This window comes from Leclercia sp. (assembly GCF_036780805.1).
GTDB lineage: Bacteria > Pseudomonadota > Gammaproteobacteria > Enterobacterales > Enterobacteriaceae > Enterobacter.
The window spans coordinates 1-57,671 of sequence record NZ_DAIQCE010000015.1 but is presented as its reverse complement, the minus strand read 5'-3'; the positions used below and the strand labels follow the sequence as shown (position 1 = coordinate 57,671).

General features: G+C 59.1%; 48 protein-coding genes. 36 read left to right on the top strand and 12 right to left on the bottom strand.

What is annotated here, in order from left to right:
* Nucleotides 1–137: 137 nt before the first annotated feature.
* The 7 genes from lepA (at nt 138) to acpS (ending at nt 6,651) form a co-directional block, all read left to right on the top strand.
* The gene (lepA, locus tag V7Q49_RS21480; RefSeq protein WP_333855013.1) at nt 138–1,937 is read left to right on the top strand and encodes a translation elongation factor 4; all 1,800 of its coding nucleotides are present in this window, start codon (nt 138–140) and stop codon (nt 1,935–1,937) included.
* 17 nt (nt 1,938–1,954) lie between these two features.
* Nucleotides 1,955–2,929 carry a signal peptidase I gene (gene lepB / locus V7Q49_RS21475; protein WP_333855011.1) on the top strand — a complete coding sequence of 325 codons (975 nt, stop codon included), beginning with the start codon at nt 1,955–1,957 and terminating at the stop codon, nt 2,927–2,929.
* A 223-nt stretch (nt 2,930–3,152) separates the two neighbouring features.
* Nucleotides 3,153–3,833 carry a ribonuclease III gene (gene rnc, locus V7Q49_RS21470; protein WP_032613175.1) on the top strand — a complete coding sequence of 227 codons (681 nt, stop codon included), beginning with the start codon at nt 3,153–3,155 and terminating at the stop codon, nt 3,831–3,833.
* Entirely contained in the window at nt 3,830–4,735 is a 906-nt protein-coding gene (gene era / locus V7Q49_RS21465; protein ID WP_333855008.1) for a GTPase Era, read from the top strand. The genes rnc and era overlap by 4 nt, the downstream gene beginning before the upstream one ends.
* 17 nt (nt 4,736–4,752) lie before the next feature.
* Complete coding sequence (recO, locus tag V7Q49_RS21460; RefSeq protein WP_333855006.1) at nt 4,753–5,460, top strand: DNA repair protein RecO; 708 nt, start codon at nt 4,753–4,755, stop codon at nt 5,458–5,460.
* A 79-nt stretch (nt 5,461–5,539) separates the two neighbouring features.
* Nucleotides 5,540–6,271 (top strand): pyridoxine 5'-phosphate synthase, encoded by a 732-nt coding sequence (pdxJ, locus tag V7Q49_RS21455; protein ID WP_333855004.1) that lies wholly within the window; start codon nt 5,540–5,542, stop codon nt 6,269–6,271.
* The gene (gene acpS / locus V7Q49_RS21450) at nt 6,271–6,651 is read left to right on the top strand and encodes a holo-ACP synthase (RefSeq protein ID WP_333855002.1); all 381 of its coding nucleotides are present in this window, start codon (nt 6,271–6,273) and stop codon (nt 6,649–6,651) included. Before pdxJ ends, acpS begins: the two co-directional genes overlap by 1 nt.
* On the opposite strand, the gene V7Q49_RS21445 is transcribed toward acpS, so the two are convergent.
* Both V7Q49_RS21445 and V7Q49_RS21440 read right to left on the bottom strand, forming a co-directional pair.
* Nucleotides 6,648–6,908: a YfhL family 4Fe-4S dicluster ferredoxin gene (locus V7Q49_RS21445; protein WP_333855001.1), complete on the bottom strand. Its 261-nt coding sequence runs from the start codon at nt 6,906–6,908 to the stop codon at nt 6,648–6,650. The two genes, acpS and V7Q49_RS21445, sit on opposite strands and share 4 nt — an antisense overlap.
* Before the next feature lie 60 nt (nt 6,909–6,968).
* Nucleotides 6,969–7,817 (bottom strand): MurR/RpiR family transcriptional regulator, encoded by an 849-nt coding sequence (locus V7Q49_RS21440; protein WP_333854999.1) that lies wholly within the window; start codon nt 7,815–7,817, stop codon nt 6,969–6,971.
* Between the two features lie 118 nt (nt 7,818–7,935).
* Here V7Q49_RS21440 and murQ point away from each other — a divergent pair, with 118 nt between their 5' ends.
* The 4 genes from murQ to tadA are packed head-to-tail and all read left to right on the top strand — an operon-like array spanning nt 7,936 to nt 11,395.
* Nucleotides 7,936–8,829 carry an N-acetylmuramic acid 6-phosphate etherase gene (gene murQ, locus V7Q49_RS21435; RefSeq protein WP_333854998.1) on the top strand — a complete coding sequence of 298 codons (894 nt, stop codon included), beginning with the start codon at nt 7,936–7,938 and terminating at the stop codon, nt 8,827–8,829.
* Between the two features lie 10 nt (nt 8,830–8,839).
* The gene (locus tag V7Q49_RS21430; RefSeq protein ID WP_156264366.1) at nt 8,840–10,192 is read left to right on the top strand and encodes a PTS transporter subunit EIIC; all 1,353 of its coding nucleotides are present in this window, start codon (nt 8,840–8,842) and stop codon (nt 10,190–10,192) included.
* Nucleotides 10,193–10,195: 3 nt separating this feature from the next.
* On the top strand, nt 10,196–10,831 hold the full coding sequence (yfhb, locus tag V7Q49_RS21425) for a phosphatidylglycerophosphatase C (RefSeq protein ID WP_333854996.1): 636 nt from the start codon (nt 10,196–10,198) through the stop codon (nt 10,829–10,831).
* A 24-nt stretch (nt 10,832–10,855) separates the two neighbouring features.
* On the top strand, nt 10,856–11,395 hold the full coding sequence (tadA, locus tag V7Q49_RS21420; RefSeq protein WP_333854994.1) for a tRNA adenosine(34) deaminase TadA: 540 nt from the start codon (nt 10,856–10,858) through the stop codon (nt 11,393–11,395).
* Here the strand turns inward: tadA and mltF are convergent.
* A complete protein-coding gene (gene mltF, locus V7Q49_RS21415) occupies nt 11,277–12,833 on the bottom strand; it encodes a membrane-bound lytic murein transglycosylase MltF (protein WP_333854992.1) in 1,557 nt (518 codons plus the stop codon). The genes tadA and mltF overlap by 119 nt on opposite strands.
* Nucleotides 12,834–13,101: 268 nt before the next feature.
* On the opposite strand from mltF, the gene purL reads away from it, so the two are divergent.
* The 5 genes from purL to glnB all read left to right on the top strand — a co-directional run bounded on the left by purL (nt 13,102) and on the right by glnB (nt 21,521).
* Complete coding sequence (gene purL, locus V7Q49_RS21410; protein WP_333854990.1) at nt 13,102–16,989, top strand: phosphoribosylformylglycinamidine synthase; 3,888 nt, start codon at nt 13,102–13,104, stop codon at nt 16,987–16,989.
* 579 nt (nt 16,990–17,568) lie between these two features.
* Nucleotides 17,569–19,002 (top strand): two component system sensor histidine kinase QseE/GlrK, encoded by a 1,434-nt coding sequence (gene qseE / locus V7Q49_RS21405; protein WP_333854988.1) that lies wholly within the window; start codon nt 17,569–17,571, stop codon nt 19,000–19,002.
* Nucleotides 18,999–19,769, top strand: a complete 771-nt coding sequence (gene qseG, locus V7Q49_RS21400) for a two-component system QseEF-associated lipoprotein QseG (RefSeq protein WP_333854986.1) — start codon at nt 18,999–19,001, stop codon at nt 19,767–19,769. The genes qseE and qseG overlap by 4 nt, the downstream gene beginning before the upstream one ends.
* Nucleotides 19,766–21,103 carry a two-component system response regulator GlrR gene (glrR, locus tag V7Q49_RS21395; RefSeq protein WP_333854984.1) on the top strand — a complete coding sequence of 446 codons (1,338 nt, stop codon included), beginning with the start codon at nt 19,766–19,768 and terminating at the stop codon, nt 21,101–21,103. The genes qseG and glrR overlap by 4 nt, the downstream gene beginning before the upstream one ends.
* Before the next feature lie 79 nt (nt 21,104–21,182).
* Nucleotides 21,183–21,521 (top strand): nitrogen regulatory protein P-II, encoded by a 339-nt coding sequence (glnB, locus tag V7Q49_RS21390; protein ID WP_106994577.1) that lies wholly within the window; start codon nt 21,183–21,185, stop codon nt 21,519–21,521.
* A gap of 83 nt (nt 21,522–21,604) precedes the next feature.
* Here glnB and hmpA read toward each other — a convergent pair whose 3' ends face one another.
* Nucleotides 21,605–22,795, bottom strand: coding sequence for an NO-inducible flavohemoprotein (gene hmpA, locus V7Q49_RS21385; RefSeq protein ID WP_333854981.1), 1,191 nt, complete (start codon nt 22,793–22,795; stop codon nt 21,605–21,607).
* 305 nt (nt 22,796–23,100) lie between these two features.
* On the opposite strand from hmpA, the gene glyA reads away from it, so the two are divergent.
* Nucleotides 23,101–24,354 (top strand): serine hydroxymethyltransferase, encoded by a 1,254-nt coding sequence (gene glyA, locus V7Q49_RS21380; protein ID WP_333854979.1) that lies wholly within the window; start codon nt 23,101–23,103, stop codon nt 24,352–24,354.
* 48 nt (nt 24,355–24,402) lie between these two features.
* Here glyA and V7Q49_RS21375 read toward each other — a convergent pair whose 3' ends face one another.
* Nucleotides 24,403–24,825, bottom strand: coding sequence for a DoxX family protein (locus V7Q49_RS21375; protein WP_333854977.1), 423 nt, complete (start codon nt 24,823–24,825; stop codon nt 24,403–24,405).
* A gap of 126 nt (nt 24,826–24,951) precedes the next feature.
* Nucleotides 24,952–26,148 (bottom strand): ROK family transcriptional regulator, encoded by a 1,197-nt coding sequence (locus V7Q49_RS21370; protein WP_333854975.1) that lies wholly within the window; start codon nt 26,146–26,148, stop codon nt 24,952–24,954.
* A 115-nt stretch (nt 26,149–26,263) separates the two neighbouring features.
* Here V7Q49_RS21370 and V7Q49_RS21365 point away from each other — a divergent pair, with 115 nt between their 5' ends.
* The 4 genes from V7Q49_RS21365 (at nt 26,264) to V7Q49_RS21350 (ending at nt 33,104) form a co-directional block, all read left to right on the top strand.
* Nucleotides 26,264–29,539 (top strand): DUF5107 domain-containing protein, encoded by a 3,276-nt coding sequence (locus tag V7Q49_RS21365; RefSeq protein ID WP_333854973.1) that lies wholly within the window; start codon nt 26,264–26,266, stop codon nt 29,537–29,539.
* Nucleotides 29,540–29,610: 71 nt separating this feature from the next.
* Nucleotides 29,611–31,053 (top strand): sugar porter family MFS transporter, encoded by a 1,443-nt coding sequence (locus V7Q49_RS21360; protein ID WP_333854971.1) that lies wholly within the window; start codon nt 29,611–29,613, stop codon nt 31,051–31,053.
* Nucleotides 31,050–31,895: an aldose 1-epimerase gene (locus V7Q49_RS21355; protein ID WP_333855044.1), complete on the top strand. Its 846-nt coding sequence runs from the start codon at nt 31,050–31,052 to the stop codon at nt 31,893–31,895. Before V7Q49_RS21360 ends, V7Q49_RS21355 begins: the two co-directional genes overlap by 4 nt.
* A gap of 72 nt (nt 31,896–31,967) precedes the next feature.
* Nucleotides 31,968–33,104, top strand: coding sequence for a 3-phenylpropionate MFS transporter (locus V7Q49_RS21350; RefSeq protein WP_333854969.1), 1,137 nt, complete (start codon nt 31,968–31,970; stop codon nt 33,102–33,104).
* Here V7Q49_RS21350 and csiE read toward each other — a convergent pair.
* Nucleotides 33,101–34,378: a stationary phase inducible protein CsiE gene (gene csiE / locus V7Q49_RS21345; protein ID WP_333854967.1), complete on the bottom strand. Its 1,278-nt coding sequence runs from the start codon at nt 34,376–34,378 to the stop codon at nt 33,101–33,103. The two genes, V7Q49_RS21350 and csiE, sit on opposite strands and share 4 nt — an antisense overlap.
* Before the next feature lie 123 nt (nt 34,379–34,501).
* Here csiE and V7Q49_RS21340 point away from each other — a divergent pair, with 123 nt between their 5' ends.
* Nucleotides 34,502–35,140 carry a DUF1007 family protein gene (locus tag V7Q49_RS21340; protein WP_333854965.1) on the top strand — a complete coding sequence of 213 codons (639 nt, stop codon included), beginning with the start codon at nt 34,502–34,504 and terminating at the stop codon, nt 35,138–35,140.
* Entirely contained in the window at nt 35,131–36,096 is a 966-nt protein-coding gene (locus V7Q49_RS21335; protein ID WP_333854963.1) for a nickel/cobalt transporter, read from the top strand. The genes V7Q49_RS21340 and V7Q49_RS21335 overlap by 10 nt, the downstream gene beginning before the upstream one ends.
* Nucleotides 36,097–36,179: 83 nt before the next feature.
* Here the strand turns inward: V7Q49_RS21335 and suhB are convergent, their stop codons facing one another.
* A complete protein-coding gene (suhB, locus tag V7Q49_RS21330; protein ID WP_142486710.1) occupies nt 36,180–36,986 on the bottom strand; it encodes an inositol-1-monophosphatase in 807 nt (268 codons plus the stop codon).
* A 124-nt stretch (nt 36,987–37,110) separates the two neighbouring features.
* Here suhB and trmJ point away from each other — a divergent pair, with 124 nt between their 5' ends.
* From trmJ to sseB, 11 genes are all read left to right on the top strand, one after another.
* Nucleotides 37,111–37,839, top strand: coding sequence for a tRNA (cytosine(32)/uridine(32)-2'-O)-methyltransferase TrmJ (gene trmJ, locus V7Q49_RS21325; protein ID WP_142486709.1), 729 nt, complete (start codon nt 37,111–37,113; stop codon nt 37,837–37,839).
* Nucleotides 37,840–38,073: 234 nt separating this feature from the next.
* A complete protein-coding gene (gene iscR, locus V7Q49_RS21320) occupies nt 38,074–38,565 on the top strand; it encodes a Fe-S cluster assembly transcriptional regulator IscR (RefSeq protein ID WP_285128985.1) in 492 nt (163 codons plus the stop codon).
* A gap of 246 nt (nt 38,566–38,811) precedes the next feature.
* Nucleotides 38,812–40,026 carry an IscS subfamily cysteine desulfurase gene (locus V7Q49_RS21315; protein WP_333854959.1) on the top strand — a complete coding sequence of 405 codons (1,215 nt, stop codon included), beginning with the start codon at nt 38,812–38,814 and terminating at the stop codon, nt 40,024–40,026.
* Nucleotides 40,027–40,049: 23 nt separating this feature from the next.
* Nucleotides 40,050–40,436, top strand: a complete 387-nt coding sequence (iscU, locus tag V7Q49_RS21310; RefSeq protein WP_032613127.1) for a Fe-S cluster assembly scaffold IscU — start codon at nt 40,050–40,052, stop codon at nt 40,434–40,436.
* A gap of 15 nt (nt 40,437–40,451) precedes the next feature.
* Nucleotides 40,452–40,775 (top strand): iron-sulfur cluster assembly protein IscA, encoded by a 324-nt coding sequence (iscA, locus tag V7Q49_RS21305; protein WP_039029731.1) that lies wholly within the window; start codon nt 40,452–40,454, stop codon nt 40,773–40,775.
* Between the two features lie 77 nt (nt 40,776–40,852).
* Nucleotides 40,853–41,368 (top strand): co-chaperone HscB, encoded by a 516-nt coding sequence (gene hscB, locus V7Q49_RS21300; RefSeq protein WP_333854954.1) that lies wholly within the window; start codon nt 40,853–40,855, stop codon nt 41,366–41,368.
* A 14-nt stretch (nt 41,369–41,382) separates the two neighbouring features.
* Entirely contained in the window at nt 41,383–43,233 is a 1,851-nt protein-coding gene (gene hscA / locus V7Q49_RS21295) for a Fe-S protein assembly chaperone HscA (RefSeq protein WP_333854952.1), read from the top strand.
* 1 nt (nt 43,234) lies between these two features.
* Nucleotides 43,235–43,570, top strand: coding sequence for an ISC system 2Fe-2S type ferredoxin (gene fdx, locus V7Q49_RS21290; protein WP_106994594.1), 336 nt, complete (start codon nt 43,235–43,237; stop codon nt 43,568–43,570).
* Between the two features lies 1 nt (nt 43,571).
* Nucleotides 43,572–43,772 (top strand): Fe-S cluster assembly protein IscX, encoded by a 201-nt coding sequence (gene iscX, locus V7Q49_RS21285; protein ID WP_106994595.1) that lies wholly within the window; start codon nt 43,572–43,574, stop codon nt 43,770–43,772.
* Nucleotides 43,773–43,832: 60 nt separating this feature from the next.
* Nucleotides 43,833–45,119, top strand: a complete 1,287-nt coding sequence (gene pepB, locus V7Q49_RS21280) for an aminopeptidase PepB (protein ID WP_333854949.1) — start codon at nt 43,833–43,835, stop codon at nt 45,117–45,119.
* 111 nt (nt 45,120–45,230) lie between these two features.
* Nucleotides 45,231–46,007 carry an enhanced serine sensitivity protein SseB gene (sseB, locus tag V7Q49_RS21275; protein WP_333854947.1) on the top strand — a complete coding sequence of 259 codons (777 nt, stop codon included), beginning with the start codon at nt 45,231–45,233 and terminating at the stop codon, nt 46,005–46,007.
* A 19-nt stretch (nt 46,008–46,026) separates the two neighbouring features.
* Here the strand turns inward: sseB and V7Q49_RS21270 are convergent, their stop codons facing one another.
* The 4 genes from V7Q49_RS21270 to V7Q49_RS21255 form a co-directional block, all read right to left on the bottom strand.
* The gene (locus tag V7Q49_RS21270) at nt 46,027–46,797 is read right to left on the bottom strand and encodes a MurR/RpiR family transcriptional regulator (protein WP_333854944.1); all 771 of its coding nucleotides are present in this window, start codon (nt 46,795–46,797) and stop codon (nt 46,027–46,029) included.
* Nucleotides 46,797–47,642 carry a 3-mercaptopyruvate sulfurtransferase gene (gene sseA / locus V7Q49_RS21265; protein WP_333854942.1) on the bottom strand — a complete coding sequence of 282 codons (846 nt, stop codon included), beginning with the start codon at nt 47,640–47,642 and terminating at the stop codon, nt 46,797–46,799. Before sseA ends, V7Q49_RS21270 begins: the two co-directional genes overlap by 1 nt.
* Nucleotides 47,643–47,731: 89 nt before the next feature.
* Entirely contained in the window at nt 47,732–49,099 is a 1,368-nt protein-coding gene (locus V7Q49_RS21260) for a 6-phospho-alpha-glucosidase (RefSeq protein WP_333854940.1), read from the bottom strand.
* Nucleotides 49,100–49,110: 11 nt separating this feature from the next.
* Nucleotides 49,111–50,655, bottom strand: a complete 1,545-nt coding sequence (locus V7Q49_RS21255; protein ID WP_333854938.1) for a PTS transporter subunit EIIC — start codon at nt 50,653–50,655, stop codon at nt 49,111–49,113.
* Nucleotides 50,656–50,941: 286 nt separating this feature from the next.
* Between V7Q49_RS21255 and V7Q49_RS21250 the strand changes: the two genes are divergently transcribed.
* Both V7Q49_RS21250 and pbpC read left to right on the top strand, forming a co-directional pair.
* Nucleotides 50,942–55,909, top strand: a complete 4,968-nt coding sequence (locus V7Q49_RS21250; protein ID WP_333854936.1) for an alpha-2-macroglobulin family protein — start codon at nt 50,942–50,944, stop codon at nt 55,907–55,909.
* 1 nt (nt 55,910) lies between these two features.
* The coding region (gene pbpC, locus V7Q49_RS21245) for a peptidoglycan glycosyltransferase PbpC (RefSeq protein WP_333854934.1) at nt 55,911–57,671 on the top strand (1,761 nt) is incomplete at its 3' end.

The following is a 57,671-nucleotide window of genomic DNA, read 5'->3' as shown; positions in this document are numbered from 1 at the left end:
ATCTTCACGCTAAGCTTGCTGGAAGAGCATTTCCCGGTGAAGGAGATGTAGTGTAGAATGCTGCGTTTTCGCACTGAAAAACGTCAGGCTAAGAACAGCGGCCTCCAGGAATTCGTAAGGCATAATTATTTAACTATATGAAGAACATACGTAACTTTTCGATCATTGCTCACATTGACCACGGTAAGTCGACGCTGTCTGACCGTATTATCCAGATTTGCGGTGGCCTGTCTGATCGTGAAATGGAAGCCCAGGTTCTGGACTCCATGGACCTGGAACGCGAACGCGGCATCACCATTAAAGCGCAGAGCGTCACGCTCGATTACAAAGCCGCAGACGGTGAAACCTACCAACTTAACTTTATCGACACCCCAGGCCACGTTGACTTCTCTTATGAAGTTTCCCGTTCGCTGGCGGCCTGTGAAGGCGCGCTGCTGGTAGTTGATGCCGGGCAGGGCGTAGAAGCCCAGACGCTGGCCAACTGCTATACCGCGATGGAAATGGATCTCGAAGTGGTGCCGGTACTGAACAAAATCGACCTGCCAGCCGCCGATCCTGAGCGCGTAGCGGAAGAGATTGAAGATATCGTCGGCATTGATGCGACCGATGCGGTGCGCTGCTCCGCTAAAACCGGCATGGGTGTTCCCGACGTGCTGGAACGTCTGGTGCGTGACATCCCGGCCCCGGAAGGTGACGCCGATGGGCCACTGCAGGCGCTGATCATCGACTCCTGGTTCGATAACTATCTCGGCGTTGTCTCACTGGTGCGTATCAAAAACGGCACCATGCGTAAAGGCGACAAAATTAAAGTGATGAGCACCGGCCAGGTCTATAACGCTGACCGTCTGGGGATCTTCACGCCAAAACAGGTTGACCGTACCGAGCTGAAATGCGGCGAAGTAGGCTGGCTGGTTTGTGCCATTAAAGACATCCTCGGCGCGCCGGTGGGCGATACCCTGACCCAGGCACGTAACCCGGCAGATAAAGCGCTGCCAGGCTTCAAAAAGGTGAAACCGCAGGTTTACGCGGGTCTGTTCCCGGTCAGCTCTGATGATTATGAGAACTTCCGTGACGCGCTCGGTAAGCTGAGCCTCAACGATGCTTCCCTGTTCTATGAGCCAGAAAGCTCAACGGCGCTGGGCTTCGGCTTCCGCTGTGGCTTCCTTGGCCTGCTGCACATGGAGATCATCCAGGAGCGTCTGGAGCGTGAATACGATCTGGATCTGATCACCACCGCGCCAACGGTCGTCTACGAAGTTGAGACCACCTCGAAAGAGGTTATCTACGTCGACAGCCCGTCCAAGCTGCCGCCGCTGAACAATATTCATGAGCTGCGCGAGCCGATTGCAGAGTGTCACATGCTGCTGCCGCAGGAGTTCCTGGGTAACGTCATCACGCTGTGTATCGAAAAACGCGGCGTGCAGACCAACATGGTTTACCACGGTAACCAGGTGGCGTTGACCTATGAAATCCCGATGGCGGAAGTGGTGCTCGACTTCTTCGACCGCCTGAAATCCACCTCCCGCGGCTATGCATCGCTGGATTACAACTTCAAACGCTTCCAGGCCTCTAACATGGTGCGTGTGGACGTGCTGATCAACAGCGAACGCGTCGATGCGCTGGCGCTGATCACCCACAACGACAATGCGCCATATCGCGGTCGCGAGCTGGTCGAGAAGATGAAAGAACTCATCCCTCGCCAGCAGTTCGACATTGCGATCCAGGCGGCCATTGGCAACCACATCATCGCCCGTTCGACGGTGAAACAGTTGCGTAAAAACGTTCTGGCAAAATGCTATGGCGGTGACGTCAGCCGTAAGAAAAAGCTGCTCCAGAAGCAGAAAGAAGGTAAGAAGCGTATGAAGCAGGTCGGTAACGTCGAGCTGCCGCAGGAAGCGTTCCTCGCCATTCTGCACGTGGGTAAAGACGGAAAATAATCCTTTAAGGAGTTGGCATGGCGAACATGTTTGCCCTGATCCTGGTGATTGCCACCCTGGTGACGGGGCTGTTGTGGTGTCTGGATAAGTTTATCTTTGCCCCGAAACGTCGCGAACGTCAGGCCGCCGCGCAGGCGGCCATGGGCGATCAGTTGGATCCGAAAACCCTGAAGAAGGTCAGCCCTAAGCCGGGCTGGCTGGAAACGGGCGCATCGGTCTTTCCGGTGCTGGCGATTGTGCTGGTGGTGCGTTCCTTTATCTATGAACCTTTCCAGATCCCATCCGGTTCGATGATGCCAACGTTGCTGATCGGGGATTTTATTCTGGTGGAGAAGTTTGCCTACGGCATTAAAGATCCGATCTACCAGAAAACGCTGATCGAAACCGGTCATCCGAAACGTGGCGATATCGTGGTGTTTAAATATCCGGACGATCCGCGTCTGGATTACATTAAACGCACCGTTGGCGTGCCGGGTGATAAGGTCACTTATAATCCGGTCTCCAAAGAGGTGACGGTTCAGCCAGGTTGCAGCTCCGGTACGGCCTGCGGCAGCGCGCTGGCGATCACTTACTCCGGCGTTGAGCCAAGCGACTTTGTGCAGACGTTTGCCCGTCGTAACGGCGGCGAAGCGACCAGCGGATTCTTCCAGCTGCCGAAAGGGGAGACCAAAGAGAACGGTATTCGTCTGAACGAGCGGAAAGAGACGCTGGGTGATGTGACGCACCGTATCCTGACCGTCTCCATCGCTCAGGATCAGCTGGGGATGTACTATCAGCAGCAGGGGCAGCAGTTGGCGACATGGATTGTGCCGCCGGGACACTACTTCATGATGGGTGATAACCGCGACAACAGCGCGGACAGCCGTTACTGGGGCTTTGTGCCGGAAGCGAATCTGGTCGGCAAAGCGACCACCATCTGGATGAGCTTTGAGAAACAGGAAGGCGAATGGCCGACCGGCGTACGGTTAAATCGTATTGGCGGCATCCATTAATTCCTGATAAATGAGCACGTAGTCTCTTTAATCAGAGGCTACGTGAATTATTTAAGTGATAAATCTCTTCTGACTAACGACAACCCCTGTCGTTGCGTATAGAATATTCCCCCGAAGTTTAAGGTTGGCGCTGATTCAGTGCCACGGCACACGAAACCGCGTTGGCTTTCTCAGGACGGTTTCGTGTGCTGCATTTTTGACGCATTTATTCTATTGGTATCGCATGAACCCCATCGTAATTAATCGGCTTCAACGGAAGCTGGGCTACACTTTTCAGCATCAGGAGTTGTTGCAACAGGCATTAACCCATCGCAGTGCCAGCAGCAAACACAATGAGCGACTCGAATTTCTGGGTGACTCCATTTTAAGTTTTGTTATTGCGAATGCGCTTTATCACCGTTTCCCGCGCGTGGACGAAGGTGATATGAGTCGCATGCGCGCAACGCTGGTACGTGGCAATACGCTTGCCGAAATTGCCCGTGAATTTGAACTGGGTGAGTGCCTGCGACTCGGGCCTGGCGAACTGAAAAGCGGCGGCTTCCGTCGTGAATCTATTCTCGCGGATACCGTCGAAGCGTTAATCGGTGGCGTTTTCCTCGACAGCGACATCCAGACGGTTGAGCAGCTGATCCTGAACTGGTATCAGTCGCGTCTGGATGAAATCAGCCCGGGTGATAAACAGAAAGATCCAAAAACCCGTTTGCAGGAGTACCTGCAGGGTCGCCATCTGCCGCTGCCATCCTATCTGGTGGTGCAGGTTCGTGGCGAAGCACACGATCAGGAATTTACCATCCATTGCCAGGTCAGTGGCCTGAGTGAACCGGTGGTTGGCACGGGTTCAAGCCGTCGCAAGGCGGAACAGGCTGCCGCCGAACAGGCGTTAAAAATGCTGGAGCTGGAATGAGCGAAGAAAAGAGTTACTGCGGTTTTATTGCCATCGTCGGACGTCCGAACGTTGGCAAATCGACCCTGCTGAATAATCTGCTGGGTCAGAAGATTTCCATCACCTCCCGTAAGGCGCAGACCACCCGTCACCGTATCGTCGGGATCCATACCGAAGGCGCGTATCAGGCAATTTATGTCGATACCCCGGGTCTGCATATGGAAGAAAAACGCGCCATTAACCGTCTGATGAACAAGGCGGCGAGCAGCTCTATCGGTGACGTTGAGCTGGTGATTTTCGTTGTTGAAGGCACCCGCTGGACGCCGGACGACGAGATGGTGCTGAACAAGCTGCGCGACGGCAAAGTGCCGGTGATCCTCGCGGTCAACAAAGTGGACAACGTGCAGGAAAAAGCCGATCTGCTGCCGCATCTGCAGTGGCTGGGTAGCCAGATGAACTTCCTCGACATCGTCCCGCTCTCTGCTGAGACCGGTCTGAACGTGGATACCATCGCGGGCATCGTGCGTAAGCATCTGCCGGAAGCGATTCATCACTTCCCGGAAGATTACATCACCGATCGTTCTCAGCGCTTTATGGCGTCTGAAATCATCCGTGAAAAGCTGATGCGTTTCCTCGGCGCTGAACTGCCGTACTCTGTGACGGTGGAGATCGAGCGTTTCCAGACCAACGAGCGCGGTGGCTACGACATCAACGGGCTGATCCTCGTTGAGCGCGAAGGGCAGAAGAAGATGGTGATCGGCAACAAAGGTGCCAAAATCAAGACCATCGGCATTGAAGCCCGTAAAGACATGATGGAAATGTTCGAAGCGCCGGTTCACCTTGAACTGTGGGTGAAAGTGAAATCTGGCTGGGCCGATGATGAGCGTGCTCTGCGCAGCCTCGGTTACGGCGAAGATCAGTAAACTTAGACGACGAGCCTATGGATGGATGGCAGCGTGCCTTTGTCCTGCATAGTCGTCCCTGGAGCGAAACCAGCCTGATGCTGGACGTCTTCACGGAAGAGTCAGGCCGCGTGCGCCTTGTTGCTAAAGGCGCACGTTCCAAACGTTCTAATCTGAAGGGTGCTCTGCAACCCTTTACACCGCTGCTGGTACGCTTTAGCGGGCGTGGGGAAGTCAAAACCCTGCGCAGTGCCGAAGCCGTCTCTCTGGCGCTCCCCCTCTCTGGTATTACGCTGTACAGCGGTCTGTATGTGAACGAGCTGATCACGCGCGTTCTGGAACATGAGACCCGCTTCTCTGAGCTCTTTTTCGACTATTTGCACTGCCTGCAGGCACTGGCGGGCGCAACCGGCTCGCCGGAACCGGCGCTGCGTCGCTTTGAGCTGGCGTTGCTTGGCCATCTGGGTTACGGCGTCGACTTCCTGCACTGTGCGGGCAGCGGCGAGCCTGTCGAAGACACCATGACCTACCGCTATCGCGAAGAGAAAGGCTTTATCGCCAGCATCGTCATCGACAACAGTACCTTCACCGGACGGGATCTGCGGGCGCTGGCGGAGCGTGAGTTTCCCGACGTCAGCACCCTGCGGGCGGCAAAACGCTTTACCCGCATTGCGCTCAAGCCGTATCTTGGTGGCAAGCCCCTTAAGAGCCGCGAATTATTCCGGCAGTTTATGCCGAAGCGTTAACGTATTACACCCTCACCCCAACCCTCTCCCTGAGGGAGAGGGGGAAGGGAGATGAACCAAAAGAAAACCGAGGATTGTCATGGCTGAATTACTGTTAGGCATCAACATTGACCACATTGCCACCCTGCGCAACGCGCGCGGCACGGCATATCCTGATCCGGTTCAGGCGGCATTTATCGCCGAGCAGGCGGGGGCCGATGGCATTACCGTGCATCTGCGCGAAGATCGCCGTCATATCACCGATCGTGACGTTCGCGTCCTGCGCCAGACCCTGGACACCCGCATGAATCTGGAGATGGCCGTCACCGAAGAGATGCTGGCGATTGCCGTTGAGACCAAACCACACTTCTGCTGCCTGGTGCCGGAAAAGCGGCAGGAAGTGACCACCGAAGGCGGGCTGGACGTAGCCGGTCAGCTGGACAAGATGCGTGACGCCTGCAAACGCCTGGCCGATGCCGGGATCCTGGTGTCGCTGTTTATCGATGCCGATGAAGCCCAGATTAAAGCCGCCGCCGATGTGGGCGCGCCGTTCATCGAGATCCACACCGGCTGCTACGCCGATGCCGAAGATGAAGCCACTCAGGTAAAAGAGCTGGATCGCATCGCCAAAGCGGCTACCTATGCGGCCGGTCTCGGCCTCAAGGTCAATGCCGGTCACGGCCTGACCTACCACAACGTCAAAGCCATTGCCGCCATCCCGGAGATGCACGAGCTGAACATCGGCCATGCGATTATCGGTCGCGCGGTGATGAGTGGCCTGAAAGAGGCGGTGGCAGAGATGAAGCGTCTGATGCTGGAAGCCCGCAAGTAATGGCCATCCTCGGCTTAGGCACGGATATCGTAGAGATCGCCCGAATCGAGGCGGTGATTGCCCGCAGCGGCGATCGCCTTGCCCGCCGGGTGCTCAGCGATAACGAATGGGCCATCTGGGAGGCGCACCAGCAGCCGGTGCGTTTTCTTGCCAAACGTTTTGCGGTGAAGGAGGCGGCGGCGAAAGCCTTCGGCACCGGGATCCGCAACGGCCTGGCGTTTAATCAGTTCGAAGTGTTTAACGATGAGCTGGGCAAACCGCGCCTCAGGCTGTGGGGCGAGGCATTAACGCTGGCGGAAAAGCTCGGCGTGGCGCATATGCACGTTACGCTGGCCGATGAACGCCATTACGCCTGCGCCACGGTGATTATCGAAAGTTAAATCTTATCCGCGTGGTGCAGCAGGACAAATTTGTCCCACAGCTGCTCTTCGGATTCAGAATGTGCCGGGTCTTTCAGGATGGTATTGGGGATCGGGCACACCTTCTGGCAGGTTGGCGTCTCGTAATGACCAATGCATTCGGTGCAGCGGTCGCTGTTAATCTCATAAATGCTGTCCCCCATTGAAATCGCCTGGTTCGGGCATTCAGGTTCGCACATATCGCAATTGATGCATTTTTTGGTGATTAACAGCGCCATCAGGAAATTCTCAGAAACAACACAAACAGGGCGGGCATTATACGCTCGGTCATTCCCTGCTCAAACCAGTTTTTTTACCAGCGCCTCGCTGTGGCGGATGCGTTCCGGAGCCCGCTCCAGATCCTGCTGAACCAGTGCCATAAATAGCAGGTCGGTCAGCATCATCTGTGCGCTGGTGGAGGAGATGGCCGCGCTGCGGGTGGCCTGCTCTTCGGCAATGGTGTACAGACAGCGGGTGGCCCGCTGCTGCAGCGCATTGGGGGTAAAGCCGGTAATCGCCAGAATTTTCCCGCCCACGCGCAGGGCTTCATCGGCGGCAAGGTTAATCTCCCGGCGTTCGCCGGTATAGGAGATCGCCAGCAGCAGATCCTCTGGGGCCATCGCCTGCACGGTAGCCAGCAGGGCGTGCATATCCTGTTCGACAATGGCGATCAGGCCGATCTTATTCAGCTTCCAGCCAAAATTACGTGCCACCAGCCCTGAGGCGCCGATCCCGGTGAGGATCACCCGCCGTGCCGCGTGCAGCATAGCAACGCTTTCCAGCAGTTTTTCTTCGCTGTTGACGTCCAGCGTGGCGTGCATCGCCGCGACGTTCTCTTTGATCAGCTTTTCGCCCACCAGACGCATCGGATCGTCACCGCGGATCTGGTTGTGCACCGGCATAGATTGCGGATTCGGGTTGCTGGCCAGCGCTTCGCTCAGCGCCAGCTTCAGCGCCGGAAAGCCTTTAAAGCCAATTTTTTGCGCGAATTTCACCACGCTGGACTGGCTCACGCCCGCCTCGCTTGCCAGCTGCTGGGAGCTGAGATGGCGGGCGCGATCCGGCTGGGTAAGCAAAAAATCCGCCAGTTTTTTATCGCTCTGGGCAAAACCCGCGTATCGCTGGCGGATACGAATTAAACAGTTCATAAGGACTCCTGGCGAAATGTGATGACTGCAGCAAATGCGAATTCTGCTCGCCTGAATGAATTTTATATTCCATTATAATGCGACTATTATGAATTAAAAATTCTTGAGGCACAAAAAAATGAATCTCGGCTCACTGGTATCAGAATCCCGCAATCCACAAACCCTGGATCTTGACGCGCTCTCCACGCTTGACCTGGTTAATCGCTTTAACCAACAGGATACGCTGGTCGCGCTGGCAGTGAAAGAGACATTGCCCGAAGTGGCGAAAGCCGTGGATGCCGCGGCCGACGCGCTGAAAGCGGGCGGGCGCATCATCTACATGGGGGCGGGCACCAGCGGACGTCTGGGGGTACTCGACGCCTCAGAATGTCCGCCGACCTTTGGCGTGCCGCATGGCCTGGTCATCGGCCTGATTGCCGGTGGTCCGGGCGCGCTGCTGAAAGCGGTAGAAGGGGCCGAGGACAGTAAACAGCTCGGCGAAGACGATCTCAAAGCCCTCAACCTGACCGCGCAGGATCTGGTGGTCGGGCTGGCGGCCTCCGGGCGCACGCCGTACGTGATTGGCGGCCTGGAGTACGCGAACCAGACCGGCTGTACCACCGTGGCGATCTCCTGTAACCCGGGCTCACCTATTGCCCAGGTCGCTGCGATCGCTATCTCGCCGGTTGTCGGCCCGGAGGCCTTGACCGGCTCCACCCGCCTGAAATCCGGCACCGCGCAAAAGCTGGTGCTGAACATGATCTCCACCGGCGCGATGGTGAAGTTTGGCAAGGTCTATCAAAACCTGATGGTGGACATGAAAGCCACCAACGTGAAGCTCATCGACCGGGCCTGCCGCATGGTGGTGGAAGCCACCGGCACCTCCCGCGAAGAGGCGGAAGAGGTGCTGAAGCAGACCGGGTATGACGTCAAACCGGCCATTCTGATGATCTTAAGCGGACTGGATGCTGCGGCGGCGCGCGGCAGACTCGACGCGCATCAGGGATTCTTACGTGCGGCATTAGAAAACTAAAGAGGCGTACATGGAAAAAACAGCAGCCCTCGCCAGCGATATCCTCGCGGGTATTGGCGGGGAGAACAATATTCGCCGTCTGGAAAACTGCATGACGCGGGTGCGGGTGGAAGTCCAGGATGATGACAAGCTCGATCTGGCGCGGCTGAAAAAACTGCCTGGGGTCAGCGGCTACGTGAAACAGGGGGAGCAGCATCAGCTGATCGTCGGCCCCGGCAAGGCCGCACAGGTGGTGGACGCCATGCGTTCGCTGATGGGCGGGGCGGTGATGGATGACGCCGAGCGCACCAAAGCGCAGGTGAAGGCCAAATACAAAGCCCCGATGAGCGACGCGCTGCGCCAGCTGGCCAACGTCTTTATACCGCTGATCCCGGCCTTTATTGCCTCGGGGCTGATCACCGGGATCATCAATATTCTGAAACGCCCGGACATTGTTGGCGACTTCGCAACCCACTATCCGAACCTGCTGGGGATCCTCGGTATTTTCGGCAGCGCGGTCTTTGCCATCATGAACATTCTGGTGGGGGTGAACACCGCCAAAGTGTTCGGCGGCTCGCTGGCAATGGGCGGGGTGATGGCGGGGATCCTCTCCAGCCCACAGCTGGCGCAAATCACTCTGTTTGGTGAGGCGCTGCAGCCGGGGCGGGGCGGGGTGATCGCCGTGCTGCTGGTGGTGGTGTTGATGTGCTGGATTGAGAAGCGGCTGCGCAATATCCTGCCGGGCTCGCTGGAGCTGATCTTCAATCCGCTGCTGACCACCTTAATCACCGGCAGCGTGGCGATTATCGCCCTGCAGCCGCTGGGTGGCGTGATCTCTGAATCCATCGCCCACGGCGCGTCCTGGGCTATCGATCGCGGGGGATTCCTGGTGGGCGGGGTACTTTCGGGTACCTTCCTGCCGCTGGTATTGACCGGCTTACATCAGGGCCTGGTGCCGATCCACGTTGAGCTGGTGCAGGCGCATGGTTACAACGCCCTGCTGCCGATACTGGCGATGGCCGGTGTCGGGCAGATCGGCGCGGCGATTGCGGTGCTGATGAAAACCCGAAATGAACGCCTGAAAAAGGTGATCAAAGGGGCGCTGCCGGTCGGGCTGCTGGGGATCGGTGAACCGCTGATCTTCGGCGTCACCCTGCCGCTGGGCAAGCCGTTTATCGGGGCCTGTCTTGGCGGCGCGGTCGGCGGGGCGCTGATCAGTTACTGGAAAGTAGCGACCGTTATCACCTTTGGTATTTCCGGATTACCCCTGGCATTAACCATCGTGACCGGAAAAGTCATGCTCTATCTGTTAGGCTATCTGGTAGCGGTGATCGCCGGGTTCCTGTTTACCTGGCTGTTAGGGTTCAACGATCCAGAGGAGTAAGGTTTGGTCAATCACGAGCGTCGCGTAGTCTTTTTTGATCTGGACGGAACGCTGCATCAGCAGGATATGTTCGGCACCTTTATGCGCTATTTGCTGCGCCGACAGCCCCTGAATGCCCTGCTCGTGTTACCTCTGCTCCCCATCATCGGCGGCGCGTTGCTGATTAAAGGCCGCGCCGCCCGCTGGCCGATGAGCCTGCTGCTGTGGGGCTGCACCTTTGGCCACAGCGAAGCGCGCCTCAAACAGCTGGAGAAAGAGTTTGTCAGCTGGTTTCGCGGGCATGTCACCGCCTTCCCGGTGGTGCAGGAGCGGCTCACCAACTATCTGAACGCCAACGATGCCGATATCTGGCTGATCACCGGCTCACCGCAGTCGCTGGTCGAGCAGGTCTATTTCGATACCCCCTGGCTGCCGCGCGTCAACCTGATTGCCACCCAGATGGGACGCGCTTACGGCGGCTGGGTGCTGACGATGCGCTGCCTCGGCCACGAGAAGGTGGTGCAGCTGGAGAAGAAAATCGGCACCCCGCTGCGGCTCTATAGCGGCTACAGCGACAGCAAGCAGGATAACCCTCTCCTCTACTTCTGCCAGCACCGCTGGCGCGTCACGCCGATGGGCGAACTGCAGCAACTCGAATAGTCTTATCTATAACGGGTGTGTATAATGCGCCCGCTTTTCAGACTGGAGTATGCTGCGTTGTCCGACCCTGAATTTAATCATGAATACTGGATGCGCCATGCGCTTCAGCTTGCCAAACGCGCCTGGGATGAGGGTGAAGTCCCTGTGGGTGCCGTACTGGTCCACAATAACCAGGTAATTGGCGAAGGCTGGAACCGCCCAATCGGGCGCCACGATCCCACCGCCCATGCCGAAATCATGGCTCTGCGCCAGGGCGGGCTGGTGCTGCAAAACTACCGCCTGCTGGACACCACTCTCTATGTCACCCTCGAACCCTGCGTCATGTGCTCCGGCGCCATGATCCACAGCCGCATCGGCACGGTGGTGTTTGGCGCAAAGGATGAAAAAACCGGGGCGGCAGGTTCGCTGCTGGACGTGCTCAGACATCCCGGCATGAACCATCAGGTCAATGTGTTGGGCGGGGTGCTGGCACCAGCGTGTTCGGAGATGCTAAGTGCGTTCTTTCGAATGCGGCGTCAGCAGAAAAAGAGACAAAAGGCAGAATCGAAGTTATCGGGCGAGTAAGCTCATCCGGCGACACCACCGGATAACTTTGCGCCAGCTGCTGTGCCGCCTGCGCCTCTCGCTCTTTCTCCATCAGATATCCCACCAGGCTTATCTGGTATTTGCGGATATTCTCCACGTAGGCGTACGCCTCGTGACCCCGCGCGTAGCCATAGGTTAACTTGTCGTAATACGGCTTCTGGCTCAGCAGTGGCAGGCGCTGTTTTACGTCAGACCAGCTGTCGGGGTTGCCTTTGGTTTTGGCCGTCAGGGCGCGGGCATCAATCATATGGGCATACCCCATGTTGTAGGCCGCCAGCGCAAACCAGATCCGCTCCTCTTCCGGCACCGTCTCCGGCACCTTAGCCATCATATCCTGCAGATAACGAGCCCCGCCGCTGATGCTCTGTTCAGCGTCGGTGCGGTCGGTCAGGCCGAGGCTCTGGGCGGTGTTTTTGGTCAGCATCATCAGGCCGCGCACGCCGGTGGGTGAGGTGGCCTGCGCATCCCAGTGCGACTCCTGATACGAGATAGCGGCCAGCAGGCGCCAGTCAATCTCCTGGGCGTACTTCTCAAACAGCGGCTGCAGATCCGGCAGGACGTTATCCACGGCGCGGAGGAAGCTGCGGGTATCGACATAGTCGAAGTCATCCCCGTGGCCGAGGTATTTCTCCTCCAGACGCGCCAGGGTGCCGTCCTCATTCATCCCGTTGAAGAAATCGAGCATTGCGGCGGAGAGCGTCTGGTCGGCATCGAGCGGGCTGAACCAGGTGACGGGCTGCTCGTCAGTGACGTCCAGCGCCACCGCCAGCTCCGGGTGGACACGCTGGAACAGGCTGATGGCCACCGAGTCCGCGATGGTGTAGGGCAGCTTGCCGTCGGTGACCTGCTCAAGCAGCGCCGTGGTGCCCTGCTTCTCGTCCACCGTCCAGCTGAGGTTGGGGTACTTCTTCTCTTTCAGCGCCCGCAGGTCGTCAATCACCACATGCCCCGTGGCGACGGTGAGCTGCTCTGCGGTGAGGCTGGCAAGCGTGCGCGGACGCAGGCTCCCAACGCGATAGACCAGCTGCTGCGAAACGGAGTAGTAGGTGGGGCCAGGCTGATAGTTCTTGCTGCGCTCGCTGTTATAGACCAGACCGGCGGCCAGCAGATCGGCATCGTCATTATCCAGATCGTCAAACAGCTGGCTGATGTTCTGGCGTACGGTAATTTTGAGCTTCACGCCCAGGTAGTCAGCAAAGTGCTGCGCCAGTTCGTAATCCAGGCCAATCACTTTGTTGTTGATCGCGCTATAGGTCAGCGGCGAAGAGATTGTACTGACGCGCAGCTCCCCCCGCGCCTGAATAGCGGCGATACGGTTTTCGGCTTTGCCGAACCAGGGGATTGAAGGCCACAGGGCCGCTGCCAGCAGCAGAGTCACTATGCCGATGAACAGATAATTAATCTTTAATTTTTTCAATAAGTTGATTCTATGAGCTGTCTATTATTCTGGTTTATCGTCGCCACAGTAAAAACAAGTATTACCAAAGATTTCGCGGCATTTTGCGTAAAGTTACGCCACTTGGCAACTTATTAGCGGGAAAGGCAACACCAATGGTTAAATGACGGCAGCGATTTTATTACGACGCAAACGGTTTCGTCGGCGCGCTGGATCCACTATAATAGCGCCCGTTTTCCCCCCTTGCGCACACTGTAAGCGCCTCCGGCGCTTCGAAGACGAGAGACTTATGATGGAAATTCTGCGTGGTTCGCCTGCACTGTCTGCCTTCCGTATCAACAAACTGCTGGCACGTTTTCAGGCGGCCGACCTTCCGGTAAGCAATATTTACGCTGAGTATGTCCATTTTGCTGACCTGAATGCTCCCCTGACGGCAGAGGATTTAGTCCGGCTTGAGCGCCTGCTGAAGTACGGCCCAAGCCTGAGCAGCCATACCCCGAACGGTAAACTTCTGTTGGTTACGCCTCGTCCGGGCACCATCTCCCCCTGGTCTTCTAAAGCAACCGACATCGCCCGCAACTGTGGTCTGAGCCAGATTGACCGTCTGGAGCGCGGCGTGGCGTATTACGTTGAAGCCTCAACCCTGACCGATGCCCAATGGGCCGCTGTGGCAACCGAACTGCACGACCGCATGATGGAGAGCGTGTTTGCCTCTCTGGACGACGCGCAGAAACTCTTCTCCCACCACCAGCCTGCGCCAGTACAGAGCGTGGATCTGCTGGGTGAGGGCCGTCAGGCGCTGATTGACGCCAACCTGCGTCTCGGTCTGGCACTGGCAGAAGATGAAATCGACTACCTGCAGGATGCGTTCGTTAAGCTGAACCGCAACCCGAACGATATCGAACTTTATATGTTCGCGCAGGCCAACTCTGAGCACTGCCGTCACAAGATCTTCAACGCCGACTGGGTTATCGATGGCGAGCAGCAGCCGAAGTCGCTGTTCAAAATGATCAAAAACACCATGGAAAAAACCCCTGACCACGTGCTGTCTGCCTATAAAGACAACGCCGCGGTCATGGAGGGTTCCGAGGTGGGCCGCTTCTTCGCCGATCGCGAAGCAGGGCGCTATGACTTCCACCAGGAGCCTGCGCATATCCTGATGAAGGTCGAAACCCACAACCACCCGACGGCCATCTCCCCGTGGCCGGGTGCGGCAACCGGCTCCGGCGGTGAAATCCGTGACGAAGGTGCAACCGGTCGTGGGGCTAAGCCAAAAGCGGGTCTGGTGGGCTTCTCCGTTTCCAACCTGCGTATCCCGGGCTTCGAGCAGCCGTGGGAAGAGGATTTCGGTAAGCCAGAGCGCATTGTGACCGCGCTGGACATCATGACCGACGGCCCGCTGGGCGGCGCGGCCTTTAACAACGAATTTGGCCGTCCAGCCCTGAACGGCTACTTCCGTACCTACGAAGAGAAAGTGGAGAGCCACAACGGCGAAGAGCTGCGCGGCTACCACAAACCGATCATGCTGGCGGGCGGGATCGGCAACATTCGCGCCGATCACGTGCAAAAAGGCGAGATCGTCGTCGGTGCGAAGCTGATCGTCCTCGGCGGCCCGGCGATGAACATCGGCCTGGGCGGCGGGGCGGCCTCTTCTATGGCCTCCGGTCAGTCTGATGCGGATCTCGATTTTGCTTCCGTTCAGCGCGACAACCCGGAAATGGAGCGCCGCTGTCAGGAGGTGATCGACCGCTGCTGGCAGCTGGGCGACGCTAACCCGATCCTGTTTATTCATGACGTCGGCGCGGGCGGCCTTTCTAACGCCATGCCGGAACTGGTAAGCGACGGCAACCGCGGCGGACGCTTCAACCTGCGCGACATCCTGAGCGATGAGCCAGGCATGAGCCCGCTGGAGATCTGGTGTAACGAATCCCAGGAGCGCTACGTGCTGGCCGTTGCCCCGGATCAGCTGCCGCTGTTTGATGAGCTGTGCCGCCGCGAGCGCGCGCCGTACGCGGTAATCGGTGAAGCCACCGAAGAGATGCACCTCTCCCTGAGCGATACCCATTTCGACAACCAGCCGATTGACCTGCCGCTGGACGTGCTGCTGGGCAAAACGCCGAAGATGACCCGCGACGTCCAGACCCGTAAAGCCAGCGGTAAAGCCCTTGACCTGCAGGGCGTGACCGTTGCCGAGGCGGTGAATCGTGTGCTGCATCTCCCGGCCGTGGCGGAGAAAACCTTCCTCGTGACCATCGGTGACCGCACCGTGACCGGCATGGTTGCCCGCGATCAGATGGTGGGCCCGTGGCAGGTGCCGGTGGCAAACTGCGCGGTAACCACCGCCAGCCTCGACAGCTACTACGGTGAAGCCATGGCGCTGGGCGAACGCTCCCCGGTTGCCCTGCTGGACTTCGCCGCCTCTGCCCGTCTGGCGGTAGGTGAAGCACTGACCAACATCGCCGCCACCCAGATTGGCGACATCAAACGCATCAAGCTCTCCGCCAACTGGATGGCCGCAGCCGGTCACCCGGGCGAAGATGCGGGCCTGTACGAAGCCGTTAAAGCGGTAGGTGAAGAGCTCTGCCCGGCGCTGGGCCTGACCATTCCGGTGGGCAAAGACTCGATGTCGATGAAAACCCGCTGGCAGGAGGGCAGCGAGCAGCGCGAGATGACTTCGCCGCTGTCGCTGGTCATTACCGCGTTTGCCCGCGTGGAAGACGTGCGCCATACCATCACCCCGCAGCTCTCGACCGAAGACAACGCCCTGCTGCTGATTGACCTCGGTAAAGGTCATAACGCGCTGGGTGCCACCGCCCTGGCACAGGTTTACCGCCAGCTGGGCGATAAAGCGGCAGACGTGCGCGACGTGGCGCAGCTGAAGGGCTTCTACGATGCCATTCAGGCGCTGGTGGCCCAACGCAAACTGCTGGCCTACCACGACCGTTCCGACGGCGGCCTGCTGGTGACCCTGGCCGAGATGGCCTTCACCGGCCACTGCGGCGTGGAAGCTAACATTGCCAGCCTGGGCGACGATCGTCTGGCGGCGCTGTTCAACGAAGAGCTGGGTGCGGTGATTCAGGTACGTGCCGCCGATCGCGAGGCGGTGGAAGCGCTGCTGTCCCAGCACGGTCTGGGCGACTGCGTGCATTACCTGGGTAAAGCGGTGACCGGGGATCGCTTTGTTATCGACGCCAACGGTCAGGCCGTCTTTGCCGAAAGCCGCTCCACGCTGCGCATGTGGTGGGCAGAAACCACCTGGCAGATGCAGCGTCTGCGCGACAACCCGGCGTGCGCCGATCAGGAGCACGAGGCGAAAGCCAACGACAACGATCCGGGTCTGAACGTCAAGCTGTCGTTTGACATCAACGAAGACATCGCCGCGCCGTATATCGCGAAGAGTGCCCGTCCGAAAGTGGCCGTTCTGCGCGAGCAGGGGGTGAACTCCCACGTTGAGATGGCAGCTGCCTTCCACCGTGCGGGCTTCGATGCCATCGACGTCCACATGAGCGACCTGCTGGCAGGCCGTACCGGTCTGGCCGATTTCCAGGCGCTGGTGGCGTGCGGCGGCTTCTCCTACGGCGACGTGCTGGGGGCAGGCGAGGGCTGGGCGAAATCCATTCTCTTCAACGACCGCGTCCGCGACGAGTTCGAGACCTTCTTCCACCGTCCGCAGACCCTGGCCCTGGGCGTCTGTAACGGTTGCCAGATGATGTCGAACCTGCGCGAGCTGATCCCGGGCAGTGAAGCCTGGCCGCGCTTTGTGCGTAACCAGTCCGACCGCTTCGAAGCGCGTTTCAGCCTGGTAGAAGTGACCCAGAGCCCGTCTCTGCTGCTGCAGGGGATGGTGGGATCGCAGATGCCAATCGCCGTGTCTCACGGTGAAGGGCAGGTTGAAGTGCGTAACGCCGCGCACCTGGCGGAACTGGAGAGCAAAGGCCTGGTGGCGCTGCGCTTTGTCGATAACTTCGGTAAAGTCACGCAGACCTACCCGGCGAACCCGAACGGCTCAGCCAACGGCATCACCGCGGTGACCAGCGAAAGCGGTCGCGTTACGGTGATGATGCCGCACCCTGAGCGCGTGTTCCGCACCGTCAGCAACTCCTGGCACCCGGAGAACTGGGGCGAGGATAGCCCGTGGATGCGTATCTTCCGCAACGCGCGTAAGCAGTTGGGTTAAGCGATCGTTGTTGTGCCCGGTGGCGCTTCGCTTACCGGGCCTACAAAGGACGGATGAGTTTTGTAGGCCGGGCAAACGCAGTGCCGCCCGGCAATTCTCCTCGGTGTCGCAAATGTGCGACAATCCTCACATAGTGATGTCGCCATTTGGCGACATTTAACTTATTGATTCTTATAGAGCTCACAATAAGCCTGTAAGGGTGTTGCTAATAAGCGACAGATAGCCTGAAAATCATCTCATCCGCAATTACCGTCCATCGCTATAAAAGTATATATAAATTAACAATTTAATATTTTTATTTGCATTCTGGCACATCTGTTGCATAATAATAACCAGTGGCTCATTCACCCTCTTATGTCAGCCCCTTCGGGACGCGCTACATAAACTTCGAATGACGCACAAAAAGGTGCCTGCCGTCCAACTACTGATCATAGCGTTGCTTTATCAGACCCAGGGCGAAACGTCGAGTTAGGCACCGCCTCATTCCATAACAAAGCCGGGTTTTTAACCCGGCTTTGTTGTATCTGAAGGGTTGTCCAGCTAGCATCCTCTTACCCCCTCGTCACAGAGAGTAATGCGTTGAAACGCTGGCCTGTTTTCCCTCGCTCCTTGCGACAGTTAGTCATGATGGCATTCCTGCTGATCCTGCTGCCTCTGCTGGTCCTGGCATGGCAGGCATGGCAGAGCCTGAATGCCCTTAGCGCCCAGGCGGCGCTCACCAACCGTACCACCCTGATTGATGCCCGGCGCAGCGAGGCAATGACCAACGCCGCGCTGGAGATGGAGCGCAGCTACCGTCAGTACTGCGTGCTCGACGACAGGACGCTGGCGCGGGTGTATCAGAATCAGCGCAAGCGCTACAGCGAAATGCTCGATGCCCATGCCAGCGTGCTGCCGGACGACAAGCTCTATCAGGCCTTACGCCAGGATATCAATGCGCTGGCGCAGCTCCAGTGCCTTAACAGCGGCCCCGATGCGATGTCTGCCATGCGGCTGGAGGCCTTTGCCAACGCCAATACCGAGATGGTGCAGGCGACCCGGGCGGTGATCTTCTCCCGCGGGCAGCAGCTCCAGCAGGAGATTGCCGAGCGCGGCCAGTTCTTTGGCTGGCAGGCGCTGGTGCTGTTTCTGGTCAGCCTGGTCTTGGTTCTGCTCTTCACCCGCATGATTATCGGCCCGGTGAAGGGCATCGAGCGGATGATCAACCGGCTGGGGGAGGGGCGCTCCCTGGGTAATACCGTCATCTTTACCGGCCCGCGCGAGTTGCGCTCGGTCGGGCAACGCATCATCTGGCTCTCAGAGCGGCTGGCGTGGCTCGAATCCCAGCGCCACCAGTTTTTACGCCATATCTCCCACGAACTGAAAACCCCCCTGGCCAGCATGCGCGAGGGTACGGAGCTGCTGGCCGATGAAGTTGCCGGGCCGCTGACGCCGGAGCAGGGCGAGATTGTCGAGATCCTCGATGCCAGCAGCCGCAATCTGCAAAAGCTGATTGAGCAGCTGCTCGACTACAACCGCAAACTGGCCGACGGTATACCTGAGCTGGAGCGCGTAGAGCTGGCCCCGCTGGTGGATATGGTGCTCTCCGCCCACAGCCTGCCTGCACGGGCTAAAATGATGCATACTGAACTGGCACTCTCGACACCCGCCTGTTTAGCCGAACCCATGCTGCTGATGAGCGTGCTGGATAATCTTTATTCCAACGCGGTGCACTATGGTATTGAATCCGGTACCATTTATATTCGCAGTTTTACGCGCGGCTCGCGAGTCTGTATCGATGTTGCCAACACCGGAAACCCGATCCCCGACGATGAAAAAACGATGATCTTCGAACCCTTTTTCCAGGGGAGCCATCAACGCAAAGGGGCGGTTAAGGGAAGCGGTCTGGGGCTGAGCATCGCCCGCGACTGCATTCGTCGTATGCAGGGAGAGCTTAATCTTGTCACTGACGACCGTACCGATGTCTGTTTTCGCATCGAACTGCCGCTTGAGTCGGAAAAATCACTGAAATGAATCTAAGTCTGGTGAGTATGTCACACGTCTTTTCCCGCGCCATTAACGCGGTATTTTCCGGCCACTTTATCCGCCTGAGCCTTCCCTGCCTGCTGCTGGCCGGCTGCGTCACTCACGCGCCAGCGCCAACGATTAGCGACAAGCAGGATGAAAAATTGCCTGAACATCAGCTGGCGGACTTCCTCTCTACCGACTGCAATAATATCTGGCAGCTGCACGGTCAGGAGACCGACAGCAACCCGCTTTACTGGCTGCGCGGCATGGATTGTGCGGATCGGCTCTCACCCGCCGCCGCGCGCGCAGAGGCCCGGGGCTTGACTGACGATACCTGGCAGGAGAGCTTTAAACGCGGGCTGCTGCTGGCCAATGCCAAAATTAACCCGGTGGAGCGGCGCGTGTTAACCACCCGGCTGGATGCGCTGAGCCCGCAGATCCCCGCCCAGGTGCGCCCGCTGTATCAGCTCTGGCGACACGGGCAGGTGCTGCAATTGCAACTGGCGGAAGAGCGTTCCCGCTACGGTAAGTTACAGCAGACGACCGACGGTGAGCTGGATACCCTGCGCCAGCAGCAGCAATATTTACGCACGCAGCTGGACACCACCACCCGGAAGCTGGAGAACCTGACCGATATTGAACGCCAGCTCTCCACCCGTAAGCCGGTCAGTAACTACCTGCCGGATGCGCCGAAGAGTGCGACCCCGTCCGCCGACGGCGATGCGGCGGCACCGGACAGCGATACACCGAAACAAGAGGACGTAAAGCCATGACAAGCCGAAAACCTGCGCATCTTTTGCTGGTGGATGACGACCCCGGCCTGCTGAAGCTGCTGGGCATGCGTCTGGTGAGCGAGGGCTACAGCGTGGTGACCGCCGAAAGCGGTCAGGAAGGGCTGAAGGTGCTGGGGCGCGAGAAGATCGATCTGGTCATCAGCGACCTGCGAATGGATGAAATGGACGGCATGCAGCTGTTCACCGAGATCCAGAAGCTGCAGCCCGGCATGCCGGTGATTATCCTCACCGCTCACGGCTCGATCCCGGATGCGGTGGCCGCCACCCAGCAGGGGGTCTTCAGTTTCCTCACCAAGCCGGTGGACAAAGACGCGCTCTACAAAGCGATAGACGATGCGCTGGAGCACGCCGCACCGTCCGGCGACGAGACGTGGCGGGAGACGATTGTCACCCGCAGCCCGATCATGCTGCGGCTGCTGGAGCAGGCGCGGATGGTGGCCCAGTCCGATGTCAGCGTGCTGATTAACGGCCAGAGCGGCACCGGGAAGGAGATCCTCGCCCAGGCCATTCACAACGCCAGCCCGCGCGGCAAAAATGCCTTTATTGCCATCAACTGCGGTGCGCTGCCCGAGCAGCTGCTGGAGTCGGAGCTGTTTGGTCATGCGCGCGGAGCCTTTACCGGCGCGGTCAGCAGCCGGGAAGGGCTGTTCCAGGCCGCGGAGGGCGGCACGTTATTCCTCGATGAAATTGGCGATATGCCCGCGCCGCTGCAGGTCAAACTCCTGCGCGTGCTGCAGGAGCGCAAGGTCAGGCCGCTCGGCAGCAACCGCGATATCGACATCAACGTGCGTATTATCTCCGCCACCCACCGGGATCTGCCTAAGGCGATGGCGCGCAACGAGTTCCGTGAAGACCTCTTCTATCGTCTCAACGTCGTTAACCTGAAGATCCCGGCGCTGGCGGAGCGAGCGGAAGATATTCCGCTGCTGGCGACCCAGCTGTTGCGCCAGTCCGCCGAGCGGCATAAGCCCTTTGTGCGTGCGTTTTCCACCGACGCCATGAAGCGGCTGATGACCGCCAGCTGGCCCGGCAACGTGCGCCAGCTGGTGAACGTGATTGAGCAGTGCGTGGCGCTTACCTCCTCGCCGGTGATCAGCGATGCGCTGGTAGATCAGGCGCTGGAGGGAGAGAACACTGCCCTGCCGACCTTCGTCGAGGCCCGCAACCAGTTTGAGCTTAACTACCTGCGTAAGTTACTGCAGATCACCAAAGGCAACGTCACCCACGCCGCGCGGATGGCCGGGCGTAACCGCACCGAGTTTTATAAGCTGCTGTCGCGCCACGAGCTGGAAGCAAACGATTTTAAAGAGTGATGCGCTAAATTCCGCCTGAATATGATACTGTGAGCAACCGATTACGAGGCAGCTGACAGGCATAAGTTTAAGGACCACCATGAAAAAGATTGATGCGATTATTAAACCTTTCAAACTGGATGATGTACGTGAAGCGCTGGCGGAAGTCGGCATCACCGGCATGACGGTGACAGAGGTGAAAGGCTTTGGTCGTCAGAAGGGCCACACTGAACTGTACCGTGGCGCGGAATACATGGTCGATTTCCTGCCGAAGGTAAAAATTGAAATCGTGGTGTCGGACGACATCGTGGAGACCTGCGTGGATACCATTATCCGCACCGCGCAGACCGGTAAAATCGGTGACGGTAAAATCTTCGTCTTTGACGTGTCGCGCGTGATCCGTATCCGTACCGGCGAAGAAGACGACGAGGCGATTTAACATTGCTAACGGTTTTGTAGGCCGGGTAAGGCGCAGCCGCCACCCGGCGAAAAAAAAGCCCCTCGAACGAGGGGCTTTTTGCATTACAGCACCTTATGCGGGCCGAAGCATTCGTAGTGAATGTTGTCTTTATTCACGCCCAGCTCAAGGAGCTGCGCCGCGGCATACTGCATAAAGGCTACCGGGCCACAGACGTAGAACTGCATCTCCGGCGCATGGAACTGCGCTTTATGCTGGCTTAATGCCATCAGCCCTTCGCTGTCGAAGCGGGCTGCCGCACGGTCGTCATCCGACGGCAGGCGGTACCAGGTATGGGCGGTAAAGTGCGGCAGGCCGGCTGCGAGGGTTTTCACTTCATCAGAAAAAGCATGCACTTCGCCATTCTCTGCGGCGTGGAACCAGTTCACCTGGGCTTTATGCTGTGATTTTGCCAGGGTATCCAGCATCGCCAGCATTGGGGTCTGGCCGACACCGGCGGAGATCAGCGTCACCGGGGTATTGGCCTCCACCGCCATAAAGAAATCGCCCGCCGGTGCGGCCAGATGCACCACATCACCGACGCGGGCGCTGTTATGCAGCCAGGTAGAGACCTGACCGCCTTCCTCGCGTTTCACCGCAATGCGATAGCCTTTGCCGTTTGGCTTGCGGGTCAGGGAGTACTGGCGGATCTCCTGATGCGGGAAGCCTTCCGGTTTCAGCCACACGCCCAGGTACTGACCCGGCTGGTAATCGGCAACCGGCTGGCCGTCGACCGGCTCAAATTCAAAGCTGGTAATCAGCGCGCTGCGCGGGGTTTTTTCCACGATACGGAAGGCGCGGGTGCCTTCCCAGCCGCCGTTCTTGCTGGCGTTTTCGCTGTAGATTTGCGCTTCACGGTTGATAAACACATTGGCCAGCACGCCGTAGGCTTTGCCCCACGCGTCCAGCACTTCCTGACCCGGGCTGAACATCTCATCCAGGGTGGCCAGCAGATGGCCGCCAACGATGTTGTACTGCTCGGGTTTGATCTGGAAGCTGGTGTGTTTCTGGGCGATTTTTTCCACCGCAGGCAGCAGCGCCGCCAGGTTCTCGATGTTGCTGGCATACGCGGCAATGGCGTTGAATAACGCTTCACGCTGATCGCCGTTACGCTGGTTGCTCATGTTGAAAATTTCTTTGAGCTCCGGGTTGTGCGCGAACATGCGATCGTAAAAATGGGCGGTGAGTTTCGGGCCGGTTTCGACCAGCAGGGGAATAGTGGCTTTAACGGTCGCGATGGTTTGTGCGTCTAACATAGCAGCTTCCTTCAAATGTTACTTTAATGATGTATTTTATATGCATCTTATAAAAAATAACCCTGCTTTGTAAATGGTTCTTTGCAACTTGAATTATCTGCATCACAAACCTGAAAAGAAATCCGCTTTGCAGGTCGAGTGCGTTATTCCTCAAACCCTTGCGTGGCGGGTAGGTAAACGTTTGCGTAAAATCGTTTGTCAAGACCTGTTATCACTCTGCTAATCAGTTATACTGTTGCCCGTCGTCCAACTGGACCGCCTTTTTCAGGCAAAAATTTACTTGTTAGCTGAGTCAGGAGATGCGGATGTTAAAGCGTGAAATGAACATTGCCGATTATGATGCCGAACTGTGGCAGGCTATGGAGCAGGAAAAAGTACGTCAGGAAGAGCACATCGAACTGATCGCCTCCGAAAACTACACCAGCCCGCGCGTAATGCAGGCGCAGGGCTCTCAGCTGACCAACAAATACGCTGAAGGTTACCCGGGCAAGCGCTACTACGGCGGTTGCGAATACGTTGATATCGTTGAGCAGCTGGCGATCGACCGTGCCAAAGAGCTGTTTGGCGCAGACTACGCTAACGTGCAGCCGCACTCCGGCTCTCAGGCTAACTTCGCCGTTTACACCGCGCTGCTGCAGCCGGGCGACACCGTGCTGGGTATGAACCTGGCGCAGGGCGGTCACCTGACTCACGGCTCCCCGGTTAACTTCTCCGGCAAACTGTACAACATCATCCCTTACGGCATTGATGAGACCGGTAAAATTGACTACGAAGACATGGCGAAGCAGGCCAAAGAGCACAAACCGAAGATGATCATCGGTGGCTTCTCTGCTTACTCCGGCGTGGTTGACTGGGCAAAAATGCGTGAAATCGCCGACAGCATCGGCGCATACCTGTTCGTCGACATGGCGCACGTTGCCGGTCTGATCGCCGCAGGCGTCTACCCGAACCCGGTGCCACACGCACATGTGGTGACCACCACCACCCACAAAACCCTGGCAGGTCCACGTGGTGGCCTGATCCTGGCGAAGGGTGGCGACGAAGATCTGTATAAAAAACTGAACTCTGCCGTGTTCCCAAGCGCGCAGGGCGGCCCGCTGATGCACGTTATCGCGGCAAAAGCGGTAGCGCTGAAAGAAGCAATGGAGCCTGAGTTCAAAGTTTACCAGCAGCAGGTTGCCAAAAACGCCAAAGCGATGGTGGAAGTGTTCCTGAACCGTGGCTACAAAGTGGTTTCCGGCGGCACTGAAAACCACCTGTTCCTGCTGGATCTGGTGGATAAAAACCTGACCGGTAAAGAAGCTGACGCTGCCCTGGGCCGCGCCAACATCACCGTGAACAAAAACAGCGTACCAAACGATCCGAAGAGCCCGTTCGTGACCTCCGGTATCCGTATCGGTTCTCCGGCTGTCACTCGCCGCGGCTTTAAAGAAGCGGAAGTGAAAGAGCTGGCGGGCTGGATGTGTGACGTGCTGGACAACATCAATGACGAAGCCGTTATCGAACGCGTGAAAGCCAAAGTACTGGATATCTGCGCGCGCTTCCCGGTTTACGCATAATTCTGCCTTGCAGAACAAAAAGGCCGCGCATGCGGCCTTTTTTTATGGCTAACGTCGGTCGATGGAGATCGCCCCCGGTCCGGTGACCGCCAGCAGCAGAAAACCACCAGCAATACTGATGTTCTTGAAGAAGTTAATCATATTGGGCATCACCGCGTCGCCACTCATATCCCAGTAGTGGTGACCAATCACCGCCGTTCCCAGGGTATAGAAGACGAACAGCACCGCCAGCGGACGGGTAAAAAAGCCGAGCACGATCAGGAACGCGGCGGGCACTTCCATGATCACCGCCACAATGGCCGCCAGCATCGGCATCGGAGCGCCCAGCTTCGCCATATATTGCACCGTGCCGTCGAAACCGAACATTTTTGGCACGCCGAAGATAATAAACAGGGCGACGAGGGCGAGACGGGCGATCAGCAGGATCAGCGCCCGGGACTGACCAAAATCGAAATACCGTAATGTGTTCATGACAGGCTCGTTGTGGGTGGGATTTAATTTAAAGCTAATACACAAAATGCCGACCCGCCATTCAGCTTTTCTTCATAATTCAGGCATTAGAATGATGTCAATTTACGCACTAGCGGCATCTCCCCGTCAGCCCGCCTCCAGCGCATCCTCCACAAACAGATAACCAATACCGATAATCTGCTGCTGCCGGGTTAAGCCGCCAAAGGCGATTTCCGTTTGCCGGTTACGCACGGCATCCCCCTGATCGAAGGGAGTAAAACCAATCTGGCGATTAATGGTCTGCAGCCAGCGCTCGCCAAAGGCGCAGCTGCGGCCGTAGAACCAGATTTGGTTGATATTAAGGATGTTAAGCAGATTGTAGAGCGTCAGGCCGATGGCGTTGGCGGCCTCGTCTGCCCAGCGCTGAATATTGGCGTCACCCTGACGCCAGGCGTCCAGCAGCTGCAGGCTGGTGAGGCTATCCGGGTCGAGACTCAGGGAGCCGGGCTGGGATTTCAGCCACAGCCGGGCCTGTTTTTTGAGGGCCGACAGGGAGGCGACCGTCTCCAGGCAACCGTAGCGCCCACAGGCGCAGGCTACCCCGTCGCGATCGAAAATAGTGTGGCCAATCTGCCCGCTGCCGTTCAACGTCCCGCGGTAGACCTGCCCGTTAATGACGAACGAGGAGCCAATGCCGTAATCGACGTTAATCACGCAGAAATCGTCCCGGTTGGCCGGGTTTTGCCATTTTTCCGCCAGCGCCAGCATCACGCAGTCGTTATCCACCATTACCGTGATGCCCAGCTTCTCTTCCAGCAGATACTTAATCTCGACCGGTTTTTTCCAGGGTGCCTGGGGCATGATCTGCGACACCCCGGTGGCGGTATCCACCTGGCCGTGGATCCCGAGGGCCAGATTGATCCGCTGCCCCGGCCAGCGTTTACGCTGCTGCTGCCACAGGCTTTCGATGGCCTGCAACAGCGCCTCCGGCGTGCGGGCGTTGACGTCGGTCCAGGTAAACTCACCCAGCGGCGACATGCGCCCGTCGATCAGCTGGCTCTCTATGCTGGTGGGGCTGACATTCATGCAGAGTATCAGTGGGCCCTCATCGGGGATCTGATAATGACCGCTGTTCATCCCCCGGGTACTGAGGTTTTCACTGGAATGCCCCAGCTTTTTATCGGCCACCAGCTCGTCCAGAATTTTACTGACGGCGGGGATCGACAGCCCGGTGTGCTGGGCCAGCTGCGATTTGCTCAGGCGCTTGTAGCGCCAGATCAGCGCCATGATGGTGCGTCGGTTATGCTGCCGCACCCGCTGGTTGTTGAGACCGGCTATCTGCATTTCACTAAACTCCGTTAATAGTATTGCGTGAGCATTACGCAATCAGTGCGCTGAATTCCTCTCTACACTGCCATCTTATCGCTTTTTACTGTTATTTGTTTACTGGAGAGTGAATATGTCTGGAGCAGTGAAGGTCTGGCGGGAGACCGTCGCATTACCGACGTGGACCACCGGCGCAGAAGATACTAACCCGATGTTCCTCGAGAAACGCGTATATCAGGGATCCTCCGGTGCGGTCTACCCCTACGGCGTGACCGATACCCTGACCGGGATCCGCGAAATGTGCGATTACCAGGCGGTATGGATGGAAAACGACTTCATCCGCATCATGCTGCTGCCGGAGCTGGGCGGACGTATTCATCGCGCATATGACAAAGTGCAGGAGCGTGATTTCGTCTACTACAACGAAGTGGTGAAACCAGCGCTGGTGGGCCTGCTGGGGCCGTGGATTTCCGGCGGGATCGAATTTAACTGGCCGCAGCACCATCGTCCGACCACCTTTATGCCAGTCGACGTGACCCTCCAGGCTCAGGACAGCGGGGCGCAGACCGTCTGGCTGGGCGAGGCCGAGCCGATGCGTGGCCTGCAGGTGATGACCGGCTTTACCCTCTACCCGGACCGGGCGTTGATTGAAATCACCGGCAAAGTCTTCAACGGCAACGCCACGCCGCGCCACTTCCTGTGGTGGGCCAACCCGGCGGTGAAGGGCGGAGACGATCATCAGAGCGTCTTCCCGCCGGACGTCACGGCGGTGTTTGACCACGGCAAGCGTGCGGTCTCAGCCTTCCCAATCGCCACCGGCACCTACTATAAGGTCGATTACTCCGCGGGCGTGGACATCTCGCGCTACAAAAACGTGCCGGTCCCGACCTCCTACATGGCGGAAAAATCGGCCTACGACTTTGTCGGCGCCTACCATCACGGCGAGCGGGGCGGGCTGCTGCACGTGGCCGATCATCACGTTTCCCCGGGTAAAAAGCAGTGGTCCTGGGGGCATGACGATTTTGGCCGCGCCTGGGATCGCAATCTGACCGATGACAACGGTCCCTATATCGAGCTGATGACAGGGGTTTTCACCGACAACCAGCCTGATTTCACCTGGCTTGCCCCTTATGAAGAGAAGATCTTCGTGCAGAACTTCCTGCCCTACAGCGAGCTGGGGCAGGTGCACAACGCCAACACGCAGCTGGCGCTTAAGCTGGAACGTCGTGAGCAGCAGCTTCGCCTCGGCCTCTACGCCATCGCCCCGCTTAATGCCGTGCGCCTCGAGCTGACCGCAGACGATAAGCCGGTGTGGGAGACGCAGCTGACCCTGATGCCGGGGGAAAGCTGGCAGCAGGCTCTGGCGGACGAATGGCCGCAGCGCTTAACCCTGAAGGTAAAAGACAATTCGGGCCGCACCCTGCTGCATTATCAGGAGCATATCGCCGAAGAGACCCCGCTGCCGGACCCGGCCACCGCACCCGCCATGCCGGAAGCCATCAGCAACAGCGATGAACTCTATTTCATCGGTCAGCATCTGGAGCAGTACAACCACGCCAGCCGCTACGCGGAAGATTACTACCGCCGTGCGCTGGAGCTGGATGCCTACGACTATCGCAACAACGTGGCGCTGGGTACCCTGGCGCTGAACCGCGCCGACTGGGCGCAGGCGCAGCGCTGTGCCGAAGCCGCGCTGGTGCGCGCACACAAGCTGAATAAGAACCCGCGCGATGGCGAAGCCAGCCAGCTGCTGGCGACGGCGCTGGAGCGTCAGGGGGACGATGATGCCGCCTGGGATCACTACTACAAAGCCTCGTGGAGCGGGAACTGCCGCGATGCCGCGTTCTGGTCGCTGGCGCGGCTGGCAATGAAGCGCGGGAACCCGGCTGACGCGCTGGAAAAGGTCGATATCAGCCTCGGCATCAATGCCAGCAACAATCTGGCGATGGGGCTTAAAGCGCTGGCCCTGGCTCAGCTTGAGGGCGAAGATGCCGCGCAGGCGTACATTGCGAGTTGCCTGCAAAGCCATCCTCTCAGCTACGCCCTGCATTACGCGCGCTGGGCCATCGGTCGGGACGAGGCTGCGCGTGACCAGCTGCTACAGGTCACCGGCCGTCGCGGGGCCAATGCCTGCGTGCTGGCGGGCTGGTTAACCTCAATGGGCATGCGCGACGCCGCCCGTGAGATGCTGGATCTGCTCGACAGCCAGGAGACCTTGCCCCAGCTCTGGCAGGCCGCGTTAAGCGACGATCCCGCCACCCGCGCCCGCTACATTGCCGCCGCGCGCCACAGTGAGCCTAACCGGGTGCGTTTCCCGAACGCGCTGGATGAAGTGCAGATGCTGCAAACCCTGCAGGATGACCCATTCGCCCGCTATCTGCTGGGCTGCTTCTGGTACAGCAAACGGCGTTATGACGATGCGGTGCTGTGCTGGCAAACTACCCTGGCGCAGGAGCCGAACTTTGCCCCCGCGCACCGCCTGCTGGGGATCCATGCCTGGAACAAACAGCACAACCTGGCGCTGGCCGGTCAGCATCTGCAACGCGCCGTGGCGCTGGAGCCCGACAACCCGCGCTTCCTGTTTGAGCTGGATTATCTGCATAAGCTTACCGGCCAGCCGGTGGCGAAACGCCTCGCCATGCTCACCGAGCGGGAGGACGTGGCCCTGAAACGCGATGACCTGACCGCGGAGCTGTTGAGTCTGTGGAACAGTTCCGGGCGCTACGACGCGGCGGCGCAGGTACTCGAGGCGCGTCAGTTCCATCCGTGGGAAGGCGGCGAAGGCAAAGTGACCGGGCAGTATCTGATCAACCAGCAGCACCGCGCGTTGCAGCACATTGCCCGGGGCGAGTTCCGCGAGTCGATGGCCCTGCTGCAGGCGGCGCTGCGCTATCCGCACAATCTGGGGGAGGGGCGTCTGCCGGGGCAGACCGATAACGATATCTGGTATCTGCTGGGTTACTGTCACGCCCGCAGCGATGCGCAGGCCGAGGCGCAGCGCTGCTTTGCCCGGGCGGCACAGGGGGGCTCGACCCTCGATGCCGGGCGCTACTACAACGATCAGCCGGCGGATTACCTGTTCTGGCAGGGGATGGCCCTGCGGCAGCTGGGCGACAGCGCGGCGGCGGAGCGCCACTTCCAGGGGTTCCTGGCCTGGGTGCAGGCCCATCGCGACGATGTCCCGGAAGCGGACTTCTTTGCGGTCTCACTGCCGGATCTGGTGGTCCTGGATACGCCAGCCGGTCAGCAGCATCAGCAGCACTGCCTGTTTATTGAGGCGCTGGGCCATGCGGGGCTGGGTGAGATGGCCGCCTGTAAACGCCAGCTCGGAGCCCTGCTGGCACTGAACCCGGCCCATGATAAAGCGCATCTGATCCAGCATGCGCAGGCCACCCACATTTTCCATTAACTGACCCGGCGGGTGGGGAGACCCACCCGTTAACCCTCTGTACCCTGCGTTTCCCTTAAAGAGGAATCAACATGAATAACAGTGCGCAGACACAACTGAAAATGGGCTACGTCTGGACAATCTGTCTGGTCGCCGCCTGCGGTGGATTACTGTTTGGCTACGACTGGGTGGTGATTGGCGGGGCCAAACCCTTCTATGAAGCCTGGTTCTCGATTACCGACCCGGCGCAGTCCGGCTGGGCGATGAGTTCCGCCCTGGTGGGCTGTATCTTCGGGGCTTTAATATCTGGATGGTGCGCCGACAAATTTGGCCGTAAGTGGCCGCTGATCCTCTCGGCGGTGCTGTTCAGCGCCTCGGCGTGGGGCACGGCGGTGGCGAGCAGCTTTGACATGTTCGTGGTCTATCGCATCGTCGGCGGGGTCGGGATTGGCCTGGCCTCCGCCCTCAGCCCGCTCTATATCGCCGAGGTCAGCCCGGCGGATAAGCGCGGTCGCTTCGTGGCCATTAACCAGCTGACCATCGTGGTGGGTGTACTGGCGGCGCAGCTGATTAACCTGCTGATTGCCGAGCCGGTCGCCCCCGGCGCGACGCAGGAGGCCATTGTCCACACCTGGAACGGCCAGACCGGCTGGCGCTGGATGTTTGGTGCCGAGCTGGTGCCGGCCCTGGCGTTCCTGGTGCTGATGTTCTTTGTCCCGGAGTCCCCGCGCTGGCTGATGAAGGCCGGCAAGCCGGAACGCGCCCGCGCCATGCTGGAGCGTATTGGCACCCCGGAATACGCCAGCCAGACCTTAAAAGAGATCGCCCACACCCTGGAAAAAGACACCCAGAAAGTGGCGTTCTCTACCCTGCTGCAGCCGCAGGTCAAACCGATCGTGATCATCGGCATGGTGCTGGCGATGTTCCAGCAGTGGTGCGGGATCAACGTCATCTTCAACTATGCCCAGGAGATCTTCGCCTCGGCCGGGTTTGATATCAACGACACCCTGAAGTCGATCGTGGCGACCGGCATCATTAACCTGGTCTTTACCCTGGCGGCGCTGCCGCTGGTGGACAAAATTGGCCGCCGCAAGCTGATGCTGTTGGGCGCATCGGGCTTAACCCTCATCTACGTGCTGATTGCCAGCGCCTACGCGATGAACATCATGGGCTGGCCGGTTCTGCTGCTGGTGCTGGCAGCGATTGCCATCTATGCCCTGACCCTGGCCCCGGTGACCTGGGTGCTGCTGTCGGAGATCTTCCCCAACCGCGTGCGCGGTCTGGCGATGTCGATGGGGACGCTGGCTCTGTGGATCGCCTGTTTCCTGCTGACCTACACCTTCCCGCTGCTCAATGCCGGGCTGGGGGCTGCGGGCAGTTTCCTGCTCTACGGGGTAATCTGCGCCGCAGGGTATCTCTACATCCTGCGTAAAGTCCCGGAAACCAAAGGCGTGACCCTGGAAGCGCTGGAAGAGCAGCTGGAGAAACAGCACAGCAAAGTGGCCGCGACGGCGGATGCCGGGCGCGTACACTGATGGACCTGCTGTTGATAGAAAACGCGCATCTGCGGATGCGCGTCAACCCGCAGGGCGGCGGGTTGCAGGAACTCTTCTCCCTCACCCATGGGCAACCCGTGCTGTGGGATGAGGGCGACAGCGCGCTGTTTCCGATGGTGCCGCTGGCCAACCGGGTGGCAGGCAATGGCTTTGCATTTCAGGGGCGAAATATTCAGCTGCCGCAAAGCCCGGTGGACGAGCGCTTCTTTTTGCACGGGGACGGCTGGCAGGCACGCTGGGAGGTAGCGTCGCTCACCGCTACCGAATGCGTTCTGACGCTGCGCCGCCAGCATGACTGCGGCTTTGATTATCAGGCGGTGCTGCGCTATGAATTGCGCGAGCATGTACTGCGGACGGAGCTGATGCTCACCCATCTCGGGCCGCAGCCGATGCTGTACGGCCTGGGCTTTCACCCGTGGTTTTACTTTGATGCCCATAGCCGCCTGCAATTTTCCGCCAGCGGCTTCTGGCCGGAAGGGGAGCACCATTTACCCCAGGCGTGGCAGAGCGCGATCCCGCCGGATATCGATTTCAGCACGGGGCAGCAGGGGAGCGATAGCTGGCTGAATGTCGGCTATTCCGGCTGGAACGGCGTGGCGACCATTCAACGTGATGTGATGAGTATCACAATTACCGCGCAAACTCCGTGGCTGATGCTGTTCAGAATGTCGGGTAAATCATTCTTATGCCTCGAGCCGCAGAGTCATCCGGTCAACGCCCATAACATGCCCGGGCAGCCTGGGCTGGTGGTTTTACGCCCGGGGAACAGCACCCAATTTGCGATTGAAATTGCCGTTGAAAGTGCCGCCGGTAGTTGTTAATCAGCGGTTAATACCCGCTTGCGCCAGCCTGTTTTTACCGCCAGACTATCGCCTCCAAAACGGGAGGGATTCATGGTTTTGCATTCCACACGCTGGCTGGCGCTCAGCTACTTCACCTACTTTTTTAGCTACGGTATTTTTTTGCCTTTCTGGAGCGTCTGGCTCAAGGGAATCGGCCTCACCCCGGAGATGATTGGCGTTCTGCTCGGCTCGGGCCTGGTGGCACGTTTTCTCGGTAGTCTGCTGATTGCGCCGCGCGTCAGCGATCCCTCCCTGTTAATTAAAGCCGTGCGCGTGCTGGCCCTGCTCACCCTGGTATTTATGGCTGGCTTCTGGGTCAGCCAGCAGTTTGCCTGGCTGGTGGTGGTGATGGTGGGCTTTAACCTCTTCTTCTCGCCGCTGGTGCCGCTGACCGATGCGCTGGCCAACACCTGGCAGAAGCAGATCACCATGGATTATGGCCGGGTGCGTCTGTGGGGCTCAATTGCCTTTGTGATTGGCTCGGCGCTGGTGGGCAAGCTGGTGAGCCTGTACGACTATCGCGCCATTCTGGCGCTGCTGAGCGTCGGGATTATGTCGATGCTGCTCGGGATGCTGCTGCGCCCCTCGGTGATGCCGCAGGGCGAGAGCCGCCAGCAGGAGAGCGCCGGCTGGCCGGCATGGCGCTCGCTGGTGGCCCAGAGCTGGCGTTTTCTCGCCTGCGTCTGCCTGCTGCAGGGGGCGCATGCCGCCTACTATGGCTTCAGCGCCCTCTACTGGCAGAGCGCCGGGTATTCCGCTTCGGCCGTCGGCTATCTCTGGTCGTTGGGCGTGGTGGCAGAAGTCATCATCTTTGCCCTCAGCAACCGACTGTTCCGCCGCTTTACCGCCCGGGATCTGCTCCTGCTCTCGGCCATCTGCGGTATCGCCCGCTGGGGGATCATGGGCTGGACTACCGAGCTGCCGTGGCTGATTGTCGCGCAGATCCTGCACTGCGGTACCTTCACCGTGTGCCATTTGGCAGCGATGCGCTATATCTCGGCGCGTGAAGGCGGGGATGTGATCCGCCTGCAGGCGGTCTACTCGGCGGTGGCGATGGGCGGCAGTATTGCGATCATGACCGTCTTCGCCGGTTTCCTGTACCAGCATCTCGGTCACGGGGTGTTCTGGGTGATGGCGCTGGTGGCGCTGCCTGCGGTTCTGCTACGTCCGCGGGTGGCAGCGCGCTAAGATTCCAGCATGGCGCGAATGTGTTCCTGCTGCTGCGCATTCAACGCCTCGACGGCGTGGATGAGCGGCGGCGAGAACAGCGGCAGGGCGGTGGTATAGGGCGTGACCACCAGGGCGGCCTCGCGCGGGGCCCCCTCCTTCTGAAAGGCCTGTAGCGTCACATAGCGAATATTCAGCGGCAGCAGGGTCAGCTCCCGCAGCTGCTGCTCAATCAGCGCCTCGCAGGCTTTATCCTCCCCGGTCAGTAACACCACCTGCTTTTCATGCAGATCGCTCTCCTGCATCAGCCAGGCACCAAAGATCACCGCCACCAGGCTCGACTCCTCCTCGGAGAAGCGCAGGCCAAACTCCGCTTCCAGCTCGAACAGCACCTCCCGGGTGGTACGCATCAGGCGGGGATAGAGGCGGTGGATCTCCTCGGGCAGGCTGTTGTCGATGCCAATGCCAAACAGCGAGCGGTCCAGGGCCTGAGCAATATGGATATAGAGCTGATCGGTCAGTCCCTGCTCGTCGCTGAACTGCATCCCGGTTTGCCCATGAAAGCGGGCGATCATGCGGGTGATGGTGCGGCGCAGACGGTCGTCTTCCTGGTGCGCATCGCGAAGGGGATCCGGCGTGCGGAGCATCATAAACAGCAGCGCCAGAAACGGCTGCTCATCGGCATGAGGCACCTGCGCCACGCGGCGCTGCCAGTGGCGCACAATCTCCTGCGCCATCAGATATTCATTACGCGACTGGGTCCAGTTACGCTGAACGACAGAAAATTCCGGACTCAGGCCCAGCTGGTGCTGGAGCAGGCAGTACTGCAGATAGAGCTGCAAAAACTGCGTGTCACGGCATTCAAACTGACGCTGCAGGCGGCAGGAGCAAAAATTGATCAGCGCCCTCAGGTTGGTATCGTCATATAAAGTGCGGGCGATGCCGAGCTGCTTTAGCGCGATTTTCAGAGATGGGGTAAACTGCTGCGCGACGAAGTGGGGGCAGAGGCGTAAGGCCCGGCGCAACCAGTGCAGCAGGCATAAGCGTTGGTTCAGGTAGCTACCTTCCAGCAGGTAGCAGCCATCATCCTGTGTCGCAATGTCGAGCTGGTGATAGCGCTGGATCTCCATGCGCATCTCGTCGATATCCTGCCGGCAGAGGGCATCATCGACACCGTTGATTTCACTGATGCTTTGCAGGGTGGCGCGAAAGCCCGGCACATACAGCATCAACAGAACCTGGCAGCGGCGCTGCGAACTGGAAAGTGCAGATGGCATTTCGAGAGTCGTCATCATCTGTCGGGTTCCAGTGAGTGTGTTTCATAAGAATAGCTAAAGGATGTACCCCGTAGCACAGGATGGCGGGCTTTCCTTCAGGAATGCGGGTGAACATCACAGAATTTTTGACGTGAGGATGAGATGCAAACAGTGAAACGCAGCGCAGCAACGCTTTTTTTGGCGGTTTTGTCTTTTGCCGCCGCCGCGCACCCTCACAGCTTTATCACCCTGAAAACACAGGTCATGGTGAAAGATAACCAGCTGACCGGGCTGAAGATGCGCTGGGTGATGGATGAGCTGACCTCCGCCGATCTGCTTTACGATGCCGGAAACGCAAAGCCGGGGGATGAGATCTGGAAAAAGCTGGCAGCGGAGGTGATGGCCAACGTGCTCGGCCAGCACTACTTCACCGAGTTCTGGCATAACGGGCAGAAGGTAAAATTCCTCAACCGGCCCACCCAGTACGGCATGACCCGCCATGAGCACCAGGCGATGCTGACGTTTATCCTGCCGCTGGCAGAACCCCAGCCGCTGGCCGGACAGAAATATACCTTCTCCACCTTCGATCCCTCTTACTACGTGGACATGAGCTACGCCGAGGATGACGATGTGTCGCTGCCTGCTGAGCTGCAAAAAAGCTGTTCCGTCAGTGTGGATACTCCGGAGCCCAGCGATGAGACGCTCAACTTTGCCAGCTCGCTGGATAAAGACGATGCGCCCCCGGAGGATATGGATCTCGGCAAACAGTTTGCCCAGACGGTGACCCTGCAATGTCAGTAGTCCGCACGCGTCGCGGGTGGGATCTCTGGCCGCTGGCGCTGTTTCTGGTCGTGGTGGTGGCGGGGGGCGTCTGGCTCTGGCAGGCGTGGCCGCAGGTGATGCGCCAGAGCATTCTCTGGCAGCGGGAGGTCAACCAGCAGATGAGCGGCCTGCTGAAGGCGGTGGCCGACAATCCGACGGCGGCGGGCGGGTCGCTGCTGGTATTTAGCTTCTTATACGGCGTGCTGCACGCTCTGGGGCCGGGGCATGGCAAGATCGTCATCGCCACCTGGCTTGCCACCCATCCCTCGAAGCTGAAATCGAGTATCGGCTTAACGCTGGCCTCCTCTTTATTACAGGGAGGGGTGGCGATCGCCCTGGTGGTGGGGGTGTTAACGCTGCTGCGGCTCCCGGCGCGGGATCTGCACATGAGCAGCTTCTGGCTTGAAAAGGGCAGCTATGCCCTGGTGGGCGTGCTGGGGCTGATGCTCTGCTGGCGGGCGCTGAAAAAACTGCGCGCCCTGCTGCGTAAACCCACCTTCAAAGCCTTTACCCCGCATCACGTCCACGACGCCAACTGCGGCTGCGGTCATCAGCATCTGCCGAATCCGACGCAGATCCATCGCGCGGACGACTGGCGGGCACGGATGATGATTATCCTGTCGATGGGCATGCGACCTTGTTCCGGGGCAATCATGGTGCTGCTGTTCAGTAAGGTGATCGGCGTGTTCAGCTGGGGCGTGGCCTCGGCGCTGGCCATGGCGGCGGGTACGGGGTTAACCATCTCGTCCCTGGCGCTGCTGGTGCACGGTTTTCGTCAGCTGGCGGTCAGGCTCAGCGGCAATAAAGCGCCGGTGCTGTGGCGACAGATCGGATGGACAACGCTGGCATTAGCCGGTGGAGTAGTGTTGCTGGTGGCGGCGGTGATGATGTGGGTCAGTGCGGTGCCGGTGGGGAGAGGGATGCGGCCGTTTTAATAATGCCGGGCGGCACTGCGTTTGCCCGGCCTACGGTCTTGTAGGCCCGGTAAGCGAAGCGCCACCGGGCAATATCCACAGAATTAACGCTTCAGCGCTTCACTCAGTTCGTCACGCATGTTCGCCAGCATCGCTTTCACAACGCGTGGGTTACCTGCAACGATGTTGCCGGACAGCATGTAGTTGTGGCCACCAGTGAAATCACACACCAGCGCACCTGCTTCACGGGCAATCAGCTCGCCAGCAGCGAAGTCCCACGGCTTCAGGCCAATTTCAAAGTAACCATCAACGCGGCCAGCGGCAACGTAGGCCAGGTCCAGCGCAGCGGAGCCGGTGCGGCGGAAGTCAGCGCACTCGGTGAACAGTTTGCCCAGAATTTTCATGTAGGCAGGGGCGTGCTGTTTAGCTTTGAACGGGAAGCCGGTCGCCAGGATGGTGCCGTCGAGATCGCGAGCGTTGGTGCCGCGCAGACGGTAGCCGTTCAGCTGTGCGCCCTGACCACGGGTTGCCGTGAAGAGTTCGTTACGCATTGGATCGTAAACCACCGCCACTTCAGTACGGCCTTTAATGCGTACAGCGATAGAAACAGCGAAGTGTGGCAGACGTTTAACGAAGTTGGTGGTGCCATCCAGAGGATCGATAACCCACTGAACATCCTGATCTTCGCCTGCATGCTCACCGCTTTCTTCGGTGATGATGGTGTGCTGCGGGTAAGATTTGCGAATGGTTTCGATAATAATCGCTTCTGCGGCTTTATCGACGTTAGTCACAAAGTCATTGCTGCCTTTCTGGCTGGTTTCTACGGAATCTGGGGTCTCGTAGTGTTTGGCAATTACATTACCCGCCTTGCGCGCTGCGCGCACGGCGATGGTCAACATAGGATGTTGCATCGGTTACTCTCACTGGATGTTAAAGAACGGGGATACGAAAACGGCGCAGAGTATACCAGCGGGATCGGAATATGTCTTCCGTTTATGATAACATCACCGAATATTCTCCAGACTCAGAAAAATTATGCTGCAAAATATCCGAATCGTGCTGGTCGAAACATCGCATACCGGCAATATGGGCTCCGTGGCCCGTGCTATGAAAACCATGGGTTTAACCAATCTCTGGCTGGTTAACCCGTTGGTCAAACCCGACTCCCAGGCCATCGCCCTCGCTGCAGGCGCAAGTGACGTGATTGGCAATGCGCAGATCGTCGATACCCTGGATGAAGCCTTAGCCGGCTGCAGCCTGGTGGTGGGCACCAGCGCGCGTTCCCGCACCCTGCCATGGCCGATGCTCGATCCGCGTGAATGCGGGCTGAAAAGCGTTTCCGAAGGCCAGCATGCCCCGGTGGCGCTGGTGTTTGGCCGTGAGCGCGTGGGGCTGACCAACGATGAGCTGCAGAAGTGTCATTATCATGTCGCCATTGCCGCTAACCCGGAGTACAGCTCGCTGAACCTGGCGATGGCCGTGCAGGTTATTGCCTACGAAGTGCGGATGGCGTGGCTGGCAACGCAGGAGAAAGAGACTTACGCCGCGCCGGAAGAGACCCCGTATCCGCTGGTGGATGACCTTGAGCGTTTCTATGGTCATCTGGAGCAGACCCTGCTCGCCACCGGCTTTATCCGCGCCGGTCATCCGGGGCAGGTGATGAACCGACTGCGCCGCCTCTTTACCCGTGCGCGCCCGGAAAGCCAGGAGCTGAACATCCTGCGCGGTATTCTGGCGTCAATTGAGCAGAAGAATAAAGAGTAGTGGAATGGTGCCGGGTGGCGCTGCGCTTACCCGGCCTACAAGACCGTAGGCCCGTGCAAGCGAAGCGTCGCCGGGCAAAACTCATGAGCGCACAGAAGGTTAAATACCTGACTAAAACAGTCAAGTAAATAGTTGACCAATTTAGTCGGGAATGTCAGACTTGGCCCTGCTATGCAATACCCCCACTTTACAATAAAAACCCCGGGCAGGGGCGAGTTTGAGGTTAAGTAAGACATGAGACTGACATCTAAAGGGCGTTATGCCGTGACCGCGATGCTGGACGTTGCGCTCAACTCCGAATCGGGCCCGGTGCCGTTGGCTGATATTTCTGAACGTCAGGGAATTTCCCTCTCTTATCTGGAACAGCTGTTCTCCCGCCTGCGTAAGAATGGCCTGGTTTCCAGCGTTCGCGGTCCTGGCGGTGGATATCTGCTGGGTAAAGACGCGGGCAGTATTGCCGTTGGCGAAGTCATTAGCGCAGTTGACGAATCCGTCGACGCGACCCGTTGCCAGGGTAAAGGCGGCTGTCAGGGCGGCGATAAATGCCTGACTCACGCGCTGTGGCGCGATCTGAGCGACCGTCTGACCGGCTTCCTGAATAACATCACCATTGGTGAACTGGTTAACAACCAGGAAGTGCTGGACGTCTCCGGTCGTCAGCACTCGCACGAGTCCCAGCGTAACACCCGCACGCAAGACGCTATCGACGTCAAACTGCGCGCGTAATTTACCCGTCCTGTTTCGGGGCGCTGCTGCGTTGGCCGCGCTTGTTCACCCCAGTCGCTTACTTATGTAAGCTCCCGGGGATTCACAAGCTTGCCGCCTTGCTGCACCGCAAAACAGTTAGGGTAAAAAATTATAAATGAATTTCAGAATCAGGCCGGGGCATTCACTCGCCCCGTGTACTCGGTCGTACATCCAGCCGGTTGCCTGATTCCTTGCATTGAAGCGATGTACGGAGTTTAAAGAGCAATGAAATTACCTATCTATCTCGATTACTCCGCAACCACGCCGGTGGACCCGCGTGTTGCCGAGAAAATGATGCAGTGTCTGACCCTGGACGGAAACTTCGGTAACCCGGCTTCCCGTTCCCACCGTTTTGGCTGGCATGCTGAAGAGGCGGTCGATATCGCCCGTAATCAGATTGCCGAGCTGGTTGGTGCTGACCCGCGTGAGATTGTTTTCACCTCAGGCGCGACCGAATCCGATAACCTGGCGATCAAAGGTGCGGCCAATTTCTATCAGAAAAAAGGCAAGCACATCATCACCAGCAAAACCGAACACAAAGCCGTGCTGGACACCTGTCGTCAGCTCGAGCGTGAAGGGTTTGACGTGACCTACCTCGCGCCACAGCGCAACGGTATCATCGACCTGAAAGAGCTCGAAGCGGCCATGCGTGATGACACCATTCTGGTCTCCATCATGCACGTGAACAACGAAATCGGCGTGGTGCAGGATATCGCCACTATCGGCGAACTGTGCCGTGCGCGCGGTATCATCTACCACGTAGATGCGACCCAGAGCGTGGGCAAACTGCCTATCGACCTGAGCCAGCTGAAAGTGGATCTGATGTCCTTCTCCGGCCACAAAATTTATGGTCCGAAAGGCATTGGTGCTCTGTACGTGCGTCGTAAGCCACGTATCCGTATCGAATCCCAGATGCACGGCGGCGGTCACGAGCGCGGTATGCGTTCCGGTACTCTGCCTGTTCACCAGATCGTGGGTATGGGTGAAGCCTACCGTATCGCCAAAGAAGAGATGGAAACCGAGATGGCGCGCCTGCGTACGCTGCGCAACCGTCTGTGGGAAGGCGTGAAGGATATGGAAGAGGTCTACCTGAACGGCGATCTCGAGCAGGGCGCACCGAACATCCTCAACGTCAGCTTCAACTACGTTGAAGGCGAGTCGCTGATCATGGCGCTGAAAGACCTGGCCGTCTCTTCCGGTTCTGCGTGTACTTCCGCAAGCCTGGAGCCGTCCTACGTACTGCGTGCGCTGGGCATGACCGACGAACTGGCACACAGCTCTATCCGTTTCTCTTTAGGTCGTTTCACTACCGATGAAGAGATTGACTACACCATCAAACTGGTTCGCAACTCCATTGGCCGTCTGCGTGAACTTTCTCCACTGTGGGAAATGTTCAAAGAAGGCGTGGATTTGAACAGCATTGAATGGTCACATCACTAATCGGTTTGTAAGGAGAATTCAACATGGCATACAGCGAAAAAGTTATCGATCATTACGAGAATCCACGTAACGTGGGTTCCTTCGACAACAGCGACGACAGCGTGGGCAGCGGCATGGTGGGTGCACCGGCCTGTGGCGACGTGATGAAGTTGCAGATCAAAGTCAACAATGAAGGTATCATTGAAGACGCGCGCTTCAAGACCTACGGTTGCGGTTCCGCAATCGCCTCCAGCTCCCTGGTCACCGAGTGGGTGAAGGGCAAATCCCTGGACGAAGCGCAGGCGATTAAAAATACCGATATTGCTGACGAACTCGAACTGCCGCCGGTAAAAATTCACTGCTCTATCCTGGCGGAAGATGCGATTAAAGCCGCAATCGCGGATTACAAAAGCAAACGTGACGCAAAATAATTAGTTGAGGTTGTTATGTCGATTACCCTTAGCGACAGCGCTGCCGCGCGAGTAAGCTCCTTCCTGGCAAACCGTGGCAAAGGCTTTGGCCTGCGACTGGGTGTACGCACCTCCGGCTGTTCCGGTATGGCGTATGTACTGGAATTTGTTGACGAACCTGCGGCGGAAGATACCGTGTTCGAAGACAAAGGCGTGAAGGTGGTGGTCGATGGTAAAAGCCTGCAGTTCCTGAACGGCACTCAGCTGGACTTTGTAAAAGAAGGCCTCAACGAAGGGTTTAAATTTACTAACCCGAACGTTAAAGACGAGTGCGGCTGCGGCGAAAGCTTCCACGTCTAATTGCGTATCACCTGTTAACCCCACCGCAGCCAGGCTGTGTGTGGGGTTTGTTTTAATCAGCTAACCCTGAGATTGTTATGGATTACTTCACCCTCTTTGGGTTACCAGCCGGGTATGAAATTGATACTCAGGCGCTGGCGGCCCGTTTCCAGGATCTGCAACGTCAGTATCATCCGGATAAGTTCGCCAGCGGCACGCAGGCGGAACAGCTGGCGGCGGTGCAGCACTCTGCGACCATCAATCAGGCGTGGCAAACCCTGCGCAATCCGCTGAGCCGGGCAGAATATCTGCTCTCGCGCCACGGGTTTGATCTCTCCAGTGAGCAACACACCGTCCGCGACACCGCCTTCCTGATGGAACAGCTGGAGCTGCGTGAAGAGCTGGATGAGATTGAACAGGCTAAAGATGAAGCCCGTCTTGAGCGCTTTATTCAGCGCGTAAAAGGGATGTTCGATACCCGCCATCAGCAGATGGTTGACCAATTGAATAACGAGACGTGGGACGTGGCGGCGGACAGCGTTCGCAAGCTGCGTTTTCTCGATAAACTGCGAAGCAGTGCTGAACAACTCGAAGAAAAGCTGCTCGATTTTTAATTTCGGAAGCAATTATGGCCTTATTACAAATTAGTGAGCCGGGCTTAAGTGCCGCACCGCACCAGCGTCGTCTGGCGGTGGGCATCGACTTAGGCACCACCAACTCGCTGGTGGCGACCGTGCGCAGCGGCCAGGCTGAAACGCTGGCGGATGCGCAGGGTCAACACCTTCTGCCGTCTGTGGTCCACTATCAGCCGCAGGGCCACAGCGTGGGCTATGATGCCCGCACCAACGCAGCCCTGGATCCGGCCAATACCATCAGCTCGGTAAAACGCATGATGGGCCGCTCGCTGGCAGACATCCAGAGCCGCTACCCGCATCTGCCGTATCAGCTGCAGGCAAGTGAAAACGGTCTGCCAATGATCGCCACCGCCGCGGGTTTACTGAACCCGATCCGCGTCTCTGCCGATATCCTTAAGGCGCTGGCCGCCCGCGCAACCGCGACGCTGGAAGGCGAGCTGGATGGCGTGGTGATCACCGTTCCGGCCTATTTTGATGATGCCCAGCGTCAGGGCACCAAAGACGCCGCGCGTCTGGCGGGCCTGCACGTGCTGCGACTGCTTAACGAGCCGACCGCTGCCGCCATTGCCTACGGCCTCGACTCCGGTCAGGAAGGGGTGATTGCGGTCTTCGATCTCGGCGGCGGCACCTTTGATATTTCTATCCTGCGCCTGAGCCGCGGGGTGTTTGAAGTGCTGGCGACCGGCGGCGACTCTGCCCTCGGCGGCGACGACTTTGACCATCTGCTGGCGGATCACATCTGTGAGCAGGCGGGAATTACCGATCGTAGCGACGCGCGCCTGCAACGTCAGGTGCTGGACGCCGCCACTGCCGCCAAAATCGCCCTCAGCGATGCCACCTCCGTTACCGTTGAGGTAGGAGGCTGGAAAGGCGACATCAGCCGTGAGCAGTTCAATGCGCTGATCGCCCCGCTGGTGAAGCGCACGCTGCTGGCCTGCCGCCGCGCGTTGAAAGATGCAGGCGTCGAGGCACAAGAGGTGCTGGACGTGGTGATGGTAGGTGGTTCGACACGCGTGCCGCTGGTGCGTGAGCGCGTGGGCGAGTTCTTTGGCCGCACGCCATTAACCTCTATCGATCCGGATAAAGTGGTCGCCATCGGCGCCGCCATCCAGGCCGATATCCTGGTCGGCAACAAGCCGGACAGCGAAATGCTGCTGCTGGACGTGATCCCGCTGTCCCTCGGTTTAGAAACCATGGGTGGCCTGGTCGAGAAGGTGATCCCGCGTAACACCACTATTCCGGTGGCGCGTGCGCAGGAGTTCACCACCTTCAAAGACGGCCAGACCGCGATGTCGATCCACGTGCTGCAGGGCGAGCGCGAGCTGGTCCAGGACTGCCGTTCGCTGGCGCGTTTCGCGCTGCGCGGGATCCCGGCGCTGCCTGCGGGCGGGGCGCATATCCGCGTCACCTTCCAGGTAGATGCTGACGGTCTGCTGAGCGTCACGGCGATGGAAAAATCGACCGGTGTTGAATCGTCCATCCAGGTGAAACCGTCCTACGGTCTGACCGATGGCGAAATCGCCACCATGATTCAGGACTCAATGAGCTACGCCGAGCAGGATGTAAAGGCGCGTATGCTGGCCGAACAGAAAGTCGAAGCCGCACGCGTGCTGGAAAGCCTGAACAGCGCACTCACTGCTGATGCCGCGCTGTTAAGCGCCGCTGAACGTCAGGCCATTGACGACGCCGTCGCGCAACTGAGCGCGGTAGCGGAAGGCAATGACGCTGACGCCATAGAACAAGCGATTAAAAACGTTGATAAGCAAACCCAGGAGTTCGCCGCTCGCCGTATGGATCAGTCTGTCCGTAGCGCGCTGAAAGGCCACTCCGTGGACGAGGTTTAATATGCCAAAGATTGTTATTTTGCCTCATGCGGACCTCTGTCCGGATGGCGCAGTTCTGGAAGCTGAGACCGGCGAAACCATCCTTAACGTTGCCCTGCGTAACGGTATCGAAGTGGAACACGCCTGTGAAAAATCCTGTGCCTGCACGACCTGCCACTGCATCGTCCGCGAGGGGTTTGACTCTCTTGCGGAGAGCACAGAAGATGAAGACGACATGCTGGATAAGGCATGGGGTCTGGAGCCGGAAAGCCGTCTGAGCTGTCAGGCGCGCGTCACCGATGAAGATCTGGTGGTCGAACTTCCGCGTTATACGCTTAACCACGCACGCGAGCATTAATATGGGACTGAAGTGGACAGACAGCCGTGAAATCGGCGAGGCGCTGTACGACGCCAACCCGGATCTCGATCCGAAGACCGTACGCTTCACCGATATGCATCAGTGGATTTGCGATCTGGAAGAGTTTGACGACGATCCTAACGCATCCAATGAAAAAGTTCTGGAGGCGATTCTGCTAGTCTGGTTAGACGAAGCAGAATAAAAACGTAACGGGCTGCCTTCAGGCGGCCCGTTTGCTTGTTGCTAATAAGGATAAATAAAAATGACCGAAGCGATGAAGATTACGCTCTCTACTCAGCCTGCCGATGCGCGCTGGGGTGAAAAAGCCACTTACAGCATCAACAATGACGGTATTACCCTGCACCTGAACGGCAGCGACGACTTAGGCCTGATCCAGCGCGCGGCGCGTAAAATTGACGGTCTGGGCATTAAACATGTGCTTCTCGACGGCGAAGGCTGGGACACCGATCGCAGCTGGGCATTCTGGGCGGGTTACAAAGGCCCGAAAGGCACCCGTAAAATTGAGTGGGCCAACCTCGACGAAGCCGGTCAAACTGAGCTGGAAAGCCGTCTGACCATCATCGACTGGGTGCGCGATACCATTAACGCCCCGGCGGAAGAGTTAGGCCCGGAACAGCTGGCGCAGCGCGCGGTGGATTTGCTGAGCAACGTGGCTGGCGACAAGATGTCATATCGCATCACCAAAGGCGAAGATCTGCGCGAGCAGAACTATATGGGCATCCACACCGTCGGTCGTGGCTCTGAGCGCCCTCCGGTGCTGCTGGCGCTGGATTACAACCCAACCGGTGACAAAACAGCTCCGGTATTCGCCTGCCTGGTCGGGAAAGGCATCACCTTTGATACCGGTGGTTACAGCCTGAAGCAGAGCGCGTTCATGGACTCCATGAAGTCCGACATGGGCGGCGCGGCGACCATTACCGGCGCGCTGGCCTTTGCCATCACCCGTGGTCTGAACAAACGCGTGAAGCTGTACCTGTGCTGCGCCGACAACATGGTCAGCGGTAATGCCTTCAAGCTGGGCGACATCATTCGCTACCGCAACGGCAAGAACGTCGAAGTGATGAACACCGACGCCGAAGGCCGTCTGGTGCTGGCGGATGGCCTGATTGATGCTTCCGCGCAAAAACCAGAGCTGATCATCGACATGGCAACCCTGACCGGGGCGGCGAAAACCGCGCTGGGCAACGATTACCACGCGCTGTTCAGCTTCGACGACAAGCTGGCAGCCCGTCTGCTGGCGAGCGCCGCCGCGGAGAACGAGCCGTTCTGGCGTCTGCCGCTGGCCGAGTTCCACCGCAGCCAGCTGCCGTCGAACTTTGCTGAACTGAACAACACCGCCAGCGCGGCCTACCCGGCGGGTGCAAGCACCGCAGCAGGCTTCCTGTCGCACTTTGTTGAGAACTATCGCGAAGGCTGGCTGCACATCGACTGCTCCGCCACCTACCGTAAAGCGGCGGTCGAACAGTGGTCTGCGGGCGCAACCGGTCTGGGCGTGCGTACGATTGCGAATCTGTTGACCGCAGAGTAATGATCTTTGCCCTCACCCTAACCCTCTCCCACGGGGAGAGGGGATGGTTTGCTCCCTCTCCCTTGAGGGAGAGGGCCGGGGTGAGGGGGAAATTCGACATCTGGAATTGTTATGTCAGAAACCAAAAACGAATTAGAAACCCTGCTGGAGAAAGCGGCCACCGAGCCTGCCCATCGTCCGGCATTTTTCCGCACGCTGCTGGAGTCCACCGTCTGGGTGCCCGGCACCGCGGCGGAAGGTGAGCAGGTTGTTGAGGACAGTGCGCTGGATCTGCTGCACTGGGAAAAGGACGACGGCACCTCGGTGATCCCGTTCTTCTCCTCGCTGGAAGCCTTACAGGAAGCGGTGGAAGATGAGCAGGCCTTCGTGGTGATGCCGGTACGCACCCTGTTTGAGATGACGCTGGGCGAAACCCTGTTTTTGAATGCTAAGCTGCCGACCGGGAAAGAGTTCACGCCGCGCGAAATCAGCCATCTGATTGGCGAAGAGGGCAACCCGCTCAGCACTCAGGAAGTGCTTGAGGGCGGTGCGTCACTGCTGCTGTCGGAAGTGGCCGAGCCACCGGCGCAGATGATCGACTCCCTGACCACCCTGTTCCAGACCATCAAACCGGTCAGGCGCGCGTTTCTCTGCTCGATCAAAGAGCAGGCCGACGAAAAGCCGGTGTTGCTGATTGGTATTGAGGCGGATGGTGAGATCGACGACATTATTCAGGCCGCGGGCAGCGTGGCGACCGACACCCTGCCAGGCGACGAGCCGATCGACATCTGCCGGGTCGTGAAAGGCGAGAAGGGCATCAGCCACTTTATCACCGAGCACATCACGCCGTTCTATGAGCGCCGCTGGGGTGGCTTCCTGCGCGATTTCAAAAACAACCGTATTATCTGAACCTTTACGGGGTGAGCATTCACCCCGTTGCTTCCAGCAGCAGTAAATCCATCAGCAGCACCAGGTTTGACTCAAACGACGTCACCCCTGCGGCTTCGGCGGCGAAATGCACCGCTTCGTCGTATAGCGCAAAATGCAGATCCGCTATTCCCGCCAGGCTATTCGCCGACGCCCGGGTAAAGGCCACCACCGTCATCCCTACGTTCTGCGCAATTCGCGCCTTATCCAGCACCTGCTCCGTTTCCCCGCTGCGCGAGACCGCGATGAACACCTGGTAGCGCGAGGCGTTGCTGAGGAAAATGTTGCGGCTGTCGCCAGGGCCGGAGATAAACGCCGTCTTGCCCAGCACCTGTAACTTCTTGGTCAGGTACTCGGCAAAAAGATAGGAGAATCCCGCGCCGTAGAGAAAAAAGCTCTCCTTGTCGCGCAGCAGCCCGGCAAACCGGCGGCGTTTCTCGGCTGTTGCCCACTGAAAGGTCTGCTGATAATTGGCGATAAACTGATTAAACAGCGCGGGTAGTTCATCGGGCTGCCGGGTTTCGGCAGCGATGTGCGGGGTATCGCTCAACAACTGTTTGCAGTGCCAGATGAACTCGCTAAAGCCGCTGAACCCCAGCTTGCGGCACAGGCGCATAATGGTGGCGGTAGAGACGAAGGTCGCCTGCGCCAGCTCCCGCACCCGAATGTGGCCCACTAACAGCGGATGCTCGGTGAGATGGGCCAGCACGCGATACTCTGCGCGGGTCAGAGACTCCCCGCGCGTTAACAGTGTCGCCAGACGGTTATCCATTACGGGGCCGGTTCAACCGGCAGATCGTCCCGGGCACCCCATTCGCTCCACGCCCCGTCGTACAGCGTGACGTCGGTTTTGCCGAGCGTGGCCAGCGCCAGAATGACCACGCAGGCGGTCACGCCGGAGCCGCAGCTGGCGACAATCGGCTGATGCAGATCCACCCCCTGACGAGAGAAAATCTCCCGCAGCTCGTCGGTGGTTTTCAGTTCACCCTCAAACACCAGATCGCCCCAGGGCACGTTACGTGCGCCCGGAATATGACCGCGCTTAAGACCCGGGCGCGGCTCGTCGGCCTCGGCGTTAAAGCGCGGGGCAGGGCGGGCATCGACAATCTGCGGCGTCTGTTCGTGGCTTGCCAGCAGCACGTCGGTGACGCGCTTGATCGCCCCGGCATCGAAGGTAGCTTCAAAATCGCCGTCCGGCAGGGAGACATCGCCCTGCTGGAGCGGCAGCTCAGCCCGCTGCCAGCCAGCAAGACCGCCCGCCAGGATCGACACCTTCTCCACGCCAAAGGTTTTCAGCATCCACCACGCCCGCGGGGCGGAGAAGAGGTTGCCTTCATCGTAAATCACCAGATGCTTATCGTGGCTAACGCCCAGCTCGCGCATCGCCACGGCAAAGGCTTCCGGGCGCGGCATCATGTGCGGCAGGGGAGAGGTGTGGTCGGAGAGGGCTTCGATATCAAAAAATACCGCCCCCGGCAGATGCCCGGCGCGGTATTCCGCAGGAACGTCACGATGCTCCTGACCCGGCGGCGCCATGCGCGCGTCGAGGATCTGGACTTCAGGGTCTTCACTGTGCTCAATCAGCCACTCGGCTGCGACAAAATATGAGGTGGACATGGTTGCCTCCATTAATGAATCCATTGATGGATTGTCGGTGTTTTTTCTGACACCGACAAGCGGACCACGTTCAACTCGCGACCAAGCCCTTATTTTTTCACCGCTTCCCCATCCTGCCAGGCTTTTTGCAGTGCAGGCCAGTATTCCCGGTTGGCCTCAATCATCTCATCCAGAATCGCTTTTGCGTGTTCCATGGTCGGCACGGTGCGGTTCAGGGTGAACGCCTGCAAGGCTTTCTCGTAGCTGCCTTCTATGGTGGCTTCTACCAATAGCTGCTCGGACGCCAGCTGTTGTTGCAGCAGGGTCTGGTGGAACAGCGGGACCTTGCCGATGCGGATCGGCTCTGGCCCAACGCTTGTGATATACGCCGGGACCTCGACCATCGCGTCGTACGGCAGGTTGACGATCGCGCCCCGGTTTTCCACCATTACCAGGTGGCGCTGACGCAGGTTGAATGCCAGCGAGCGGGCCACATCGACGATAAACTCGCCGTGCACCCCCACGTGGAACGCATCCGGCAAGATCCCGGTCTGCTTATACTCTTCGGCGGCGGCAAACAGCTTTTTCTCGCGACCGTTCATCACTTCGTTAGCGCGGGTGTAGTCCGGGTTTTGATGCTCTACGATCTGATTTGGCATCAGGTAGTACTGCAGATACGGGTTCGGCAGATACTCCGGGAAGTTATCCATAATCGGCTTGATGTTGCGCCAGGTTTTCACCCACGACGGATCCGAGTGCTGGGGGTCGGTTTTGGCCGCATCTTCCGTCAGCAGACCAAATCTGGCGACATGGCGGCGCAGCTCCGGCAATTTATCCTCGCCATCCACCAGCACGCGGGTAAACCAGCCGAAGTGGTTCAGGCCGAAGTAGTCCACCTCCAGCTTGTGGCGATCCACACCCAGAATGGCCCCCATGTTACGCATCGCCGCCACCGGCATATCGCAAATGTTCAGTACCCGGGCATCCGGGCGCAGGCGGCGCACACCCTCCGCAACGATGGCCGCCGGGTTGGAGTAGTTAACGATCCACGCCTTCTCATGGGCGTAGCGGTCAACCATGTCGATCAGCTCAACCATCGGCAGAATGGTGCGCAGGCCGTACGCCAGGCCGCCCGGGCCGCAGGTCTCCTGGCCGACAACGCCGTGACGCAGGGGAATCTTCTCATCCTGCTCGCGCATTTTATACTGGCCGACGCGCATCTGAGCGAAGACGAAATGGGCCCCGCTGAAGGCCACTTCCGGGTCACTGGTGACGGTGAATTTAATGCTCTGGCTGTGATCGCGAATCACCTTCTCCACCACCGGCGCGATGGTGTTCTGCCGCGCGGCATCAATATCGTAGAGGCGAATTTCCGCCAGCGGGAATTTGTCCAACTGCACCATCAGGCTCTTCACAATCCCTGGCGTATAGGTGCTGCCGCCACCGGCGATAGAGAGAATAAATGGGGGGGTAATCATGTTTATCTCCTTCAGAGAACCGTCTCGACCGCTTCTCGCATTTTTTTGACATGCAGCCCGTAGACCACCTGAACGTTGTTACCTTGCTTGATAATGCCCTTCGCGCCCGTTGCCTTGAGCCGCGGCTCGTCGATGATGGCAACGTCTTTCACCGTCACGCGCAGGCGGGTGTAGCAGTTATCCACCACCTCGATGTTTTCACGTCCGCCGAGGCCGACGACAATCGCCTCACCCAGACCATCATTGCTGCCTTTCGCCTGGTACTCCTGCTTGCTGTACAGACGGGTCTCCTGATCCTCCTCTTCGCGCCCCGGGGTCTTCATGTTGAAATGCAGGATCAGGAAGCGGAAGATCACGAAGTAGAGGACGAACATGATCAGCCCGACCAGGATGTACATCGGCCAGTTGGATTTTTCGGTGCCCAGCGGCAGGTTATAAAGAATGAAATCGATGATGCCGTTGGCCCCGATGGCGTGAACCCCCAGCAGATAAAAGAGCATCATGCCGATCCCGGTCAGCACCGCGTGCACCACAAACAGCAGCGGGGCGACGAACAGGAAGGAGAACTCGATTGGCTCGGTGACCCCCACCAGCAGTGAGGTAAGCGCCGCCGGGATCAGAATCGCTTTCGCCGCGGCTTTACGCTCCGGCTTCGCGGTGACATACATCGCCAGCGCTGCGGCAGGCAGGCCAAACATCTTGCTGATGCCGCGGGCATCCCACACCGCGGTACTGCTGAGCTGCTTCACCTCCGGGCAGGCCATCTCGGCAAAGTAGATGTTGCGCGCGCCGTGATAGGTTGCGCCGCAGACCTCCTGGGTGCCGCCCAACTCGGTGTAGAGGAACGGGGTGTAGACCAGATGATGCAGGCCGGTCGGCACCAGAATGCGCTCAAGGAAACCGTAAATGGCTACACCAAAGGCCCCGGAGCCTTTAATGGCTAAGGCCATGGTGCTGATCCCGTGCTGGGCAAACGGCCACAGCTCGCTCATCACCACCCCGAGCAGCATCGAGACCGGCAGCATAATGATGGCGACGAAGCAGTGCCCCGAGTAGATCGCCATCGCCCCGTTAAACTGCACCCCGGAGTATTTGTTATAGAGGTAGCCCGACAGCGCCCCGGTGAGGATCCCGGCAAACACGCCCATCTCCAGCACCTGTACGCCGAGCACCATGCTTTGTCCGGCAGCTTTCATCTGATCTGCCGGGGCCAGCGCCCCCTGCAGATGCAGGGTCACGTTCATGGCGTTGATAAATACCACGAAGGTCACCAGGCCAATCAGCGCCGCGTAACCTTTGTCACGCGTTGCCAGCCCAATAGGGATCCCGACGGCAAAAACCAGCGCCAGGTTCACCAGCACCGAGACGGCGGATTTGGATATCAGCTGGCCGATACTCTGGATGATCGGATTACCGAGGAACGGCAGATACCCGGCAAGGGCGCCGTTACCCAACACATTACCAAAAGCGATGAAAAGACCGACGATAGGCAGGATAAGTACCGGTCCGTACAGTGATTTTCCGAAATTTTGTAGGGCGTTCACGGCTCGTTTCATGTCGTTCTCTCTTATTGAACCGCGCACTCAGGGTGCGTCATAGCATTAAAATTAGCAGTTCAAGCGCGAACTTATCCAGCTATCTTATTGTTTTAAAAACAAATGACGTTAAAGGTTACATGTAACCTTTAACGCTGTGATCGCGACAGCAGCGGAATATTTATCGGCGAAGAAAACTTTGCGAGGCGTTGTCCAGAATTGGAATCAGGGCTTTTGTATTAATGAAACTTGCGGATAATACTTAACCCGACGACGACCAACAGGCCCGCAAGGCCAGGGATAAAGGATGAAACCGTTTCGCCTTGCTGCGCTGTCAATAGCGCTGCTTACCACCATCACGCTTGTCGGCTGTGATGAGAGTGACGATCAAACCTCTTCAGCGGCACCCGCTACAGCCACTGCTTCCACGTCCACGCCAGTCCCTGCCTCTGCGCCGGCAAAGCCGGACAACGCCACGCTGGAGAAACTGGCGGCACAAAGCCAGGGCAAAACGCTGACCCTGCTGGATGCCTCTGAGATCCAGCTGGACGGGGCTGCCGCACTGGTGCTGACCTTCTCGGTGCCGCTCGATCCTTCGCAGGATTTCGCCCGCACGGTGCACGTGGTCGACAAAAAAAGCGGCAAGGTTGATGGCGCCTGGGAGCTGGCGCCGAACCTGAAAGAGCTGCGCCTTCGCCATCTGGAGCCGAACCGCAATCTGGTGGTCACCGTCGAGCGCGATCTGCTGGCGCTGAACAAAAGCACCTTCGGCAGCGACGTCGAAAAAACCATTACGACCCGCGACATCGAGCCGAGCGTGGGCTTTGCCAGCCGCGGCTCGCTGCTGCCAGGTAAGGTGGTGGAAGGGCTGCCGGTGATGGCGCTGAACGTCAATAATGTTGATATCAATTTCTACCGGGTTAAACCCGAATCATTAGCCGCCTTTGTCAGCCAGTGGGAGTACCGCAACTCGCTCACCAACTGGGAATCCGACAATCTGCTGAAGATGGCGGATCTGATCTACACCGGCCGTTTCGACCTTAATCCAGCCCGTAATACCCGTGAAAAACTGCTCCTGCCGCTGGCGGATATCAAGCCGCTACAGCAGGCGGGCGTTTACATCGCGGTGATGAATCAGGCCGGGCATTACAACTACAGCAATGCCGCCACCCTGTTTACCCTCAGCGATATTGGCCTCTCTGCGCACCGCTACCATAACCGGCTGGATATCTTTACCCAGAGCCTGGAGAACGGCGCGGCGCAGTCGGCTATCGAGGTGCAACTGCTCAACGATAAAGGGCAGACCCTGGCGCAGGCCACCAGCGACGCCGACGGCCACGCGACGTTGCAGACCGACAAAGAGGCTGCGCTGCTCCTCGCCCGTAAAGACGGGCAGACCACGCTGCTGGATCTTACCCTCCCGGCGCTGGATCTGGCGGAGTTTGCCATCTCCGGCGCGCCAGGTTTCAGCAAGCAGTTCTTTATGTTTGGCCCGCGGGATCTCTACCGCCCGGGCGAAACGGTGATCCTCAACGGCCTGCTGCGTGACAGCGACGGCAAACCGCTTCCCGACCAGCCGGTGAAGCTGGAGGTGCTGCGCCCGGACGGGCAGGTGGCGCGCACTGTGGTCAGCCAGCCGGCGAATGGCCTTTACCGCTTTGACTACCCGCTTGAGAGCGGCGCGCAAACCGGGATGTGGCATGTTCGCGCCAGTACCGGTGATAACCAGCAGCGGATGTGGGATTTCCACGTCGAAGACTTTATGCCAGAGCGCATGGCACTGAATATTGCCGGGCAAAAAGCCCCGATTTCGCCGCAGGATCCTGTTGCCTTCGACGTGGCGGGGTATTACCTCTACGGCGCGCCTGCCAACGGCAACAGTCTGCAGGGCCAGCTCTTCTTACGTCCGCTGCGTGAAGCGGTGGCTGCTCTGCCCGGCTTCCAGTTCGGGGATATTGCCGAAGAGAACCTGAGCCGCAGTCTTGATGAGGTGCAGCTGACGCTCAACGAGCAGGGGCGCGGGCAGGTGAGCAGCGACAGCCAGTGGAAAGAGACCCACTCCCCGCTGCAGGTGGTTTTGCAGGCCAGCCTGCTGGAGTCCGGTGGCCGCCCGGTCACCCGACGAGCTGAACAGGCCGTCTGGCCAGCGGCGACTCTGCCGGGCATCCGTCCGCAGTTCGCCAGCAAAGCGGTCTATGACTACCGCACCGATACCACCGTCAACCAGCCGATTGTCGAGGAGAACAGCCAGGCCGGATTCGATATCGTTTATGCCGATGCCAGCGGGGCGAAAAAAGCGGTCTCGGGCCTGCAGGTGCGCCTGATCCGCGAGCGCCGCGACTACGCGTGGAACTGGTCGGAGAGCGACGGCTGGCAGTCGCAGTTCGATCAAAAAGATCTGATCGAGGGCGAACAGGCGCTGGATCTTGCTGCCGACGAAACCGGAAAGGTGAGCTTCCCGGTGGAGTGGGGCTCCTATCGTCTGGAGGTAAAAGCCCCGGACGAGGCGGTCAGCAGCGTGCGCTTCTGGGCAGGCTACAGCTGGCAGGACAACAGTGACGGCACCGGGGCAGCACGTCCGGACCGGGTGACGATGAAGCTGGACAAACCTGCCTATCAGCCCGGGGATACCATCAAACTGCACATCGCTGCCCCGGCGGCAGGGAAAGGCTATGCGATGATCGAATCCAGCGAAGGGCCGCTGTGGTGGAAAGAGATCGACGTTCCGACCGAGGGGCTGGATATGACGATCCCGGTAGATAAAGCCTGGAAACGTCACGATCTGTATCTCTCCACGCTGGTGGTGCGTCCTGGCGACAAATCTAAATCAGCCACGCCAAAACGCGCGGTAGGCTTGCTGCATCTGCCGATGGGCGATGAGAGCCGTCGCCTGAGTATTGCGCTGGATAACCCGCAGAAAATGCGTCCGAACCAGACCCTGGCGGTCAAAGTGAAGGCCAGCGTGAAAGAGGGGGCGACCCCGCAGAAAATCAACGTGCTGGTCTCGGCGGTGGACAGCGGGGTACTGAATATTACCGATTACGTCACCCCCGATCCGTGGCAGGCCTTCTTTGGTCAGAAGCGCTATGGCGCAGACATCTACGACATCTACGGCCAGGTAATTGAAGGCCAGGGGCGTCTGGCGTCGCTGCGCTTTGGCGGCGATGGCGATGAACTCAAACGCGGCGGCAAACCGCCGGTCAACCATGTCACTATCATTGCCCAGCAGGCGCAGCCGGTAGAGCTTGATGCCAACGGCGAGGGCACCGTTTCGTTGCCAATTGGCGACTTTAACGGCGAGCTGCGCCTGATGGCCCAGGCCTGGACCGATGACGATTTCGGCAGCAGTGAGAGCAAGGTCATCGTTGCTGCGCCCGTCATTACCGAGCTGAACACCCCGCGGTTCCTTGCCAGCGGCGATAACGCCCGGCTGACGCTGGATCTGACCAACCTCACCGATCGCCCTCAGACCCTGAACGTGGCGCTGACCGCAGGCGGTAATCTGGCGCTGGAAGGGGCCCAGCCGCAGCCGGTGCAGCTTGCTGCCGGCGAACGCTCAACGCTGTTTATCCCGGTGCGGGCGCTGGACGGCTACGGCGAGGGTGAAATCGCTGCTCAGGTGAGCGGCCTGACGCTCCCCGGCGAAACCTTTGCGCCACAGCAGAAGAGCTGGAAGATCGGCGTGCGTCCGGCGTTCCCGGCGCAGACGGTGAACAGCGGTACGATGCTCAAGCCGGGTGAAAGCTGGTACGCGCCGGAACAGCACCTCGCTAATTTCTCTCCGCTGACGTTACAGGGGCAGCTTCTGCTCAGCGGCAAGCCGCCGCTCAACCTGGCCCGCTATATTCGTGAGCTGCAGGCCTATCCGTATGGCTGCCTGGAGCAGACCACCAGCGGCCTGTTCCCGTCACTCTATACCAGTGCTGCCCAGCTGAGCGCGCTGGGTATTAAGGGCGACAGCGACGAGAAGCGCCGGGCAGCCATCGAGATTGGCATCTCCCGCCTGCTGCAGATGCAGCGTAACGACGGCGGCTTTGCCCTCTGGGATAAAAACGGTCCGGAAGAGTACTGGCTCACCGCCTACGTCACCGATTTCCTGGTGCGCGCGGGTGAGCAGGGTTACAGCGTTCCGGCGGATGCCGTCAACAATGCCAACAACCGTCTGCTGCGCTACCTGCAGGATCCGGGCATGATGTCGGTCCGCTACAGCGAGGATACTCAGGCCAGCAGGTTTGCGATTCAGGCCTATGCCGCGCTGGTGCTGGCGCGTCAGCAGAAAGCGCCTCTCGGGGCGTTGCGTGAAATCTGGGAGCGTCGCGCGCAGGCAAAATCGGGTCTGCCGCTGATGCAGCTGGGGCTAGCGCTGAAGCTGATGGGCGATGCGCCGCGCAGCCAGCAGGCGCTGGATCTGGCCATCAAAACGCCGCGCAGCGACACGCAGAGCTGGATGGCCGATTACGGTAGCCCGCTGCGTGATAACGCGATGATGCTCAGCCTGCTGGAAGAGTACAACCTGCTGCCGGATGCGCAGAACACGTTGCTGAACGAGCTTTCTCAGCAGGCGTTCAGCCAGCGCTGGCTCTCCACCCAGGAAAGCAATGCGCTGTTCCTGGCCGGGCGTTCTGTGCAGAATCTTTCCGGAGCATGGCAGGCCACCACATCGCTGGCAGACGGCAACCTCAAGGGTGACAAACCGCAGGTGCAGAACCTCAATGCCGACCAACTGGCTGCCCTGCAGGTCACTAACACCGGCACTGCGCCGCTGTGGGTGCGTCTGGACAGCAGCGGCTATCCGCAGTACGCGCCGCAGCCTGCGTCTAACGTGCTGAAAATCGAACGTCAGATTCTGGCGACCGATGGCAGCAGCAAATCCCTCTCTTCCCTGAAGAGCGGCGAGCTGGTGCTGGTCTGGCTGAACGTTACCGCCAGCCAGAACGTGCCGGATGCGCTGGTGGTTGACCTGTTACCTGCCGGCCTGGAGCTGGAAAACCAGAACCTTGCCAGCAGCAGCGCCAGCCTGCAGGAGAGCGGCAGCGAGGTGCAAAACCTGCTCAGCCAGATGCAGCAGGCCGATATTCAGCATATGGAGTTCCGCGACGATCGCTTTGTCGCCGCCGTGCCGGTAAATGAAGGCCAGCCGGTGACGCTGGTGTATCTGGCCCGGGCCGTCACGCCGGGAACCTATGCGGTGCCCGTGCCGCTGGTGGAATCAATGTACGTGCCGCAGTGGCGGGCAACGGGTGCGGCCAGCGGCCCGCTGATCGTCGTTCCGTAACGTGCAGTATCGGAAATGGCTACGCTCCCGCTGGCTGTGGCTGGCGGGGGCGATACTTCTGCTGTGGGGCGGCGTCATTGCCGCCGATCGCCTGTGGCCGCTGCCGTTACACGAGGTCAATCCTGCCCGGGTGGTGGTGGATGAAAAGGGGATCCCGCTGTGGCGATTTGCCGATCGCGACGGGATCTGGCGCTATCCGGTTACCATTGAAGAGGTCTCGCCGCGCTATCTCGAGGCCCTGATCCAGTACGAAGATCGCTGGTTCTGGGAGCATCCCGGCGTGAACCCATTCTCGGTGCTGCGCGCCGCCTGGCAGGATCTCACTGCCGGGAAGGTGGTGTCGGGCGGCAGTACCCTGACCATGCAGGTGGCACGCCTGCTGGATCCGCACTCCCGCACCCTGGGTGGCAAAGTGCGTCAGCTCTGGCGCGCGCTCCAGCTGGAGTGGCATCTCTCCAAACGGGAAATCTTAACCCTCTATCTGAACCGCGCCCCCTTCGGCGGTACGCTGCAGGGGGTGGGGGCCGCCAGCTGGGCCTATCTGGGAAAAGCCCCTGCGCAGCTCAGCTACTCCGAAGCCGCACTGCTTGCCGTCCTGCCGCAGGCCCCGAGTCGTTTACGCCCGGACCGCTGGCCGGAGCGTGCCGAGGCGGCACGCAACAAAGTACTCAAACGCATGGCCTCTCAGGGCGTCTGGCCCGCGCGTCAGGTGAGCGAGTCGCAGGAGGAGCCGGTATGGCTGGCCCCCCGGCAGATGCCGCAGCTGGCACCGCTGTTCTCACGCATGATGCTCAGCAAAAGCCGGGACACTAAAGTGGTGACGACCCTCGATGCCACGCTGCAGCGCCAGCTGGAGGAACTGGCGCTGAACTGGAAATCCCGGCTGCCGCCCCGCAGTTCGCTGGCGATGATCGTCGTCGATCACAGCAATATGAAGGTGCGCGGCTGGGTCGGATCGGTCGACATCAATGACGACAGCCGTTTCAGCCATGTGGATATGATCTCTGCGATCCGATCCCCGGGATCGGTGCTTAAGCCCTTTGTCTATGGCCTGGCGATGGACGATGGGCTGATCCACCCGACCTCGCTGCTGCAGGATGTTCCGCGCCGCACCGGCGATTACCGTCCGGGGAATTTTGACAGCGGTTTCCATGGCCCGATCAGCATGAGCGAGGCGCTGGTGCGATCCCTGAACCTGCCCGCCGTGCAGGTGCTGGAAGCCTACGGTCCGAAAAAATTTGCCGGAATGCTGCGCAACGCAGGATTACCGCTGCTGCTTCCCGCAGGCGCTCAGCCGAACCTGTCCCTGATCCTCGGCGGTGCCGGGGCGCGTCTGGAAGATATCGCCGCGGCGTACAGCGCCTTTGCCCGTCAGGGGCGGGCAGGGAGGCTGCGCCTGCAGCCGGGCGACGCGCTGGTAGAGCGGCCCCTGCTGTCACCCGGCGCGGCGTGGATCATCCGCCGTATTCTGGCCAACGAGGCGCAGCCGCTGCCGGACAGCGCGCTGGCGCAGGTGGTACCTCTGGCGGTAAAAACCGGCACCAGCTATGGCTACCGCGATGCCTGGGCGATAGGGGTGAATGCGCGCTACGTGATCGGGATCTGGACCGGCAGACCGGACGGCACGCCGGTGGCCGGGCAATTTGGTTTTGCCAGCGCGGTTCCGGTATTAAATCAGGTCAACAACCTGCTGCAGTCGCGCTCGGCGCTGGATGAGACGCGCCTGCCGCGCGACCCGCGACCGGCCTCGGTGAGCCGCGGG

Coding starts and splice junctions, on each gene's coding strand:
- lepA (WP_333855013.1), top strand. CDS start 138: ATGAAGAACATACGTAACTTTTCGATCATTGCTCACATTGACCACGGT.
- lepB (WP_333855011.1), top strand. CDS start 1,955: ATGGCGAACATGTTTGCCCTGATCCTGGTGATTGCCACCCTGGTGACG.
- rnc (WP_032613175.1), top strand. CDS start 3,153: ATGAACCCCATCGTAATTAATCGGCTTCAACGGAAGCTGGGCTACACT.
- era (WP_333855008.1), top strand. CDS start 3,830: ATGAGCGAAGAAAAGAGTTACTGCGGTTTTATTGCCATCGTCGGACGT.
- recO (WP_333855006.1), top strand. CDS start 4,753: ATGGATGGATGGCAGCGTGCCTTTGTCCTGCATAGTCGTCCCTGGAGC.
- pdxJ (WP_333855004.1), top strand. CDS start 5,540: ATGGCTGAATTACTGTTAGGCATCAACATTGACCACATTGCCACCCTG.
- acpS (WP_333855002.1), top strand. CDS start 6,271: ATGGCCATCCTCGGCTTAGGCACGGATATCGTAGAGATCGCCCGAATC.
- V7Q49_RS21445 (WP_333855001.1), bottom strand. CDS start 6,908: ATGGCGCTGTTAATCACCAAAAAATGCATCAATTGCGATATGTGCGAA.
- V7Q49_RS21440 (WP_333854999.1), bottom strand. CDS start 7,817: ATGAACTGTTTAATTCGTATCCGCCAGCGATACGCGGGTTTTGCCCAG.
- murQ (WP_333854998.1), top strand. CDS start 7,936: ATGAATCTCGGCTCACTGGTATCAGAATCCCGCAATCCACAAACCCTG.
- V7Q49_RS21430 (WP_156264366.1), top strand. CDS start 8,840: ATGGAAAAAACAGCAGCCCTCGCCAGCGATATCCTCGCGGGTATTGGC.
- tadA (WP_333854994.1), top strand. CDS start 10,856: ATGCGCCCGCTTTTCAGACTGGAGTATGCTGCGTTGTCCGACCCTGAA.
- purL (WP_333854990.1), top strand. CDS start 13,102: ATGATGGAAATTCTGCGTGGTTCGCCTGCACTGTCTGCCTTCCGTATC.
- qseG (WP_333854986.1), top strand. CDS start 18,999: ATGAATCTAAGTCTGGTGAGTATGTCACACGTCTTTTCCCGCGCCATT.
- glrR (WP_333854984.1), top strand. CDS start 19,766: ATGACAAGCCGAAAACCTGCGCATCTTTTGCTGGTGGATGACGACCCC.
- glnB (WP_106994577.1), top strand. CDS start 21,183: ATGAAAAAGATTGATGCGATTATTAAACCTTTCAAACTGGATGATGTA.
- hmpA (WP_333854981.1), bottom strand. CDS start 22,795: ATGTTAGACGCACAAACCATCGCGACCGTTAAAGCCACTATTCCCCTG.
- glyA (WP_333854979.1), top strand. CDS start 23,101: ATGTTAAAGCGTGAAATGAACATTGCCGATTATGATGCCGAACTGTGG.
- V7Q49_RS21375 (WP_333854977.1), bottom strand. CDS start 24,825: ATGAACACATTACGGTATTTCGATTTTGGTCAGTCCCGGGCGCTGATC.
- V7Q49_RS21370 (WP_333854975.1), bottom strand. CDS start 26,148: ATGCAGATAGCCGGTCTCAACAACCAGCGGGTGCGGCAGCATAACCGA.
- V7Q49_RS21365 (WP_333854973.1), top strand. CDS start 26,264: ATGTCTGGAGCAGTGAAGGTCTGGCGGGAGACCGTCGCATTACCGACG.
- V7Q49_RS21360 (WP_333854971.1), top strand. CDS start 29,611: ATGAATAACAGTGCGCAGACACAACTGAAAATGGGCTACGTCTGGACA.
- V7Q49_RS21350 (WP_333854969.1), top strand. CDS start 31,968: ATGGTTTTGCATTCCACACGCTGGCTGGCGCTCAGCTACTTCACCTAC.
- csiE (WP_333854967.1), bottom strand. CDS start 34,378: ATGATGACGACTCTCGAAATGCCATCTGCACTTTCCAGTTCGCAGCGC.
- V7Q49_RS21340 (WP_333854965.1), top strand. CDS start 34,502: ATGCAAACAGTGAAACGCAGCGCAGCAACGCTTTTTTTGGCGGTTTTG.
- V7Q49_RS21335 (WP_333854963.1), top strand. CDS start 35,131: ATGTCAGTAGTCCGCACGCGTCGCGGGTGGGATCTCTGGCCGCTGGCG.
- suhB (WP_142486710.1), bottom strand. CDS start 36,986: ATGCAACATCCTATGTTGACCATCGCCGTGCGCGCAGCGCGCAAGGCG.
- trmJ (WP_142486709.1), top strand. CDS start 37,111: ATGCTGCAAAATATCCGAATCGTGCTGGTCGAAACATCGCATACCGGC.
- iscR (WP_285128985.1), top strand. CDS start 38,074: ATGAGACTGACATCTAAAGGGCGTTATGCCGTGACCGCGATGCTGGAC.
- V7Q49_RS21315 (WP_333854959.1), top strand. CDS start 38,812: ATGAAATTACCTATCTATCTCGATTACTCCGCAACCACGCCGGTGGAC.
- iscU (WP_032613127.1), top strand. CDS start 40,050: ATGGCATACAGCGAAAAAGTTATCGATCATTACGAGAATCCACGTAAC.
- iscA (WP_039029731.1), top strand. CDS start 40,452: ATGTCGATTACCCTTAGCGACAGCGCTGCCGCGCGAGTAAGCTCCTTC.
- hscB (WP_333854954.1), top strand. CDS start 40,853: ATGGATTACTTCACCCTCTTTGGGTTACCAGCCGGGTATGAAATTGAT.
- hscA (WP_333854952.1), top strand. CDS start 41,383: ATGGCCTTATTACAAATTAGTGAGCCGGGCTTAAGTGCCGCACCGCAC.
- fdx (WP_106994594.1), top strand. CDS start 43,235: ATGCCAAAGATTGTTATTTTGCCTCATGCGGACCTCTGTCCGGATGGC.
- iscX (WP_106994595.1), top strand. CDS start 43,572: ATGGGACTGAAGTGGACAGACAGCCGTGAAATCGGCGAGGCGCTGTAC.
- pepB (WP_333854949.1), top strand. CDS start 43,833: ATGACCGAAGCGATGAAGATTACGCTCTCTACTCAGCCTGCCGATGCG.
- sseB (WP_333854947.1), top strand. CDS start 45,231: ATGTCAGAAACCAAAAACGAATTAGAAACCCTGCTGGAGAAAGCGGCC.
- V7Q49_RS21270 (WP_333854944.1), bottom strand. CDS start 46,797: ATGGATAACCGTCTGGCGACACTGTTAACGCGCGGGGAGTCTCTGACC.
- sseA (WP_333854942.1), bottom strand. CDS start 47,642: ATGTCCACCTCATATTTTGTCGCAGCCGAGTGGCTGATTGAGCACAGT.
- V7Q49_RS21260 (WP_333854940.1), bottom strand. CDS start 49,099: ATGATTACCCCCCCATTTATTCTCTCTATCGCCGGTGGCGGCAGCACC.
- V7Q49_RS21255 (WP_333854938.1), bottom strand. CDS start 50,655: ATGAAACGAGCCGTGAACGCCCTACAAAATTTCGGAAAATCACTGTAC.
- V7Q49_RS21250 (WP_333854936.1), top strand. CDS start 50,942: ATGAAACCGTTTCGCCTTGCTGCGCTGTCAATAGCGCTGCTTACCACC.